A 55,750-nucleotide genomic window follows, 5' to 3' on the forward strand; every position below is an offset into this window, starting at 1 on the left:
ACCTTTTTGCGAGCATCACTCCAGCGAACATCAAAAATAGGCGCTCCGGCAAGATTGATAATAACCGGATAAGTATCTTCAGGCTTAAGCTTATCGAGACTATCCAGCGCCTTAATGCCGTGGCCACAGATTTTTTCTACTGTGTCAGGGTTACGGCTTAAAACGGTAACCTCATAACCTTGCTTGGCCAGATTTTGCGCCAATGCACGACCAATAAAACCGGTACCGCCGGTAATCAATATATTCATCATACTGTCCTTATAAACATTAAACACACAACAATAGGGGAAACCTTAAAAATTTTTTAATACTGACACTAAAGTCACCAATAAACCAGTGAATAATTTCTGACAATCAACAGGCTGATTGCATAAAAACCAACCAACTTTGCGCAATATTAGCACTGTACATGTATTGTACAACTATAGTTTGACAAAGTAGCTTTTGGCAGGTAAGTTAAGCATCAGGTTTTTTGCTCTTTTAACAAAAATAGAAACTTGGCAAGATACCCCTAAATTTGTATACGGAACAGCTACAAACAACTTGAATAGCACTCCCCCGGTATTCTCCGGGCAGGAAAAGAGATAAAACATTCATGTTTTTTTGATGCACATCCCTAAGCTGTTTAATCCGCTTAATCGATTAAACAACGTACTCACTGTCCTCCTCTATAACCCTCTCGCTCTGTCTAAGAGAGGGTCTTTTTTTGTGTATAATCATCGGTAAAGCATATGAATGATATGACATATAAAGGCATACAAGGCATTAAATTTCTCATCGAAATTAATTTCTATATTTCAGTTATCTTGTTGGTAGCGGCTGGTGTTTTTTCACTACCGGGAAGTAACTCTATTTTTGAATTTAATGAGGACCTTTATGGCGCACTTGATAACAATTTGCGCATGGTGATGATCTATTTGGCAATGACTGAAATGGTCATTTTAATGTATTGTTTTTATAGAAAAAATTTTCAGGTAATGATTCTTGTAGGTTTTTTCCTGATTTTAATGATTGGATCCATGGAGTTTTATGCTGAAATCAATTCGATAGAAATTGATGAAAATTTTCCTATGTTTTTTCTTTACACCGGACTATCGCATATATTTTTCGGCGTAATGGTCAGTATAAAAAAAGACAGTATCAAGAAAACCTCTGATAAATCATCATAACAATGCCCCATACCAGCCAGCAAAATTTTAACCAGGCCTAAGCAAGAAGCCGGATTAAAAGGTTAAGTTTATTCCCCATTCCGGCATTATAATTTCCTCTTTATCATTAATTTCCGATCGACTCTAACATTATGAAAAAACTGTTTTTTTTGCTTACCTTAATAAGTGCTTTACTATCTGGCTGTACCGGAATTCCGGAAGGCATAACTGTGGTAGATGGCTTTGAAGTTAACCGTTATATGGGCCACTGGTACGAGATAGCCCGACTGGATCACCGTTTTGAAAGAGGCTTGAACAACATTTCGGCGACTTACTCACCAAGGGCAGATGGTGGTGTTAAAGTGATTAACAAAGGCTGGAATGAAGCGGATGGTAAATGGGAGCAGGTCGAAGGCAAAGCCTATTTTGTCGAACAAGCTGACAAAGGCCACCTAAAAGTCTCTTTCTTCGGTCCATTTTATGGTGGCTATAATATTATTGATCTGGATAAAAAAGACTATGCCTATTCGATGATTACCGGCCCTGACAGATCCTATTTTTGGATATTATCACGCACCAAGCACTTGCCCAAAGCGACCTTGGACAGATTGATCGAAAAAGCCAAAAGCTTGGGTTTTGCCACTGACCAACTGATCTTTACCAATCAGGATGAGCCCGTACACCAGACTAAATAACCTTTTTTGATAATTTTTCCGGAGCGCACATTAAAAGGTGCGCTACCCGGGAAAGACAATGTCAAACCGCTCCATTAATCCGTTAATATCCTTTCTATACAACGACTGAACAGGCAAACATAAATCACTACACGTTAAACCACGTTCCTCTAAAGATTCGACTTCAGTGTAAATATCGTTAACATCATAAATTTCCAGTGCGTTAAAAATGGCGGAAGTATCTTTCATGCCGATCTTTTCAGGATACTGGCCTTTTTTTAACTGAAACACGCCATCATCCAGCAATAAAATACTGACCTTTTGATCAAAAGCCGCAGTGATCAAAATAATATCCAGCATTTCTTGAACATAAGCGCCACTATGTGCCGGTTTGCGTAAAACAAATAAATAGCTTTTCATCAATACTTACCCAAAAACAATAAATCGATCAGCTTCAAGCGTCGCTTCAACCAACTGTCCCAAACCGGAAATCCGAAAACCATCGGCTAAATCATTGTCCTGCTTGCCCTGTCGCTTGGCTTCATCGATCCCCAATAAGCCGCGCCTTTGAGCCGCCGAAATACAAACGACTAAGTCAATCGGATAGCGCCGCGTCAACTCACTCCATTGCGCAGTAAATTGAAGCTCATCATCAGGCGGCGTTGTATGTTTAAAAGCCTGATAAACTCCGTCATGATAAAAAAACACCCTGAACACTTCATGACCCTGCAACAAAGCAGCTTCAATGAACTGATAGGCACAATGCCCGCTATTTGATTGATACGGACTGGTATTAATTTGAATGGCAAATTTCATTTTAAAGCGCTATTTTCTTGGGTTGTATTTATTTGAGATGTTTTATAATGAATAGCTGATATTCTATTGCAGGTAACTAATCCCATGCTGATTTAGTGACTCTATTATCGTAACCCTGAGCCCCCATGTTTAAACCTTCTGCTATCACCTTGGCATTAAGCCTTACCCTCTTCCCTACGCCACAGCAGGCTGTTGAGCGACAGATCATCGTAACTCCCAATGGCTTCCCCGCACCAAGGCAAAATACCGGGCAACCTATCATCATGAACCCCGGTAACTTTATTGTGCCACAACAAGCTGTTGAGACTGATAAAATCGACTTGCCGGATATGGGCGATTCCTCCGGGACTCTGATTTCACCTGCCGAAGAAAAAGAATTTGGCGAAGCATTTTTCAGAAGCTTGCACTCGCAGATAACAATCAATCAGGATGCAGAGATTCAGGAATATATTCAGTCAATTGGTCAAAAACTGGTTGCCAACAGCGATGCACCAGGTCATCCGTTCCACTTTTTTGTTGTTATGGAAAATGACATCAACGCTTTTGCGGGCCCTGGCGGCTATATTGGCGTTAATTCAGGACTGATTCTAATGACCGAATCAGAAGGTGAATTAGCCTCGGTAATGGCACACGAAATTTCTCACGTAACCCAACGACATTTATTCCGTGCAGCAGAAGCGGTAGGTCGTTTATCTATTCCTAGTGCCGCAGCAACTTTGGCGGCTATTCTATTGGGGACACAATCACCGGCCATGGGACAAGCAGCTATCATGGCCATTATGGCGGGTAACGTACAGTTTCAAATTAATTTCACCCGTGAAAATGAAGCAGAAGCCGACCGTGTCGGGATGCAAACCCTTGTAGGCTCGCGATTCGATCCTCGTAGTATGCCAATATTTTTTGAACGCTTACAACAAGCAACCCGTTATTACGGACAGGCAACTCCGGAATTTTTACGGACTCATCCCGTGACTGCCTCGCGTATTTCCGACACTCGTGGGCGCGCCGAAAATTATCCTTACAAACAATATCCCGATTCTCTGGGCTATCAATTAACCAAAGCAAAAATTCGGGTTTTAACAACGACTGATACCGCTGCCGTAAAAAAATATTTTCAATCAAAATTACTGCAAGGAACAACAGAACAGCAAATTGTTACGCAATATGGCATGGGCTTAGTCGCACTAAAAGAGGAAAAATATAAAGAAGCTGAAAATATTTTCCAAGCATTAACCAAGCAATATCCGGAGCAACCTCAATATCCTACCGCTCTTGCACGCAGTGCCCTGGATGCTCACAATTACACAACTGCCGCTAATCGTTATCAAAAGCTGTCTGAACAATTTCCCAATAATACAGCCATTAAACTCGAATACATCAATGCTTTATTAAAAACTGACAAAACAGAACTGGCTCGAAAAAATTTATTATCATTAAGTCCTGTAATGCAAAAAACCCCCGTTTATTGGGAATTATTAGCACAAGTCTATAGTAACTTGAACCAACCGGCTGAATCTCATCGTTATCTTGCAGAATACTACTATGCAATGGGGGGAACCCAAGATGCGATTCTGCAAATAAGACTGGCTCAAGAATCAAAAGGACTCAATTTTCAGCTATCTTCAATACTGAGTGAACGCCTCCACTTTTTCTTAAGACAAGAACAAGAATCAAGGCTTAACCGGTAAGTAAATATATGTAGCGCCTGAAAAGAGCACTCGCTGCCTGCGATTTCACTTATTAGGAATCACTAAAATACTATAACAGACTGTATTTGTTAACCATTTTAAAAATTACTATTTTTTTCCGAAAAAACCTGGTTTTTTTGTGGACGCTGGTAATTTATTGGATATAAAATACGCCAGCTTTACGGGGCTAAGCTGGTTTAACAACCAGTTGAAAGAGGGGGGGAAAGAAGCCTTTCGGGGCGCATCAATAATAATAAAAGAGTAACACTACTGGGTTGAGTTGCGCTGAATCAGCGACAATTACATAATAAAAATAATAAGACTCAATGTGCCCGCTTAATGCGGGCTTTTTATTGCCTGTTATTCAGGAATGGTAATTTTATAACCCAAATACCTTCATAGCCGTTTATTCGTAGATTAAAGTGCTATTGAGCCAAACCTTAGTAATTAAAAAGGCATTGGCACAAAGTTACAAAACAGCGTCAACACAGGCCATTAACGGACTGTAGTCCTTAGAACCAAAAACGGGCTCCGGCGACAAACCGAGTACCTTGAGGAACATCTCCGGTAGTCCGCATATAATCAGCCGCTGATCCGAACTTGCCAGCCCATTCAACACCGATGTAAGGTGCAATCTCACGGCGAATCTCGTAACGTAGGCGCACACCTCCGTTAAAATCGGATAAGCCACTACTGACAGCTCGTGTGTCGTCTCTTTGGCTGTAAAAATTCATCTCCATACGTGGCTGCATAATGAGTTTTTGCGTTAGCAATAAATCGTACTCGGTTTCAAGCCGGAATGCGACTCTTCCCCGCTCATTAACATAAGTGGTAGCTTCCACATATAACCAGTAAGGTGCCAATCCCTGAACACCAAAGGCAAGCCAACCTCGATCAGTGCCCTTACCGCTATCGTAGCGTACACCCAGTTGCGTATCCCAATAAGCCGTAACCGCATGAGCCCAGAGTAGCTCATTGCGAGAATCCTTAAACGTGCCAGCCTCGATATCACCTTCGGCTCTGATTAGCGCACGGTTATAGGTTTGACCAAACGAGGCCTGCCAATCATAAGTCATTGTAGTGCTTTCACGACTGGTTACACTTTCAAGCCGGTCAACCAGAAGCGAAATAAGGTTATCTTCATCACCCATTTGCGGATGTAAGATTGGCCCAAAATCATAACCCTCTGAATAGGCATGTGGATCGCGAGCATCTGACGGTGCCGAATTTCCCGACATGGACTCATCATTCATCTTGCCATGATCCATACCCGACATGGACTTATGATTCATCTTACTATGATCCATACCGGGCATGGACTCATGATTCATCTTGCCATGATCCATACCCGACATGGACTCATGATTCATCTTGCCATGATCCATACCCGACATGGACTCATGATTCATCTTGCCATGATCCATCCCCGACATAGACTCATGATCCATATCGGGCATATTTTCCATGTCCCCGACTTTTTCTACCGGAGTTACCACTGGTTTTTTCGTAGACTTATCACCTTTGGTAATAGCAAAATGGTGACTGTGATCAACGATAACAGGATTTTCTTGCGCCCAAGATGAAGATACATTAAGAACCATCAAGCTGATAATCAAATTGATTCTATAGCTCATTGGTCATTCCGTGGCTCCACTTTTAGATTACGCGGGTTTGATTGTATTCTGTTCAAGCGACAACCACTTCACGCATCATGCCTGCATGCATATGATAAAACAGGTGGCAGTGCATTGCCCAACGCCCCAAAGCATCTGCGGTAACAAGAAAAGTCACCCGCTGCGCCGGCTGTACGATGATAGTGTGTTTACGAACCTGAAAAGCACTATCCGGGCTTTCCAGATCAAGCCACATCCCATGTAAATGCATGGGGTGTGACATCATCGTGTCATTAACAAAAATCACGCGCAGACGCTCGCCATAGCGAAAATGTACCGGCGAGGATTTGCCAAATTCAAGACCATCCAAAGACCAGCTATAACGCTTCATGTTACCTGTGAGATGAAGCTCAATTTCCCGTGCGGGTTTCCTTGGATCTCGCGATCCGCCAATACTGTGTAAATCGGCGTAAGTAAGAACCCGGCGACCATTGTTTCTTAAGCCAATACCAGGATCATCAAGATTGCTACGTGGCGTATCCACACGCATGTCAACACTGGGGCCATATTCGGTGCTGGCATGATGTACACGGGCATTTTTTCCGCCCGTTGCCATATTGGTATGAGCGCTGTGATCCATCGTATCCATACCCATGTCACCCATCATGTCCATCATGGAGAGGGCAACTGCCTTGTCCAGCGCAGGTACTGCCGCCGTCATACCAACAACTGTCGCCAAGGTACCGCAAGCATAGCCGGTACGATCCATAGTCTGGGCAAAGAGGGTATAAGCCCCTTCTTCAGGCATCACAATTACATCGTAAGTTTCAGCAAGACCGATACGAAATTCATCCACAGAAACAGGCTCAACGTTCTGCCCGTCAGCCTGAACCACCAGCATCTTAAGTCCAGGAATACGAATATCAAAAAAAGTCTGCGCAGCCGAGTTAATAAAGCGTAATCGCACTCTCTCGCCCGGACGAAATAGCCCTGTCCAATTGCTGACCGAGGTATTGCCATTCATCAGGTAAGTATAGGTATAGGCAGAAATATCTGCCAAGTCGGTCATATTCATGCGCATCATGTTCCACATATGACGCTTTTGGATAGCGTTGACCAGACCTTCTCCAACTGCATCATGAAAGAAATCAACTACCGTGTGCTGGTTAAAGTTGTAGTAATCACTTTGCTTTTTTAGCTTGGCAAAAATTGTCAGTGGGTCTTCGTCAGTCCAATCGGATAACTGCACCACATAGTCACGATCAGCCTGAATGGGTTCGATACCGGCCGGATCAATGATAATTGTGCCGTATAGCCCTGTCTGTTCCTGCATACCGGAATGGGAGTGATACCAATAAGTACCTGATTGCTGAACTTTAAAGCGATAGCTAAAGGTTTCCCCCGGAGCGATACCTTTAAAGCTGATACCTGGCACACCATCCATTTGATAAGGTAGAATGATACCGTGCCAATGAATCGAGGTTTCCTCGGCAAGTTGGTTGGTAACATGAATCGTTACCGTATCACCTTCCCGCCAACGTAGTGTTGGCGCAGGAAGCGAGCCATTAACGGTAGTTGCCATACGTGACACACCGGTAAAGTTAACCGCTGTTTCTGCTATGATGAGATTAAATTTAGTACCGACAAGCACTTCTGTCTGGATTGTTAATTTTGCTTGAGCCAATTTTATCCACGACGACAACCCTAAAACAGCCAAGCCCTGAACAAACCGTCTACGGGAAATATCAGGCACTATAAAAGAAGGTCTGGTAATAGGTGGCATGGTAAGGCTATCCTTGGGCACAAAATGGTATTCAACTTGGGGCGTATGATCTTAAATGTAATAGATTAAGTGGATGGTTATCGCCATATTACTTGATATCTTTCGCAGGTATAAAAAACTCTTGACTACCGCCTTAAATTATTGATTATTAAGGGTTGTTAATATCATTAACCCAGTCTCGCCAAATCGACATCAACACCGCCATCAAGGTCGGTCCTAAAAACAAACCCAGCAAACCAAAGGTTTCCATTCCACCGAAAATCCCCAACAGCGTCCAGATAAAAGGCAGCTTTACCGCTCCACCAATTAATGCGGGGCGAATATAATGGTCCGCTACCAAAGTCAAAATCATGCCGTATGCAAACAGCGCACCACCCTCAGCCATCTGTCCTTGAGCCACCAGTACCAAAGCACAGGTGCCGAAAATCAATTTGGCTGCGTAGGGAATCATGGCAAAAATTCCTGTTAATGCACCCAATATAGCCGGATTACTTAAACCGACCAACGCATAACCAATCCCCATCAACAAGCCTTTACCCAAACCGATGAGCATCATGCCATTAACTGTTGCACGGACGGCAATCGTGGCATGCAAGGTATAACGAAAACCCTTTTCTCCAAACAGCTTACGGCTACTGGCTAAAATCTGACGCCCCAAACTATCGCCATGTTGATAAACAAAAAGTAGCACCAGAAGAATGGTCAAAAATCCAAAAAACCGATGCACCAACTGGCTGGCAAAGTCTTTGGTATAAGTGACGGCCTTGCCTGTACTTAACCAGCGCAATGATTCATTGGCAGCTTCGGCACTACCCAACACGTTCATCCAATACTCTTTAGCCCAATGCCCGATTATTGGCATGGTTTCAAGCCACACGGGCGGGGAAATACCCCTGTTTTTCGCATCAGTCAGCAGTTGACCGAGTATCTGTGCTTCTTGTAGCAACCGACTCAAGCCATAACCTAATGGTCCCAAAATAACAGCACCCATCATCAAAGTAAGCGCTAGGGCAACCCAAGTCATTTTTCCATGTCGATCATTAGAAGCCAATAGCCGCTGGTAAACAGGCCAACTAGCAATTGCCAGCACCACCGCCCAAACCAGCAACGTAAGAAAACCATGTAAAACCCAGGCTCCCAGCAACAGTAAAATCAGGCCGCCAATAAAACGAGCGCGTACTTGCAGATTATTTCGCATAAGCTATCGATGATGACTTAAAAATACAACCCCGCATTTTAATTCACAACAGAGTCAATAGTGTGACAACCTTTAGCGTTTAACCATAACTACCAACTGCCGGCGCTCAAAAAGCAGGGTCACAAGAAGATAAATCGCCATCAACTCAACGGACAATAACCAGGGTTGTTGCCAACCAACACCTATCGGCAACTGTACACGGGCAAGATACAAACCAATACCCAGCATGATATAACCAAGTACCCGCTTAACATCATATGCGACCGGATAATAGCGCCGTCCCAGCAAATAAGACACCACCGCCATGCTGGCATAACATGCCAGTGTCGCCCATGCTGAACCCACATAACCGAGCAGGGGTATCCACCAAATATTAAGTACAATCGTTAACGTTGCACCAGACAAAGACACAAAGGCACCCATCAAGGTACGGTCAGTCAGTTTGTACCAAATCGACAAATTAACATAGATACCCAAAAACAAATTAGCCAGTAATAAAATCGGCACAACCTCAAGACCCGCACGAAACTCATCGCCAAGAAAATACTTAAAGAAATCGATAAACAGCGTCACCAATAAAAAAATGAACACACAAAAGATCACAAAAAACTTAAGTACTTTTGCGTAAACGATACGCGCATCGCTATTATCGGAATAAGCAAAGAAAAACGGCTCAGCGGCATACCGGAACGCCTGAATAAACAAAGACATCAAAATAGACAGCTTGTAACAGGCACTATAAATACCAAGCATTTTCATATTAGTCAGCGCGTCATAAGGCAGCAAGTACTTTAGCAAGGCACGATCAAGCATTTCATTGATAATTCCGGCAAAACCAATCACCACCATTGGTAACGAATAACGAACCATTCTACCGAACAACTCTCGATCAAAGCCCCAGGCCAACCCCTTTAATTGAGGAGCAAGCAACACAAACTTGAAGACGCTGGCTATCAGGTTGGCGATAAAGATATAACCGATACCTATTGCAGGATTGTAAACACTGGCTATCCATGATTGGGGATTTTCTGCGTAAACCTTCGGGCAATAAATAATAAAAAACAAACTAAGCAATACTGTGATAATTATCTCTGTTACCTTGATCCCGGCAAAGCGAAAAGCCCGGTCTTCTGCCCGTAACCTCGCAAATGGAATGGCGGCAATCGCATCCAGGGTTAAGATTAAGGTAAAACACAACACATACTCGGGATGATTGGCGTAATTAAGCGCCGTTGAAAGCTTTGAATTAATGAGCAGAATGGCCAGGAAAAAACCCACATTAACCAGGACAACAAAAATTAGCGCTGTTGAATAGGCAACATCTTTACCTGAATGCGCCTTATCGCGGAAACGAAAATAACCGGTCTCAAAACCAAACAAAAGTAAAACGGAAAAGAATCCGGCATAAGCATAAAACTCTGATACCACGCCGTATTCTGCGGCAGAGAAGTAATAGGTATAGAGTGGAACCAACAGGTAATTAAGGAATCGACCGAAGATACTACTAATACCGTAGATGGCTGTTTGAGAGGCAAGTTTTCTTATAATACCCATATCGTATAAGTCTGAGGTGTCATCGGATAATTCCGGCTGTGGCACGAAATTATACAGGATGAACCGAATTTGAATCGGGTGGAATAACTTTGGCCATAAAGATGCCCATATTAACTGTTGCTGCATTAACCTTAATGCCACAAACTTTCGGCAGAGAAATCAACCTGATAATTCTTCTAACTAAAATAAAGAGTATTTTTAGCGCAAATACTGGCTAACGATAGGCTAACCCAGTAATTCCCATACCGGCTTGATGTTCTTGGGCAAAGGTGCAAGCCTGCCTAATTCCACCCATTGATTGCTTACATTATGAAAGTCGGATCCCATTGATCCTGCCAGCTCAAAACGTGTTGCATAAGCGGCTGCCACGCGGATTTCATCAGCATTAATGCGACTGGTGATAACTTCTATACCCTGACCGCCAGCATCCTTAAAAACAGTCAGCAAGCGTTTCATCCAATTAGCGGTCAGCTTATAACGTAAAGGATGTGCCAATACGGCAACACCACCCGCTCCGGTAATCCAGCTAATTGCCAACTCCAGATCGGCCCACGAAGTTGAGACATAAGCGGCTTTGCCTTTTGCCAGATAACGATCAAAAGCTTCTTGCTGAGTTGATACATGATTTTGTGACAGCAGGAAATCGGCAAAATGGGTGCGAGTAATCATGCCTTCGCCAGCGGCTTTTTTGACTGCCTCAAATGCGCCCGGAATGTGTTTTTTCTCCAATTTTAAAGCAATTTTTTCGGCTCGTTCCAGACGAGTAGTCTGTAAATTATGGGTAGCTTCAGCCAAAGGCAGATAAGCCGGATCAATACCCAACCCGACTATATGGAAACATTTATCTTGCCAGTTGGTAGAAAGTTCAATGCCCGGAATTAACTTAATACCGGTTGCCGCTGCACACAACTGCGCCTCGGGAAGTCCGGTAGTGGTATCGTGATCGGTTAAGGCCAGTGAGGTAACGCCCTGCTGATGTGCACGCAGGACTAAGTCTGTTGGTGACAAGGTACCATCAGAGGCATTTGAGTGACAGTGTAAATCGTAAAGTTCGGTCATAAGTATTCGGTTCCGCGTAAAAGGTGAAAGGCTCAAGGAAATTATTTCTCACCTTTTACCCGATATCTACTTTATTGGTATTCGCCATAAAGTTTGGCATAAAGCCCCTTGTTATTAATTAATGTTTCATGACGTCCTTGTTCACAAATTATCCCCTGTTCAAAAACGTAAACATGATCAGCCTGCTTAACAGCACTTAAACGATGAGCAATAATAAGAGTGGTTCGGCCTTTTAAAAAAGTAGCCAACGCCTGATGTAATTTATGCTCGGTTTCACTATCCAGCGCAGAAGTTGCTTCATCCAAGATCACGACTTTAGGATTGGCAACAATCATGCGGGCAATAGCCATTCTTTGCCGTTGACCACCAGAAAGCCGCATACCAAGCCGGCCAACGATCGTATCTAAACCGCTTGCCAGATCTTTAACCGCATCTTCCAATTGTGCAATAGCCAGTGCATTCCATAATACAGCATCGCTGGCGGGTTTACCCAAAGTCAGATTGGCGCGAATAGTATCGTTAAACAAAACCGGGTGTTGTAGTACCGTAACCACATTCTGCCTGACAATTTCTAAACCTATGCGCTCAATAGGAACGCCATCAAAGCAAATTTGCCCTTCACTCGGTAAATAAAGACCAATCATAGTTTGAATTAAGGTAGACTTACCGCCGCCACTGGCACCAACCAGGGCAACCTTTTCTCCGGCTTTAATTTTTAAATGTATACCGTTAAGTATTTTTTCCTCTCCATAACTAAAATGTAGATTATTGACACTAATAGCTACGGTTTTTTTATTCAAAAAAGGATTTTCAAGATGCGGATAATGCGGCTCCTGTTCGAGTGCATTCAGTCTGTTGATACGCGACAACGCGGCTTTCGCGGCATAAAAAGCATATTGAATACCCAGAATTTCCTGTACGGGCGCCATCATAAACCAGAGATAACCAAATACCGCAAGCATTTGACCAATACTGAGATCAGAATAAAAAACCATCAGCATGGCGCAGGCACGGAAAATATCAAAGCCAAACAAAAATACCAGAAAACTTAATCGCGATGCCGCATCACTTTTCCAAGCAAAGGCGGTTGAATATTCCTTAACCGAGCGGGCAGACTCTATCAATTGACCACAATAATAATGCTCACGATTACTGGCACGAATTTGATGTATGGCTTCCAGCGTTTCCGTTAACGATTGTTGAAAAACTTCGTAAGCAGAATTTTCCTTGGATTTAAGATCTTTAACCTGAGAACCAACCACACGCGTGAAATAAATCACTACGGGGTTTAACAGCATAATAAACAAGCCCAATTGCCAGTGCATCCACAGTAAAATAACCGCCGTTCCGAGAATCGTCAAACTGGCCACCAGTAATTTACTAACGGTGGTACCAATAAATGTATCAATGGTATCGAGATCTTTAACCAGATGAGTAACCACCGTACCGGTTCCAAGGCTCTCATATTCAGACATGGATATGGTTTGCAGATGCCCTATCATGCTTTTACGAATGCGAAAAATAATGTCTTTGGAAATACAGGAAAAGTGTCGAGCCTGAATGATGTTAAAAATACTGGCTATAATTCTTAGTATTAAACTGACAATTAAAATAACCGAAATATAAAGAATGGGAAGCTGCCATTCGGAAGGGAATAATCGATTGATAAAGCCGATTGCCACGCCTGGTTTATTCAATAATACTTCATCAACCAACAACGGCATCAGTAACGGTACGGGAACACTGGCAATAGTTGCCAAGATAGCGATGAAATGAGAGTAAATCAGGGCTTTTTTATGTTCCAACGCAATTTGATAGATAGAGCTCCACGTGTAAGCGTGTTTAGTCTGTTTTGATTGCACGACAATAGATTAGATAGTTTTTTTATAAGCGGATGATTGTAGTATCTCACTATTATCATCCTCAATTTAAGGATTAATGCGACAACGTCATTATAATCAGTATGACTCAAATTCCGGGATCTGAAGGTATTTCTAAATTTGTTAACTAACACAACTATTTCAACGGCTTTTTTTATTATGACATATCTTATAAATCAATGTGATATAAAAGCGCATCTTGACTGTACGCATATGAATTCAGGCCTCTGCCCGCTCTACTGAAAAGCCCGAAACCTTACCTGCTGTCAATTTGCCTAAGCGCACTGGGATGACGAATTAAAACTGAAAATTGTTTTCTGTTTTTACTCAGCCAACCACGGACTTCAACAGTTTTACCAACATACTCATTAACATCAGGAAATAAAGACAGCCATTGCCGTTCTATCCGTGCTTCAAACTGGCTGGAAAAAACCAGGTAAACAGACTTTGAGGTATTACGAATGCTGACAACCTTTCCTGCCAGTCGCGTCCAGCCATGATGTACTGACTCGGTAAGACTGCCAACCGGTATTGCGGCATACTCCGGTCGCTGCCAAATACCCGATTTAGCCTGCTCCGCTGCATTCCCGGCGGCAACCAACTCATTAACATAACGCAAATTAGGCGGGTAAATACTAACTGTTGCAAGGCCTGCTTTAACCAAAGACAAGTTAATATGCTCTTTTTTTTCGGTAAACAAATACGCTAAAATTCTTCCGTATTTATCGGTTTTCTCAATATCAAATTCCAGTCGAACTTTAGTATTTTTAAGCTTACCAAGCAACCAAGCCTTGGCTTCTTCTCCACCTGCCTCAGCCGGTTTATCCCTATGTTGAATTTCCGGCGTATTGATTCCCAAAAAACGAATTTTTTTCCCATTCTCCAACTCAATGGTATCGCCATCATAAACTGTTTTAACACTGTAAAATCCATAACCTGACTTTATATTAACAATTTTTGCATCAGGATTAAATCGATCAGAAAAATGCTCACTGCCTTTTGCATCCTGCCATTGATAGATTTTTGAGTCTGCACAAACAGGCAGGCATAGTATTAAGATCAACAAGCCCAGTATCAACTTACCTGTATAACCACTAAATTGATCGCTAAAAGAGGGGTTGTTTTGCATTTTATTAAGCCTTAATCTGCCGAAAATAAAACAGAACAAAACCGGTAAGATTATCCGCAATGGTAAATATTTCAAAGCATAAAATTACCCAAACAGCGTGCAAACGATAAGAAAAGTCTCATCTCTTTTTCTATCATTCGTTACATCTATTCGAGATTGTTGTATTATTTTAATAGCAACCACTTGAGTATTATCATTTATCTTAATGCGGATTGCGCCAAAACCTGATGGTAGATATTACTATCATGACTTGTAACCTTACACCTGATTTCTCTAAAAAAACTATTATGAGCCAATTAAATCTGCTGCTTCGTTTACTAATAAGTCTTATGTTAGTCTTTTCTATTGCTGGTTGTGCCGGAGGTAAAACCTATGAAAGTACGGGTGAATATTTGGACGACTCGGCCATTACTACCAAAGTAAAAACTTCAATATTAGGTGATTCCAAACTTAAAGTTTTTCAAATTAGTGTTAAAACTTTTAAAGGCGTTGTGCAGCTTAGTGGCTTCGTTAACTCCAATGAAGTCGCTACCAGAGCCACTGAGATCACGAGAACGGTTAAAGGAGTCAAAATGGTTAATAACAGTCTCATTGTAAAATAAATAAATTTATTAGTTATTCCAATAAACTTGTTATTAAAATTACCGACATCCTAAAGCTAATAACGCACCGATTTATTAAAAGGTACGTTAGCTGATTTCAAATCAGGCTTTGGTAATACTTTTGACTGTTATCATGATATCCCTGCGCATGAATGGATTATGCGCAGCAAGGTACTAAATAACTGCGATTTTTTATTGATAATCCTATCAATGATTAATAAACATCCCTGACGTAACGCTTATCTTTTTTCAGTTGATTAACGTAATCGATAGCTTGCTGTTCTGAAAATTTGCCATGCATGGCGATAATATCATGCAGTGCCTGATCGACGTCTTTTGCCATTCGGTAAGCATCACCACAAACAAAGAAATAACCGCCCTGCTCCAACCACAAAAACAACTCGGCACCTTGTTCACGCATCCTGTCTTGTACATAAATTTTGGCATCCTGGTCTCTGGAGAACGCTAAGTCCAAACGTGTCAGCAAACCGCTTTCCTGAAAATTTTCCAGTTCTTCACGATAAATATAATCAGTTGCTGCGTTACGATCGCCAAAAAACAACCAGTTGTTACCGGGAGCATTGCGATACTGGCGTTCCTGCAAAAAGGCACGAAAAGGTGCGATACCAGTACCGGGACCGACCATAATCATGGGCAGATTATTATCTTCAGGCACCCTGAACACCTTGTTGGGTGTAAAGAAACAACGTACGCTGGTTTCAGCATTAACCAGATCAGCCAAAAATGTTGAACAAACACCTTTATGTGATCGACCATGGCTATCATAACGGACACTGGCAACCGTTAAATGCACAGCATCCGGATACTGCTTGCCGCTGGAAGAAATCGAATAGGCTCGATGTTGCAAAGGTTTTAATAGCGCTATAAATTCAGCCGCCGTAAATTCACAAAGCGGAAATTGCAACAATAAATCCAGCGTATCGCGTCCCCATAAATAATCGGCCAGCTGTTCTTTATTGCCCGTTTCAATAATCCCGTTAAGTTCCTGGTCGCCAGAACGGATGGCAATCTCTTCAATGAGTTCTTTACTCGGTGCCTTGATCTCAAAATGTTCACGTAATGCCAGCTGTAGGGACATTAATTCACCATTGACCGGCTCGTATTCATCGCCTTTACAACCAATAGCATTAATGATAGCGACAACCAGCTCAGGACAGTTGGTTGGCACAACGGACAAGGCATCGCCCGCTTCGTAGGTTAAGCCTGAACCGGCTATTGAAATTTCATAATGACGCGTTTCTTTGGACGATGATGCGTCCGTTAATAAGCGATTAACCAACAGTTTGGCCGGGAATGGATTTTTTCGATGGTATTCAGGCTTGTCGATAACCCGAGGATCAGTTTCGACAATTGTCGTAACAGCGCCTCCGGCCATGTGTGGAATAACAGCAGTCATCCAACGCTCAGCCGGCTCTTCAAAATCGACATCACAATCTGCGCGATCATAAACGCGTGTTGCACCCAGTTCAGCCAACTTGACATCCCAGTCTATACCGGCTTGGCAGAATAAATCATAACTGGTGTCACCCAAGGCCAACACTGAAAACTGCATGCCTTCCAGTCTTGGCATCGTCGCCGCACAAACGCTATCCCATAGCATTTGGGCATTATCCGGCATTTCGCCTTCACCATAGGTACTGGTAATAACCAGTAAATAATCTATCGCAGACAGCGCATCCGCTTCAATTTCATCCATGCTTTTTACCAAAGGCTTCAAGCCGTAAGTTTTGGCAACGGCCGCAGCATCATTGGCAACGGCTTCGGCGGTACCCGTTTGGCTACCATACAGTATGGTAATAAGTCGACTATCTGCTTGACTGACTGAGCCAGCACTTTGAATCAGATGTGAGTGCATACCGGCAAAAAAACCGCCTAGCCATGCGCGTTGATTTTCGTTATAGGGTGCATCAAGTGGGAGTTGAGGTGATTTCATTTAAGTTACTAACAATTCAATTATTATTAAAGGGTACCTTGCAAAATGTCCGGCTCAACAAATATCAAGCGATTTCTTCGCTCAACATGCCCTGAACAATACCCAATCCAACAAGTCCGGCCAAATATTCTTCTATACACGGAATATCTGCTAATGCCTGCTTATTAATTTTGTCCTGCTCAATAATCCAGGCAGTAGATCCTATGGAATAAATACTTTGCACCGAACGATTAATTAACGCGGTTTTATAATCATTAAGGCGTTTAATAGCCAACAGACTGGCAAGCTGTCCGTCACTATAATTACTGTAGGCTTCGCGAGTGCTTTTAACCAACATTTCCTGTAATTTACGTGGACGGTCAATAATCAGTTTACGCGCAGCTTGCTCTATTTTACTTTGTGAACGAAGTATCTCAGGCAAATGTTTAAGCATCTCCCGGGCACATTGTTGTGCTTTTTCAAGCACGGCAAAACTATTAACCAATTTAAACGTTAAGGCGTTATCGGCACTGCCATAGTCAGGTATTGCACCACCAAATAGTGGTTGATTTGCCTGATAAGCAGTCTTGACCTGATCAATTTGCTGTTGCGCCAATGCTTGCGCCAACTCTTCAATCATTTCTTTACGATCCATTGATTGTTGCAAAAACCGGCTTGTTTGTGTTTTATAAAGCCATAAAGGCATGGCGAATTTAAAATGCTTGCGTTCAGCTTCCCAATTTTTGAGTAAATCTTTCGCCTTACTGGATTTTGCGTAATCTGCATGCTCTACAAGCATGGCCAGAATAAACTGCTCATGCGCACGCGCGGTATCGTTGTCTTCGATCAGGCTATGCAAGGAAACAGAAGATTTGTCACACAGGTTTTCCAATAAATTTTCTGGGTCATATTGGTAAGCATTACCACCCGACATGCCGTTACAGAAACCTTTACCAAAACCGCCAATATTCAAGACTGCGCCGTTGGTCATATATTCGCAGGCAAAATCGCCGACTCCTTCTACGACGGCCATTGCGCCAGAGTTTCTAACTGCAAAACGGTCTCCAGCCTCGCCATTGATAAAGGCTTTACCTCCGGTAGCACCAAATAAGGCAAAGTTACCAATCAACACATTGTTACCGGGTGTTTTAATACCGCCGCCGGGTGATTCAATCACCAATGTCCCGCCACAAGCAGACTTACCGACGCCATCATTACAGGTACCCAGATGCTCCATACGCATACCGTCATTTAAAAAAGCGGCATAACTTTGCCCGGCCGAGCCATGGGTACGAATAACAACACTATCCGGTGCCAAATAACGACGCCCCTGTTCGTGGGTATAAATAACCTTGGAACTCGCAATTTGCTGATCAGTCAATTCGTAGGCAAGCATCCTTTCAATATCAATCGCCGCCTGTCCACCCACTGTTTTATTGCAGTTATTTAGTTTAAAAGCATCGCCCTCGATGATAACTTGTGACTGTTTACCATTTATAAGTGCAGTCTTTACCTGTTCAATGATTTTATTATCAACACTAAAACTGGCTTCCAGATAAACGGGATTTGGCACCATAACAACATCTACCTTGGCCAGCATCCGGGTCAAATCAAGTTGACCTACCATTGAGGGATGATTAATCAGATGCAGTAAATCGGTATTACCCCGTATTTCCTGTAAGCTTTTGTAACCTAAAACGGCCAATATTTCCCTGACTTCGTGTGCCAGATTCATAAAATATTGCGCCAATACCCGCGAGTCACCTTTAAACTCTTCATGTTCGGTCGTTAAACCTGCCGGACACTTAATATTGCAATTTTTCGCCATTACGCAACGCAACATCATCAGCACCGTCGTGCCAAACTCAAACGAATCGGCACCCAGAATTGCTGATTTAACGACATCGAGACCGCTTTGATGAGCGCCACTGCCACGCAATATTACTTTATCGCGCAATCCGTTGACGGCCAAGGCCTGATGGACTTCTGCAATACCAATTTCAGGTGATCGTCCGCTGTTTTTTAGACTGGTAACAGCCGCAGCTCCCGTACCACCGGTATTACCGGCAACGTTGATAACATCCGCACCGGCTTTGGCAACACCGACGGCAATGGTACCAATACCCTCGGATGAAACCAGCTTGACACCGACTTTAACGCGCGCAGCTTTAGCATCATGGATTAACTGCCCCAAATCTTCGATTGAGTAAGTATCATGGTGTGGCGGTGGACTAACCAATTCGACTCGAGGAGTACCACCACGTAAGGCGGCAATTTCTACTGAGACTTTAGTCGCAGGTAATTGACCGCCTTCGCCGGGTTTTGCACCCTGAGCTATCTTAATTTCAATTTCTCTAATATTGGGATCAGCCAAATAACCAGCCCAAACACCAAAGCGTCCTGATGCAAATTGCTTAATATTACAGGAACGTAGTGTGTTAAAACGACTGGAATGTTCACCACCTTCGCCAGAGTTACTTAACGCTCCCACGATATTAATACCTTCGGCAACGGCTTCATGTGCTTCGGCTATTAAAGCACCATGGCTCATCGCACCTGACGCAAGCATGGCAGTGATTTCATGCGCTGGTTGTACTTCATTTAAGGCAATCGGGTCACGGGCAGTTTTTATTGCACTTAAATAATTTGCCAACCTGCTATCAGCATCAAAAACACTTACAACCAGAGTAGCATCGACCACAGCAAAGCTAAATTTAGTATCAGCAAATCGATTTTTAAAATGCTCCGCCAATTGCTGCAAACGCTGACTGGAAGAACTCTCGGTTAAACAAACTATATATTCATCATCATTGATTTTATTTACGCTTAAGCCACGAATCAAATAATTAATATTACCGTGTAGATTTTGTTTACACAGAATGCGATCAAAATCTGGCGTCGTTATAGCTGAAGTAACATCGGCAGGAAAATCCATAATATCGCGTAATGACGCCGGCCTGGAATCACGTTCAACGTACAGATTTTTAGCAAAACTACGATAAGCGGGCGTAATACCAAAACTATCGATTTGTTCAGGTGTGCGTTTTTCATAACCTGAATCAATATAAGCGGTATCACTTGCTACCGGTGATTTATCTTGGGGAATATATAAAATCGCCTCATCGGTCATATTAATATATTCTCTGACTGCCGTATTGCCATAAGAATGACCTGCACCATCCTGGCGCTCTTTAAACAAACCTAAAAATGGAATGTCTTTTTCTTCCCGGACAGCCAGCGCTTTTTGATGCCATTCGCTGGCACTGGCAGCAATATCAGCATAACGCACACCACCAACTGAAGCATGAATATTAGGAAAATAAGGACTTAATCTGGGCTCGTCAGTATCCAAATAATTAGATTCAAAGAATTCACCACCGATATAACTTTCCACCGTACACAAACCAAATTTACCCATGGTCTTCATGAGTGATTTCTCTGCGGCTTTTTGATATTTATCAAAAGTTTTTTGTTGTTCCGCTACAGGGTAATGACTGATAACACGGTTGTATACACTGATAGGGCAGATGGCTGAGGCGCCAAAACCTAAAATGGTGGCAATATCATGGGGACTGGCGGCTTGTCCGGTTTCAGCAATTAATGATGAATTAAAGCGTAAACCTTCTTTAACCAAATGCTGATTAGCTGCTGCTATCATTAACAAGGCAGGAATAGCGGCAAGCTCCTGACTGATATTGATATCGCTTAAAATAATAATACCGGTATTATTTCTGGCTGCCTGCTCAACCTGCTCACAAACAACCAATAAAGCTGCTTCCAGAGCATCTTCATTGCTTTTGGCATCAGTAAAGTCAGGCCTATATAACATATCCAGCGTGATAGTGCTGACTGTGACTTGCCGGCGAATTTGTTCCAGATGTGTCCGCTGCAAAATGGGCGTATCAATAACCAGTTGTTTGCTTGGTTCATCTGAAAAAGTAGGTTTTGCACCTAGCGCCACGCGCAAGGTCATACCGTCACTTTCCCGAATTGAATCCAGCGGTGGGTTGGTTACTTGAGCAAAGCGCTGGCTAAAATAACGTGACATCCCACCTTCAGCACTGGATAAGGCATTGGGTGCCAAACCGTAACCCATAGCCGATACTTTTTCTGCACCGGTTGCCAGCATAGGATCAAGCAGAAACCTAAAGCTTTCCTGATTAAGGGAATACGCAGTATGTTGCTGATCTATGTTAAAAGTATGCTCGTTATTGAGTTCTGATAATTCAACGAGTGGCAGTTCAGTTAGATGGATGCAACTCAGCACCAATAAAGCCTGATAATCCTGCTCACCAGCCAATCGATCCATAACTTCATGGTTGTTATAAGCTTTGCCTGTACTATGATCAAAATACAGCATACCGCCCGCTTCAATACGGCCGCGCTTCAAAACCTCTTTAGGTGGGAAATCTATTTGACCTGCTTCTGACATTACCGCCAAATAGTCTTCGGTTTCTACTGAACGCAAAGGCCGTAAGCCCAGACGATCCAGGCGAGCGCCAACACGAATACCATCATTGAAAATTAATGCGGCAGGGCCGTCATTTTTTTCTTCATACAAACTGAAATATTCCAGCATCGCACGAACAGACGGCGATAAAGTGGTATCATTTTCCCATGCAGGCGGCATCATTGCCAAAACAGCGGTGACTATATCCATATCATCTTCGTTGATACGACGGGTCAGTGTTTGATCCAGACGTCCGGAATCTGATTGGCCACAAGGAAAAATAAGATGTTTGTTATTTTGCCTGGCAATAGCGCTTTCACTTAGCCTGTTTTTCTTGTCAGTATTTAACTCACCATTGTGCGCCATATAACGAAATGGCTGCGCCATCATGGTTGCTGGTGCTGTATTGGTAGAAAACCGGGTATGAAAAAACAGGGTACAGATTTCGTGATCAGTATCGTACAGATCTTTAAAATAAGGGATTACTTCAAACGAATTTAAGCGACCTTTATAAACCTGAGTACGGGAACTCATCGATAACGGGTAAAAACCTGCTAACTCGTCAAGGGTAAATCCTTCAACTTCAATGCATAACAAGGCAGCCTGAATATGCTTTTCAAAGTCTTTATGTGACGCATTTTTCAAACTGTCGGGACGACCGAACACACACTGCTTTATTGGCAATTGGGCTTTTACCGCTGCAGCATTAATAACGTTAAGATCTACGGGGATAGTACGCCACAAGATAATCGGCAGGTTAAAATCTTTAAAGTGACGTTCAATTAATTCATTTGCCGCAGAATCATAATGATCATGATCTTCAGGAAAAAAGAAATTGGCAACGCCAAATTGCCCTAGTTCGAGACTGTCAATTCCAGTTATTTTACGAAAGAACTTGAGGGATAAATCTATATTAACGCCTGCACCATCGCCGATACCTTCTGCACTCATGCCACCACGATGGGGAATAGTACACAAGGCTTCATGGGATTTAGCGAGTAAATCGTGGGTTTGCTTACTCTTTTTGTGAGTAATAAACCCCACACCGCAACTATCCTGCGATAAATCAGCGTTGTAAAGCATAGCGTTTTTATTACCTAATCGGGAATTTTTATTCATTATCCAGCCCGTACTCTCATCATATCGTTATGTGCAGCGTTTAGTGTCGGTTTATATCAATGGCCATCATAATTATATGTACCAGATTAACGCATTAAATCACTGTGAAATTATTTAAAAATCACTTAATAAACCGTGAAATGTTAGCATAATCAGGCTCCTTTGTCATTCAAGCCCGAGTAATTTGCCATATTTATCTATTAACTCAGCTTATAAATAAAAAGCCGGCAACTTGTTTTACCAGTGTACAAAAGAAAAGAAAGCTATTTTTAATTATTTTAACTGATTGTTATACCTGCTATCATCCAGAATAAGATTATGCAGAATGTCAAATTAAATTGGGTCTACAAAAGAAGCTGGCAATTCGCTTATAAGCTCGTTTGCTCATCGGTAAAGTTGGCGCCTTACCAGTTGATGGCGCATTAACATTCCAAAAGCATTACTCACCAGATGCTTAATTTACTGACTCAAAAAATCCACAGAAAAATAAATATAAGCAATAAAAAACCCGCCAAGCCAGATAACTTGCGGGTTTGTGTAATGCTTTGCACTTCACTGAATGCCTAACTGGTGCCGATGGCCTGTCTTGAATTGCCACTACAAGCCGCGATAACAAAGGAGGCAAAAAACAAATATTAAAACCTACTGTAAAAGCTACTGTATAAAACATTTGTGGCTATGCTTTTTGCTTTAAAAAGTCATCATTCCAGTTAATTAGTCATTCAAAGGCCCGACCTTTGAAGATTCGTTATTTTGCCTTATTCCAGTCATTTCCACAAACGCTCGTTACTCTTTATATATAGTGCGTTGATGTTTCCATTAAATAGCTTATTCATTCTGCATAGGAAAAACTAACCCCGTCTAATGATAATCGCTTATCTAATCTGGATACCGACTAACCAAGACCGTTAAGCGCCTTGGCTTATTGATCGTGGTGAATGCTTCTCTGATCTGGGTACCAACTGACCAAGACCGTTAAACGCCTTGGCTTATTGGTCATGGTGAATGCTTCTCTAGTATCGGTGCCCAGTGAAGAACCGGTTCCTTGCTCTGGATATCGACTGGCCAAGACTGTTAAGCATCCTGATTTATCGGTCATGGTGAATGCTTCTTTGGTATCGGTGCCAAGTGAAGAACCGGCTCCTTGCTCTGGATATCGACTAACCAAGATCGTTAAGCGCCTTGGCTTATTGATCGTGGTGAATGCTTCCATGACATTACCGCCAAATAAAGATATTGCTTCAGTGAATAGCCGGGCCTGATCTGGATACCAACTGACCAAGACCGTTAAACGCCTTGGCTTATTGGTCATGGTGAATGCTTCTCTGGTATCGGTGCCCAGTGAAGAACCGGTTCCTTACTCTGGATATCGACTGACCAAGACCGCTAAACGCCTTGGCTTATTGATCGTGTTGAATGCTTCTCTGATCTGGGTACCAGCTCTGGCCAAGATCGTTAAACGCCTTGGCTTATTGATCATGGTGAATGCTTCTCTGATCTGGGTACCAGCTCTGGCCAAGACTGTTAAGCGCGCCGGCTTATTGATCGTGGTGAACGCTTCTCTGATCTGGATACCGACTAACCAAGATCGTTAAGCGCCTTGGCTTATTGGTCATGGTGAATGCTTCTTTGGTATCGGTGCCAAGTGAAGAAACGGCTCCTTGCTCTGGATATCGACTAACCAAGATCGTTAAGCGCCTTGGCTTATTGATCGTGGTGAATGCTTCCAAGGTATTACCGCCAAATAAAGATATTGCTTCAGTGAATAGCCGGGCCTGATCCGGATACAGACTAACCAAGACCGTTAAGCGCCTTGGCTTATTGATCGTGGTGAATGCTTCTCTGATCTGGGTACCAGCTCTGGCCAAGACTGTTAAGCGCGCCGGCTTATTGATCGTGGTGAACGCTTCTCTGATCTGGATACCGACTAACCAAGATCGTTAAGCGCCTTGGCTTATTGGTCATGGTGAATGCTTCTTTGGTATCGGTGCCAAGTGAAGAAACGGCTCCTTGCTCTGGATATCGACTAACCAAGATCGTTAAGCGCCTTGGCTTATTGATCGTGGTGAATGCTTCCAAGGTATTACCGCCAAATAAAGATATTGCTTCAGTGAATAGCCGGGCCTGATCCGGATACAGACTAACCAAGACCGCTAAACGCCTTGGCTTATTGATCGTGGTGAATGCTTCTCTGATCTGGGTACCAGCTCTGGCCAAGACTGTTAAGCGCGCCGGCTTATTGATTGTGGTAAATGCTTCCCTGGTATCGGTGCCCAGTGAAGAACCGGTTCCTTACTCTGGATATTGACTAACCAAGACCGCTAAACGCCTTGGCTTATTGATCATGGTGAATGCTTCTCTGATCTGGGTACCAGCTCTGGCCAAGACTGTTAAGCGCGCCGGCTTATTGATCGTGGTGAATGCTTCCAAGGTATTACCGCCAAATAAAGATATTGCTTCAGTGAATAGCCGGGCCTGATCTGGATACCAACTGACCAAGATCGTTAAGCACCCCGGCTTATTGATCGTGGTGAATGCTTCCCTGGTATCGGTACCAGCTCTGGCCAAGATCGTTAAGCGCCATGGCTTATTGATCGTGGTGAATGCTTCTAAGGAATTACCGCCAAATAAAGATATTGCTTCAGTGAATAGCCGGGCCTGATCCGGATACAGACTAACCAAGACCGTTAAGCGCCTTGGCTTATTGGTCATGGTGAATGCTTCTCTAGTATCGGTGCCCAGTGAAGAACCGGTTCCTTACTCTGGATATTGACTGACTAAGACCGCTAAACGCCTTGGCTTATTGATCGTGTTGAATGCTTCTTTGGTATCGGTGCCAAGTGAAGAAACGGCTCCTTGCTCTGGATATCGACTAACCAAGATCGTTAAGCGCCTTGGCTTATTGATCGTGGTGAACGCTTCTCTGATCTGGATATCGACTGGCCAAGACTGTTAAGCATCCTGATTTATCGGTCATGGTAAATGCTTCTTTGGTATCGGTGCCAAGTGAAGAAACGGCTCCTTGCTCTGGATACAGACTAACCAAGACCGTTAAGCGCCTTGGCTTATTGGTCATGGTGAATGCTTCTCTGGTATCGGTGCCCAGTGAAGAACCGGTTCCTTACTCTGGATATCGACTGACCAAGACCGCTAAACGCCTTGGCTTATTGATCATGGTGAATGCTTCTTTGGTATCGGTGCCAAGTGAAGAAACGGCTCCTTGCTCTGGATATCGACTAACCAAGATCGTTAAGCGCCTTGGCTTATTGATCGTGGTGAATGCTTCTCTGATCTGGGTACCAGCTCTGGCCAAGATCGTTAAACGCCTTGGCTTATTGATCGTGGTGAATGCTTCCCTGGTATCGGTGCCCAGTGAAGAACCGGTTCCTTACTCTGGATATTGACTGACCAAGACCGCTAAACGCCTTGGCTTATTGATCGTGGTGAATGCTTCTAAGGAATTACCGCCAAATAAAGATATTGCTTCAGTGAATAGCCGGGGCTGATCCGGATATCGACTGGCCAAGACTGTTAAGCGCCTTGGCTTATTGATCGTGGTAAATGCTTCTCTGATATCGGTACCAAGTGAAGAACCGGTTCCTTACTCTGGATATTGACTGACCAAGACCGCTAAACGCCTTGGCTTATTGATCATGGTGAATGCTTCTCTGATCTGGATACCGACTAACCAAGATCGTTAAGCGCCTTGGCTTATTGATCGTGGTAAATGCTTCTCTGATCTGGGTACCAGCTCTGGCCAAGATCGTTAAGCGCCATGGCTTATTGATCGTGGCGAATGCTTCCAAGGTATTACCGCCAAATAAAGATATTGCTTCAGTGAATAGCCGGGCCTGATCCGGATACAGACTAACCAAGACCGTTAAGCGCCTTGGCTTATTGATCATGGTGAATGCTTCTCTGATCTGGGTACCAGCTCTGGCCAAGACTGTTAAGCGCGCCGGCTTATTGATCGTGGTAAATGCTTCCCTGGTATCGGTGCCCAGTGAAGAACCGGTTCCTTACTCTGGATATTGACTGACCAAGACCGCTAAACGCCTTGGCTTATTGATCATGGTGAACGCTTATCTGATCTGGGTGCCAGCTCTGGCCAAGATCGTTAAGCGCCATGGCTTATTGATCGTGGTGAATGCTTCTAAGGAATTACCGCCAAATAAAGATATTGCTTCAGTGAATAGCCGGGGCTGATCCGGATATCGTCTGGCCAAGACTGTTAAACACCTTGGCTTATCGGTCATGGTAAATGCTTCTCTGATATCGGTACCAAGTGAAGAACCGGTTCCTTACTCTGGATATTGACTGACCAAGACCGCTAAACGCCTTGGCTTATTGATCATGGTGAATGCTTCTCTGATCTGGGTACCAGCTCTGGCCAAGACCGTTAAGCGCCTTGGCTTATTGGTCATGGTGAATGCTTCTCTAGTATCGGTGCCCAGTGAAGAACCGGTTCCTTACTCTGGATATTGACTGACTAAGACCGCTAAACGCCTTGGCTTATTGATCGTGTTGAATGCTTCTTTGGTATCGGTGCCAAGTGAAGAAACGGCTCCTTGCTCTGGATATCGACTAACCAAGATCGTTAAGCGCCTTGGCTTATTGATCGTGGTGAATGCTTCCAAGGTATTACCGCCAAATAAAGATATTGCTTCAGTGAATAGCCGGGCCTGATCCGGATACAGACTAACCAAGACCGTTAAGCGCCTTGGCTTATTGATCATGGTGAATGCTTCTCTGATCTGGGTACCAGCTCTGGCCAAGACTGTTAAGCGCGCCGGCTTATTGATCGTGGTGAATGCTTCCCTGGTATCGGTGCCCAGTGAAGAACCGGTTCCTTACTCTGGATATTGACTGACCAAGACCGCTAAACGCCTTGGCTTATTGATCGTGGTGAATGCTTCTAAGGAATTACCGCCAAATAAAGATATTGCTTCAGTGAATAGCCGGGGCTGATCCGGATATCGACTGGCCAAGACTGTTAAGCGCCTTGGCTTATTGATCGTGGTGAATGCTTCTCTGATATCGGTACCAAGTGAAGAACCGGTTCCTTACTCTGGATATTGACTGACCAAGACCGCTAAACGCCTTGGCTTATTGATCATGGTGAATGCTTCTCTGATCTGGATACCGACTAACCAAGATCGTTAAGCGCCTTGGCTTATTGATCGTGGTAAATGCTTCTCTGATCTGGGTACCAGCTCTGGCCAAGATCGTTAAGCGCCATGGCTTATTGATCGTGGCGAATGCTTCCAAGGTATTACCGCCAAATAAAGATATTGCTTCAGTGAATAGCCGGGCCTGATCCGGATACAGACTAACCAAGACCGTTAAGCGCCTTGGCTTATTGATCATGGTGAATGCTTCTCTGATCTGGGTACCAGCTCTGGCCAAGACTGTTAAGCGCGCCGGCTTATTGATCGTGGTAAATGCTTCCCTGGTATCGGTGCCCAGTGAAGAACCGGTTCCTTACTCTGGATATTGACTGACCAAGACCGCTAAACGCCTTGGCTTATTGATCATGGTGAACGCTTATCTGATCTGGGTGCCAGCTCTGGCCAAGATCGTTAAGCGCCATGGCTTATCGGTCATGGTAAATGCTTCTCTGATATCGGTACCAAGTGAAGAACCGGTTCCTTACTCTGGATATTGACTGACCAAGACCGCTAAACGCCTTGGCTTATTGATCATGGTGAATGCTTCTCTGATCTGGGTACCAGCTCTGGCCAAGACCGTTAAGCGCCTTGGCTTATTGGTCATGGTGAATGCTTCTCTAGTATCGGTGCCCAGTGAAGAACCGGTTCCTTACTCTGGATATTGACTGACTAAGACCGCTAAACGCCTTGGCTTATTGATCGTGTTGAATGCTTCTTTGGTATCGGTGCCAAGTGAAGAAACGGCTCCTTGCTCTGGATATCGACTAACCAAGATCGTTAAGCGCCTTGGCTTATTGATCGTGGTGAATGCTTCCAAGGTATTACCGCCAAATAAAGATATTGCTTCAGTGAATAGCCGGGCCTGATCCGGATACAGACTAACCAAGACCGTTAAGCGCCTTGGCTTATTGGTCATGGTGAATGCTTCTCTGGTATCGGTGCCCAGTGAAGAACCGGTTCCTTACTCTGGATATTGACTGACCAAGACCGCTAAACGCCTTGGCTTATTGATCATGGTGAATGCTTCTCTGATCTGGGTACCAGCTCTGGCCAAGATCGTTAAGCGCCATGGCTTATTGATCGTGGCGAATGCTTCTAAGGAATTACCGCCAAATAAAGATATTGCTTCAGTGAATAGCCGGGCCTGATCCGGATACAGACTAACCAAGACCGTTAAGCGCCTTGGCTTATTGATCGTGGTGAATGCTTCTCTGATCTGGGTACCAGCTCTGGCCAAGACTGTTAAGCGCGCCGGCTTATTGATCGTGGTAAATGCTTCCCTGGTATCGGTGCCCAGTGAAGAACCGGTTCCTTACTCCGGATCCAGACTAACCAAGACCGTTAAGCGCCTTGGCTTATTGATCGTGGTGAATGCTTCTCTGATCTGGGTACCAACTGACCAAGACCGTTAAACACCTTGGCTTATTGATCATGGTGAATGCTTCTCTGATCTGGGTACCAGCTCTGGCCAAGACTGTTAAGCGCGCCGGCTTATTGATCGTGGTAAATGCTTCCCTGGTATCGGTGCCCAGTGAAGAACCGGTTCCTTACTCTGGATATTGACTGACCAAGACCGCTAAACGCCTTGGCTTATTGATCATGGTGAACGCTTATCTGATCTGGGTGCCAGCTCTGGCCAAGATCGTTAAGCGCCATGGCTTATTGATCGTGGTGAATGCTTCTAAGGAATTACCGCCAAATAAAGATATTGCTTCAGTGAATAGCCGGGGCTGATCCGGATATCGACTGGCCAAGACTGTTAAGCGCCTTGGCTTATTGATCGTGGTGAATGCTTCTCTGATATCGGTACCAAGTGAAGAACCGGTTCCTTACTCTGGATATTGACTGACCAAGACCGCTAAACGCCTTGGCTTATTGATCATGGTGAATGCTTCTCTGATCTGGATACCGACTAACCAAGATCGTTAAGCGCCTTGGCTTATTGATCGTGGTAAATGCTTCTCTGATCTGGGTACCAGCTCTGGCCAAGATCGTTAAGCGCCATGGCTTATTGATCGTGGCGAATGCTTCCAAGGTATTACCGCCAAATAAAGATATTGCTTCAGTGAATAGCCGGGCCTGATCCGGATACAGACTAACCAAGACCGTTAAGCGCCTTGGCTTATTGATCATGGTGAATGCTTCTCTGATCTGGGTACCAGCTCTGGCCAAGACTGTTAAGCGCGCCGGCTTATTGATCGTGGTGAATGCTTCCCTGGTATCGGTGCCCAGTGAAGAACCGGTTCCTTACTCTGGATATTGACTGACCAAGACCGCTAAACGCCTTGGCTTATTGATCGTGGTGAATGCTTCTAAGGAATTACCGCCAAATAAAGATATTGCTTCAGTGAATAGCCGGGGCTGATCCGGATATCGACTGGCCAAGACTGTTAAGCGCCTTGGCTTATTGATCGTGGTGAATGCTTCTCTGATATCGGTACCAAGTGAAGAACCGGTTCCTTACTCTGGATATTGACTGACCAAGACCGCTAAACGCCTTGGCTTATTGATCATGGTGAATGCTTCTCTGATCTGGATACCGACTAACCAAGATCGTTAAGCGCCTTGGCTTATTGATCGTGGTAAATGCTTCTCTGATCTGGGTACCAGCTCTGGCCAAGATCGTTAAGCGCCATGGCTTATTGATCGTGGCGAATGCTTCCAAGGTATTACCGCCAAATAAAGATATTGCTTCAGTGAATAGCCGGGCCTGATCCGGATACAGACTAACCAAGACCGTTAAGCGCCTTGGCTTATTGATCATGGTGAATGCTTCTCTGATCTGGGTACCAGCTCTGGCCAAGACTGTTAAGCGCGCCGGCTTATTGATCGTGGTAAATGCTTCCCTGGTATCGGTGCCCAGTGAAGAACCGGTTCCTTACTCTGGATATTGACTGACCAAGACCGCTAAACGCCTTGGCTTATTGATCATGGTGAACGCTTATCTGATCTGGGTGCCAGCTCTGGCCAAGATCGTTAAGCGCCATGGCTTATTGATCGTGGTGAATGCTTCTAAGGAATTACCGCCAAATAAAGATATTGCTTCAGTGAATAGCCGGGGCTGATCCGGATATCGTCTGGCCAAGACTGTTAAACACCTTGGCTTATCGGTCATGGTAAATGCTTCTCTGATATCGGTACCAAGTGAAGAACCGGTTCCTTACTCTGGATATTGACTGACCAAGACCGCTAAACGCCTTGGCTTATTGATCATGGTGAATGCTTCTCTGATCTGGGTACCAGCTCTGGCCAAGACCGTTAAGCGCCTTGGCTTATTGGTCATGGTGAATGCTTCTCTAGTATCGGTGCCCAGTGAAGAACCGGTTCCTTACTCTGGATATTGACTGACTAAGACCGCTAAACGCCTTGGCTTATTGATCGTGTTGAATGCTTCTTTGGTATCGGTGCCAAGTGAAGAAACGGCTCCTTGCTCTGGATATCGACTAACCAAGATCGTTAAGCGCCTTGGCTTATTGATCGTGGTGAATGCTTCCAAGGTATTACCGCCAAATAAAGATATTGCTTCAGTGAATAGCCGGGCCTGATCCGGATACAGACTAACCAAGACCGTTAAGCGCCTTGGCTTATTGGTCATGGTGAATGCTTCTCTGGTATCGGTGCCCAGTGAAGAACCGGTTCCTTACTCTGGATATTGACTGACCAAGACCGCTAAACGCCTTGGCTTATTGATCATGGTGAATGCTTCTCTGATCTGGGTACCAGCTCTGGCCAAGATCGTTAAGCGCCATGGCTTATTGATCGTGGCGAATGCTTCTAAGGAATTACCGCCAAATAAAGATATTGCTTCAGTGAATAGCCGGGCCTGATCCGGATACAGACTAACCAAGACCGTTAAGCGCCTTGGCTTATTGATCGTGGTGAATGCTTCTCTGATCTGGGTACCAGCTCTGGCCAAGACTGTTAAGCGCGCCGGCTTATTGATCGTGGTAAATGCTTCCCTGGTATCGGTGCCCAGTGAAGAACCGGTTCCTTACTCCGGATCCAGACTAACCAAGACCGTTAAGCGCCTTGGCTTATTGATCGTGGTGAATGCTTCTCTGATCTGGGTACCAACTGACCAAGACCGTTAAACACCTTGGCTTATTGATCATGGTGAATGCTTCTCTGATCTGGGTACCAGCTCTGGCCAAGACTGTTAAGCGCGCCGGCTTATTGATCGTGGTAAATGCTTCCCTGGTATCGGTGCCCAGTGAAGAACCGGTTCCTTACTCTGGATATTGACTGACCAAGACCGCTAAACGCCTTGGCTTATTGATCATGGTGAACGCTTATCTGATCTGGGTGCCAGCTCTGGCCAAGATCGTTAAGCGCCATGGCTTATTGATCGTGGTGAATGCTTCTAAGGAATTACCGCCAAATAAAGATATTGCTTCAGTGAATAGCCGGGGCTGATCCGGATATCGACTGGCCAAGACTGTTAAGCGCCTTGGCTTATTGATCGTGGTGAATGCTTCTCTGATATCGGTACCAAGTGAAGAACCGGTTCCTTACTCTGGATATTGACTGACCAAGACCGCTAAACGCCTTGGCTTATTGATCATGGTGAATGCTTCTCTGATCTGGATACCGACTAACCAAGATCGTTAAGCGCCTTGGCTTATTGATCGTGGTAAATGCTTCTCTGATCTGGGTACCAGCTCTGGCCAAGATCGTTAAGCGCCATGGCTTATTGATCGTGGCGAATGCTTCCAAGGTATTACCGCCAAATAAAGATATTGCTTCAGTGAATAGCCGGGCCTGATCCGGATACAGACTAACCAAGACCGTTAAGCGCCTTGGCTTATTGATCATGGTGAATGCTTCTCTGATCTGGGTACCAGCTCTGGCCAAGACTGTTAAGCGCGCCGGCTTATTGATCGTGGTGAACGCTTCTCTGATCTGGATACCGACTAACCAAGATCGTTAAGCGCCTTGGCTTATTGGTCATGGTGAATGCTTCTTTGGTATCGGTGCCAAGTGAAGAAACGGCTCCTTGCTCTGGATATCGACTAACCAAGATCGTTAAGCGCCTTGGCTTATTGATCGTGGTGAATGCTTCTCTGATCTGGGTACCAGCTCTGGCCAAGATCGTTAAACGCCTTGGCTTATTGATCGTGGTGAATGCTTCCCTGGTATCGGTGCCCAGTGAAGAACCGGTTCCTTACTCTGGATATTGACTGACCAAGACCGCTAAACGCCTTGGCTTATTGATCGTGGTGAATGCTTCTAAGGAATTACCGCCAAATAAAGATATTGCTTCAGTGAATAGCCGGGGCTGATCCGGATATCGACTGGCCAAGACTGTTAAGCGCCTTGGCTTATTGATCGTGGTGAATGCTTCTCTGATATCGGTACCAAGTGAAGAACCGGTTCCTTACTCTGGATATTGACTGACCAAGACCGCTAAACGCCTTGGCTTATTGATCATGGTGAATGCTTCTCTGATCTGGATACCGACTAACCAAGATCGTTAAGCGCCTTGGCTTATTGATCGTGGTAAATGCTTCTCTGATCTGGGTACCAGCTCTGGCCAAGATCGTTAAGCGCCATGGCTTATTGATCGTGGCGAATGCTTCCAAGGTATTACCGCCAAATAAAGATATTGCTTCAGTGAATAGCCGGGCCTGATCCGGATACAGACTAACCAAGACCGTTAAGCGCCTTGGCTTATTGATCATGGTGAATGCTTCTCTGATCTGGGTACCAGCTCTGGCCAAGACTGTTAAGCGCGCCGGCTTATTGATCGTGGTAAATGCTTCCCTGGTATCGGTGCCCAGTGAAGAACCGGTTCCTTACTCTGGATATTGACTGACCAAGACCGCTAAACGCCTTGGCTTATTGATCATGGTGAACGCTTATCTGATCTGGGTGCCAGCTCTGGCCAAGATCGTTAAGCGCCATGGCTTATTGATCGTGGTGAATGCTTCTAAGGAATTACCGCCAAATAAAGATATTGCTTCAGTGAATAGCCGGGGCTGATCCGGATATCGTCTGGCCAAGACTGTTAAACGCCTTGGCTTATTGATCATGGTGAATGCTTCTCTGATCTGGGTACCAGCTCTGGCCAAGACTGTTAAGCGCGCCGGCTTATTGATCGTGGTGAACGCTTCTCTGATCTGGATACCGACTAACCAAGATCGTTAAGCGCCTTGGCTTATTGGTCATGGTGAATGCTTCTTTGGTATCGGTGCCAAGTGAAGAAACGGCTCCTTGCTCTGGATATCGACTAACCAAGATCGTTAAGCGCCTTGGCTTATTGATCGTGGTGAATGCTTCCAAGGTATTACCGCCAAATAAAGATATTGCTTCAGTGAATAGCCGGGCCTGATCCGGATACAGACTAACCAAGACCGTTAAGCGCCTTGGCTTATTGGTCATGGTGAATGCTTCTCTGGTATCGGTGCCCAGTGAAGAACCGGTTCCTTACTCTGGATATTGACTGACCAAGACCGCTAAACGCCTTGGCTTATTGATCATGGTGAATGCTTCTCTGATCTGGGTACCAGCTCTGGCCAAGATCGTTAAGCGCCATGGCTTATTGATCGTGGCGAATGCTTCTAAGGAATTACCGCCAAATAAAGATATTGCTTCAGTGAATAGCCGGGCCTGATCCGGATACAGACTAACCAAGACCGTTAAGCGCCTTGGCTTATTGATCGTGGTGAATGCTTCTCTGATCTGGGTACCAGCTCTGGCCAAGACTGTTAAGCGCGCCGGCTTATTGATCGTGGTAAATGCTTCCCTGGTATCGGTGCCCAGTGAAGAACCGGTTCCTTACTCCGGATCCAGACTAACCAAGACCGTTAAGCGCCTTGGCTTATTGATCGTGGTGAATGCTTCTCTGATCTGGGTACCAACTGACCAAGACCGTTAAACACCTTGGCTTATTGATCATGGTGAATGCTTCTCTGATCTGGGTACCAGCTCTGGCCAAGACTGTTAAGCGCGCCGGCTTATTGATCGTGGTAAATGCTTCCCTGGTATCGGTGCCCAGTGAAGAACCGGTTCCTTACTCTGGATATTGACTGACCAAGACCGCTAAACGCCTTGGCTTATTGATCATGGTGAACGCTTATCTGATCTGGGTGCCAGCTCTGGCCAAGATCGTTAAGCGCCATGGCTTATTGATCGTGGTGAATGCTTCTAAGGAATTACCGCCAAATAAAGATATTGCTTCAGTGAATAGCCGGGGCTGATCCGGATATCGACTGGCCAAGACTGTTAAGCGCCTTGGCTTATTGATCGTGGTGAATGCTTCTCTGATATCGGTACCAAGTGAAGAACCGGTTCCTTACTCTGGATATTGACTGACCAAGACCGCTAAACGCCTTGGCTTATTGATCATGGTGAATGCTTCTCTGATCTGGATACCGACTAACCAAGATCGTTAAGCGCCTTGGCTTATTGATCGTGGTAAATGCTTCTCTGATCTGGGTACCAGCTCTGGCCAAGATCGTTAAGCGCCATGGCTTATTGATCGTGGCGAATGCTTCCAAGGTATTACCGCCAAATAAAGATATTGCTTCAGTGAATAGCCGGGCCTGATCCGGATACAGACTAACCAAGACCGTTAAGCGCCTTGGCTTATTGATCATGGTGAATGCTTCTCTGATCTGGGTACCAGCTCTGGCCAAGACTGTTAAGCGCGCCGGCTTATTGATCGTGGTAAATGCTTCCCTGGTATCGGTGCCCAGTGAAGAACCGGTTCCTTACTCTGGATATTGACTGACCAAGACCGCTAAACGCCTTGGCTTATTGATCATGGTGAACGCTTATCTGATCTGGGTGCCAGCTCTGGCCAAGATCGTTAAGCGCCATGGCTTATTGATCGTGGTGAATGCTTCTAAGGAATTACCGCCAAATAAAGATATTGCTTCAGTGAATAGCCGGGGCTGATCCGGATATCGTCTGGCCAAGACTGTTAAACACCTTGGCTTATCGGTCATGGTAAATGCTTCTCTGATATCGGTACCAAGTGAAGAACCGGTTCCTTACTCTGGATATTGACTGACCAAGACCGCTAAACGCCTTGGCTTATTGATCATGGTGAATGCTTCTCTGATCTGGGTACCAGCTCTGGCCAAGACCGTTAAGCGCCTTGGCTTATTGGTCATGGTGAATGCTTCTCTAGTATCGGTGCCCAGTGAAGAACCGGTTCCTTACTCTGGATATTGACTGACTAAGACCGCTAAACGCCTTGGCTTATTGATCGTGTTGAATGCTTCTTTGGTATCGGTGCCAAGTGAAGAAACGGCTCCTTGCTCTGGATATCGACTAACCAAGATCGTTAAGCGCCTTGGCTTATTGATCGTGGTGAATGCTTCCAAGGTATTACCGCCAAATAAAGATATTGCTTCAGTGAATAGCCGGGCCTGATCCGGATACAGACTAACCAAGACCGTTAAGCGCCTTGGCTTATTGGTCATGGTGAATGCTTCTCTGGTATCGGTGCCCAGTGAAGAACCGGTTCCTTACTCTGGATATTGACTGACCAAGACCGCTAAACGCCTTGGCTTATTGATCATGGTGAATGCTTCTCTGATCTGGGTACCAGCTCTGGCCAAGATCGTTAAGCGCCATGGCTTATTGATCGTGGCGAATGCTTCTAAGGAATTACCGCCAAATAAAGATATTGCTTCAGTGAATAGCCGGGCCTGATCCGGATACAGACTAACCAAGACCGTTAAGCGCCTTGGCTTATTGATCGTGGTGAATGCTTCTCTGATCTGGGTACCAGCTCTGGCCAAGACTGTTAAGCGCGCCGGCTTATTGATCGTGGTAAATGCTTCCCTGGTATCGGTGCCCAGTGAAGAACCGGTTCCTTACTCCGGATCCAGACTAACCAAGACCGTTAAGCGCCTTGGCTTATTGATCGTGGTGAATGCTTCTCTGATCTGGGTACCAACTGACCAAGACCGTTAAACACCTTGGCTTATTGATCATGGTGAATGCTTCTCTGATCTGGGTACCAGCTCTGGCCAAGACTGTTAAGCGCGCCGGCTTATTGATCGTGGTAAATGCTTCCCTGGTATCGGTGCCCAGTGAAGAACCGGTTCCTTACTCTGGATATTGACTGACCAAGACCGCTAAACGCCTTGGCTTATTGATCATGGTGAACGCTTATCTGATCTGGGTGCCAGCTCTGGCCAAGATCGTTAAGCGCCATGGCTTATTGATCGTGGTGAATGCTTCTAAGGAATTACCGCCAAATAAAGATATTGCTTCAGTGAATAGCCGGGGCTGATCCGGATATCGACTGGCCAAGACTGTTAAGCGCCTTGGCTTATTGATCGTGGTGAATGCTTCTCTGATATCGGTACCAAGTGAAGAACCGGTTCCTTACTCTGGATATTGACTGACCAAGACCGCTAAACGCCTTGGCTTATTGATCATGGTGAATGCTTCTCTGATCTGGATACCGACTAACCAAGATCGTTAAGCGCCTTGGCTTATTGATCGTGGTAAATGCTTCTCTGATCTGGGTACCAGCTCTGGCCAAGATCGTTAAGCGCCATGGCTTATTGATCGTGGCGAATGCTTCCAAGGTATTACCGCCAAATAAAGATATTGCTTCAGTGAATAGCCGGGCCTGATCCGGATACAGACTAACCAAGACCGTTAAGCGCCTTGGCTTATTGATCATGGTGAATGCTTCTCTGATCTGGGTACCAGCTCTGGCCAAGACTGTTAAGCGCGCCGGCTTATTGATCGTGGTAAATGCTTCCCTGGTATCGGTGCCCAGTGAAGAACCGGTTCCTTACTCTGGATATTGACTGACCAAGACCGCTAAACGCCTTGGCTTATTGATCATGGTGAACGCTTATCTGATCTGGGTGCCAGCTCTGGCCAAGATCGTTAAGCGCCATGGCTTATTGATCGTGGTGAATGCTTCTAAGGAATTACCGCCAAATAAAGATATTGCTTCAGTGAATAGCCGGGGCTGATCCGGATATCGACTGGCCAAGACTGTTAAACACCTTGGCTTATCGGTCATGGTAAATGCTTCTCTGATCTGGGTACCAGCTCTGGCCAAGACTGTTAAGCGCGCCGGCTTATTGATCGTGGTGAACGCTTCTCTGATCTGGATACCGACTAACCAAGATCGTTAAGCGCCTTGGCTTATTGATCGTGTTGAATGCTTCTAAGGGATTACCGCCAAATAAAGATATTGCTTCAGTGAATAGCCGGGCCTGATCCGGATACAGACTAACCAAGACCGTTAAGCGCCTTGGCTTATTGATCGTGGTGAATGCTTCCAAGGTATTACCGCCAAATAAAGATATTGCTTCAGTGAATAGCCGGGCCTGATCCGGATACAGACTAACCAAGACCGTTAAGCGCCTTGGCTTATTGATCATGGTGAATGCTTCTCTGATCTGGGTACCAGCTCTGGCCAAGACTGTTAAGCGCGCCGGCTTATTGATCGTGGTGAACGCTTCTCTGATCTGGATACCGACTAACCAAGATCGTTAAGCGCCTTGGCTTATTGGTCATGGTGAATGCTTCTTTGGTATCGGTGCCAAGTGAAGAACCGGTTCCTTACTCTGGATATTGACTGACCAAGACCGCTAAACGCCTTGGCTTATTGATCATGGTGAACGCTTATCTGATCTGGGTACCAGCTCTGGCCAAGATCGTTAAGCGCCATGGCTTATTAATCGTGGTGAATGCTTCTAAGGAATTACCGCCAAATAAAGATATTGCTTCAGTGAATAGCCGGGCCTGATCTGGATACCAACTGACCAAGATCGTTAAGCACCCCGGCTTATTGATCGTGGTAAATGCTTCCCTGGTATCGGTACCAAGTGAAGAGCCGGTTCCTTACTCTGGATACAGACTGGCCAAGATGCTTTAAAAAAAGCAATGACTGCCGGGATTAAATTACTATTTTTTTAAAATAAAACCGTACAAAGCAAAGACACGGCCATAATTTACAGTAACTTTTACAGTAACATTTAATATTATTTATGCCATTCCACTAAAATAAAGGCTTTCAGCTATTGTTCAATACCTGATACAGAAACCGAACTGATAAAAAGGCCGTTATTACACATTGCTGTATTTATTTGTTTGACTTGTGCGCTGTTTTTAAGGCGTAAAAAATCCGGTAGGGCTTGAAGCTCTACCGGCTGTTTGCGCTGCCCTGTTGTTTCTGGTTCCGTCTAGTTCCGCCTAGTCCCTGCATTCAGACAATAAAAAATATTAGCAAGTCCCGATAATGACGGCGTACCGGAAAATTCACCTAAAAACCGCCTATAGGCTTTTTTGCTGCCTCCCTCTGGCGTGATGGCATGGCAAAAAAAGCGTTAAAAAGTCAATTAATTAACGGCTAAATAACGAATTTTTAAGCGGGTTAGTGGTGGTTTTTTTTATAATTCTGGCAATGCTGCAATCAGCCAAATAATATTTTTCAGCTACGGCTTGTTGAGTCATCCCGCTCGCATAGTCGAAACGAATATCTTTATTGCGCCGGTCAAGCCGGTTTATTGCTTGTTCGCTTGGGGTTCTTTTCGGCTTGCTGCGCTGTTTGAAAATTATGTGATTGATTTGCCGCTCGGTCAAATAATACTTGGTAGCGATAGCCGCTTGAGTCATCCCGTTAACCCAGTCTTTTAAGATTTCAGGATTGCGCGACTTAATCAGCATTAACTTACCGTTTGGGAATTGCACAACTTCACCGCCAAATGTATGAAAGAGTATTTTTGCTGCTTTTTTGCCTATCAGGTTTTCCAGTACAGAATCATTAGACGCTTTTAAGGGAATAGCCAAGTGACGGCCAGCATAATTGACAAACAAAGTCAGTGCCAAGTCATCGCCAATGTATTCAGCAATTTCTTGTATTCTAAGCGGCCAATTATCGCGGCCAATGCGCTGTAAAAGTTCAATGGTTAGCATTTATACGCCTCTTGCTGGTAGGGATACATCATTATGAACCCTTACCGTAAAGCCTCCAATACACCGATGTTCATAACTGTTTGCTTGGATTTCAGGCAATAAAAAACCGCTCGGGTTGCCCTTTGCGGCTTGGTGGATCGGATAGGTTAGCGCGTCTTTTTAATGACGGCATACGGCAACATTAAAAATTAACCGGGTCGTTAAATTGCCCGGTGTTGCTACCAGAATTAACGGGTTGCTCCGGCGCTGATCTGCGCTTTTTTATATCGTAGGGGCTAAGTGAATTATTCGCGGTGATGTTTATGCCGCGCTTGGTTTCTCCGGTTGCCTTATCTATCCATTCAGACGGTTTAAGGCTGCCAACAACGGCCAGCGGGTCGCCTTTTTGTAGCTTGGCGATACGTTCGGCTATTTCAGCAAATGCCATGCCCGACACGATGGCGGGTTTTTCTTCGCCAACGTCTACGGATAAAAGAAAAGGCGTGTAGTAATTGCCGGTTTTACCTGTTTTCAGTTCGGGGGTTTTAATTAATTTACCGCTTATCAATGCATCCATCATGGCGTTATTTCCTGTATTTGGTGTGGGGTTAGTTATCCAGAAAAACTTTGTAAGAAAAAGGTTGTGTTTGAAAGTTCAGAAGTTCAGGAATCGTCTATAAGCCTTGCCGTTACTGGGTTTAATGGCTGAACTTATCCTGAACTTGTGCTGAACTTATGCTGAACTTGTTGGCCATAAGTTCAGGATTGCATCAATAACCGTGTTTTTTTTGTCTGGTAGTGATGATACCGAAAAAACTTTGTAAGAAAAAGGTTGTGTTTGAAAGTTCAGAAGTTCAGGAATCGTCTATAAGCCTTGCCGTTACTGGGTTTAATGGCTGAACTTATCCTGAACTTGTGCTGAACTTATGCTGAACTTGTTGGCCATAAGTTCAGGATTGCATCAATAACCGTGTTTTTTTTGTCTGGTAGTGATGATACCGAAAAAACTTTATAAGAAAAAGGTTGTGTTTGAAAGTTCAGAAGTTCAGGAATCGTCTATAAGCCTTGCCACTACTGGTTTTAATGGCTGAACTTATCCTGAACTTGTGCTGAACTTATGCTGAACTTGTGGCCCATAAGTTCAGGATTGCATCAATAACCGTGTTTTTTTTGTCTGGTAGTGATGATACCGAAAAAACTTTGTAAGAAAAAGGTTGTGTTTGAAAGTTCAGAAGTTCAGGAATCGTCTATAAGCCTTGCCATTACTGGTTTTAATGGCTGAACTTATTCTGAACTTGTGCTGAACTTATGCTGAACTTGTGGCCAATAAGTTCAGGATTGCATCAATAACCGTGTTTTTTTTGTCTGGTAGTGATGACGCCGAAAAAACTTTATAAGAAAAAGGTTGTAAATGGAGTTGCAGAGTTGCAGGAATCGCCCGAAAGCCACGGGTATCAACGGTTATAGGGCTGCAACTATCCTGCAACTTCCTGCAACTATGCTGCAAATCCTCCCTTATAGTTGCAGGATTATTTTTTACCTCCTGCAACTCTGAGGCTATTCCTGCAACTATCCTGCAACTTCAAACATCATAGTTGCAGGAATTTACAGGCTTTAATCCCAGTAAATACGGGCGCTAAATATCATTCCTGCAACTCTGCAAGTTTGTTTAGAACCTTTTTTCAGTAAAGTTTTTTTCTAAAAACATTGAGGCTTCTTGTTTTGATCGTTTAAAGCCTAAAGACTCCATTCTATTCACAAAATTATTTCGTCCTAATGGGTGTTTGTGTCCGGCATCTTGGCAATAAGTTTTATATTCTGTGTAAGCGTCAGCATACGGTTTAAAGTATATAGAACCGCGCATAGTCTCCATAAAGTCAACCTCATACATAGCCACGCTATCAGACTCTTTTATAAACTTATTTTTGAAGCTTTCGCACTCTGGCGATATAAATATATTGCGGCTTTTAATAACCCGCTCCGCGCCCTCAATAATCCAATTCAATACGCCCGGCCTATCCAATAAAATCTTTCTGTGTAAATCCCGGTCTTGCTCATGATCTGGAATGGTTTTGTTAAACGGGATAACCAGCAAGCGCCGGTAAAATCCGTGGGTATGTTCAATATTGGCTGAATCCATCTTATTGACGTTAAATATCAGCTTGGCATAATCGGTCATCAAAAACGGCTCCCGATAAGGTAAACGCGCCTCAATAGGCTCACCACTTGCCAGTGTTTTAAACATGCCTGCATCAATCTTGGTTAGGCGTATATCCGTGCCATAATTCACAATCTTGTCTTTAATCATGGCACGGTGATAACCCTTGTCATCAGTTAGCGACTCAAGCGAATAATTACTAATATTCTCCGCACCAAGAACGCCGTTAAGCACTTCAAAAAACACTGACTTTCCATTGGCTCCGGTGCCAAACAGAAAAAACACTTTTTCCATCTTGAGACCCTTAATAAATAAATATCCCGCTACTTCCTGTAAAGTGCGCCGGGTATCCTTATCAGGTAACACGTAAGCCAGATAATCAAGAAATAGCTGATTGACGGCTTTGGGGTTATAGGTGAAATCTAATTGATGGGTTAGAAAGTCCCGATAATCGAAGCCTTTCATTTGTATGCCAGACTCACTCAATACCAGGGAACCATTTTTAAGATTAATAATCGACTGCTTGGAAAAATTGCGTTCCACAAAAAAACCGTCTTGCTCCGCTTGCTGGAAAAGTTTTTCGACAAAGGCATAATCGCGGCATTCAATCTCGGTATAGCCCATTTTCATGGCGGCATCTTTAAGCAGTTTTTTAACCTCTGAATCTTCCAACGGAACCCAGAAAGCCCCGTTAAAAATATAAAAATATCCGGCATTATGGACAATATGCCAGTTATTCTTTTTAGCGGTTTTAATCAGGGTATCAACAATAGCTACCCTGATATATTTTTGTGCCGGTGGCTTGCCTTCGCTGTCACTTTTCCAGCCTAAGGACTCGCAAACAACCTTTAAATCAACTTTTTCTATGTTTGATAATAGCGAGGCTATGGCCGATAATTTGAATTGTTGCGGGGTGCAAGGATTGTTGGCTGTGGCATTGATGTTTATTATGTTACTCATAGCGCCGCCGCCATATTAATCATATCGTTAAAATCTTGCCCTACCTGATCGGGGATAATGAACCGGCAACCGATAAACAGCGCGGCGGCTTCGGCGGCTGCCTGTCCTACGCCACTGGCATCATTATCGCCACAAATTATAATGTCTTTGGTTTGGTGAGTATTGCGGGTTTGGCGTGCCACGGCGTTAAGATTGTTAGCACTAAAGGCTATCACAGTAAAATATCCGGTGGATTCGTGCAAAGACGCGCCGGTTGCCCAGCCCTCACAAATCAGAATGGGGCTGTCATAATCAAGATCAGGAACCGCGCCAAGAAAACAGCATGAACCTTTGGCTGTGCCGTCTTTCATCATGCGCTTGCTCCCGTCAGCATTGATAAACTGCAAGCTGACTAATAAGCCGTTTTTGTCATACAGTGGCACCACCAATGAATGAAAATTAACCCGCAATGAATGCGCTTTTACCTGTTTTTTATCAAGATAGGGATGATTTATAACGGGCCTTGAACGGCTCCATATTCGGCCAGCTTTCTTAACTGCTTCATTATGGCGGTGCTCTTTGGCGACTTGTTTTATCAGGTTTTGACGGTGATATTCAATAGCCAAGTCCTGTTTTTCAGCAGGGCTTAACGGGGTAAAATCACCGGTCAGTTTCCAGCTTGCTTTTATACCTTGCTTGAAGTCCTCAAAATAACCGGCGGGGCGGCCATCCATATGCAGAACATACGCGCCGTTAAGTTTGCCGTCGATTTTGAAGCGGTGTAACTGTCCATCACAAATGATTACGTCCGGGGCTTCTATCCCAGCGTCCAACATGGCGGTTTTGAATTGCTGTTCTGGATTTAATGAGTGCATGAAGCCGCCTTTAATTGAGCTGTCTCAATCGCTGGGATAGTAACGGTCAGCACGTCTTTTAGCCGGTCAGTAAAGTAACTCAACAAAAGCGCGGAATTATCACGACTTACGCAATGTAAATCTGTTGCGGGCTGCATTAAATCAGCAATAGCAGACAAGCACGCCTGAATGGTGTTTATTTCGTCTATCTGGTCAAGGGTTAAGTGGCTCATAACTCACCGCCTGTATGAATCTGCATGGCAATGGCGGCAAGGTTTGCGGCTTCCTCTGACAACCATCTAAACCGGCAAAGTACCGGCTCCTCATTTTTAGCGGCATCGCTGATAATGCAACTCCACATAAGAGCGACCTCGGCAAAGGCTTTGGTTAAATCGTCAAGGTTTGGGGCTTGGGTGATTTGTTGCTCGGTTTGAGCGGGGTTGTTTTTAGCAGTCATTGCGGTAGTCCTTTGTAGAGGGATAAGCCGCCGCCCATTGGGTCGAGTCGTTGGGCGGTGGGATGCATCAAGTTCGACCTACCGGCAAAGGAACCGGCCAGCCTTTTAAGGGGCTGCTCAATACACCCCACCATAACAAAATTGAATTGAGTTATTGATGGGCATAAAAAAACCACGTTTAATAGTGGCCTCTTATGGCCTTTGCGCGGGGGTCGAATCCCGTCTGTTACATGTGGTAACAGCGTGGAAATTTTAAGCGGGGGGTGGGTAGTTGTCAAGCAATCTGATAAAATAGTCATGGTATTAAATTAAGCTGGTTATTAAATGAAGCTTTGAGGCTTGTCACTTCAAGGCTTTTTTATTGTCTTTTTTTTAACGCAAGGCTGCCGAAAACACCCAATTATTTATGTATTCCTGCAACTATAAGGGAACATTTGCAGCATAGTTGCAGGAAGTTGCAGGATAGTTGCAGCCCTATGACCGTTGGTATCCGTGTCTTTCGGGCGATTCCTGCAACTCTGCAACTCCATTAACAACCTTTTTCTTACAAAGTTTTCCTGCCCTATCATTCTACTAACGAGTAGTACGCCAAACCGCCTTGCACTTGGTTGGTCACTATGGAAAATCCCCGTTTTCTCAACCGATGAATAATTGCCGACAAGCGCGTGATTCCCTGATCGAACATAGCCACGCTGTTTACTGGTTCATGGCCCTTTAACGCCACTATCACAATGTTTATCTGTGTGGCTTTCATAGGCTTGTACCTGCCAATTCCCGCTTGATAAACTGAAAATATAAACGCACCTGGTAAATACTTACACCAGGATATTTTTGCATAAGCTGTGAATGAATGGTTTTATATTCTGCTTTTGGGTTACGTTGCTTGAGGTGATAGGCTAATTCATGCCACGGCTTTACTGCATAATCCTTTTGTCGCTTCAATGGCCTGTCATGCCCTCTATGGGCTTTATTTGAATTCCATTTATTCACTGTCGAGTCTGTCAATATATAAGCCCTGGGCTTTTCCCATGCACCTTTTAAGGCAGTCATCAGCGGCTTTGGTAATGTCCCGTTTGCAAACCTTAGATTAAGCATGTTTAGATAATTACACAATGAACCGGTACGCCCGGCTACACTGTCAAGTACGATTTCACGGGCTGCACCAATTGCTTTGTGGTTGCTCATTGGGCCGCACCCAAGTTACTTATAAGCTGCCTTATATCCTCAACACGCCAAGCATTAGTTCTACCTCCTAACTTTACGGGTGCAGGATATTTACCAGACCTAATGCCTTCTAAAAAAGTAGTCCGGCTGATTGGTAAAAGTGGGGGCGTTGGTGGATTGGCTTTCTTGTTGCCTAAAATTTGCCATATTGTCATAAAGCCAATTTCAGGGATTTTTGAAGCTGTGGGGGTGTTTTGGTGTGTCATGCTGTGCGCCTATATTCAACTAAGTTAGGGCGCATTATTAAGAAAACTCTTGCGGGTATGTTGCTATAGCAATTAGGTTTTTGCTATAGCAACGATATAATTTGAAATTAGCCTAAATTGGCCGCTTTTACTAAGTGTTCTTTAATAGCTCTTGATAGCGGCTCATTAAAACCTTTTTGAGCAAGTATTTTTTCAAGCTCTTGATCTAGCCCTTTATCATTCGGATGAATTCCCTGTTTTTCACATAACGCCAAAATTATTCTTAATAAGTTATTGCGCTCTTTGCCGCCTAATTTTTTCGCTTCGGCTTCGGGGTCTAATTTATCTTTATTGTCTGTTGGAGTCTCGCTTAACAGATCAATGAATAGCTGCTCTGAATAACCTTTAAGGATAGCAAATTCTGCCGCCTCCTTAGGTGTTATCTTCCATGTCGAATCAATCCTTTTATATCGACCATAAACACAACCCTCCTCCCATTCTGGCAAGTGTTGAATTTTACTATAAGGCATTAAAATATCCGGCTCCCTTGGGTCAATCTCTCCATGTTCAATTGCCATTGAAAAAATTGCAGAAGCATCTGAAATATACTGGTTATATTCACCTAACCTATCAGAAATTAATAACGCCGCCTCAACTAATGTTATAAATTCATTATCTTTAATCTTTTTTATTCGCTCTGAATTAAACCCGGCTACGTGTCGGCCGTATAGGTTGTGATGACTGTATATATTGTTATGGTTGCATCTTTGATAATCTGCATCTATCGGCTCATTGTCCTCTATAAGCTCATTTGATTCGGTGTCGGTATAACTACTATCTATCAAGTCTTTCTCAAACGACCACAAACAATAGCCATGCTTATAAAAATTCTGATCTTGCATAATTAACCTTTCAATAATTACCCTCTCAAAAAAAAGAAAGCCGCGCCAATGGGTGAAAGGTGTCCCAAGTTCGCCCCGTCGGGCTAGATGCGGCTTATTCGGTTTTACAGATACGCGATTATTGCGCCTGTTTTCTAAATTGTATGATTTGCGCTCCACTTTTAAGCGCGTCCAGGCAATCACTATAAGATTGCATCATGGTTCGCCGTTCTTCCAAGAACTCCGCGCGGTTATAGGCTGCTCTAACGGCATCTTTAGGCATGTGGCATAGTTGCCGCTCAATGGCATCGGCTGGCCACCCATGCTCATTAAGCAAGGTTGACGCTATGGTTCTGAATCCATGCGCGGTCATATCTTCACCTGTATATCCCAGCGTCATTAGTGCCGTTCTGATGGTATTGTCTGACATGGGGCGGCCATCGCCACGACTTGACGGGAATACATAGTTTCCCGTACCGGTTAGTGGCTTGATTTCTTCCAGTATGGCTACGGCTTGAGTGGAAAGGGGAACAATGTGATTAATTTTGGTTTTGGTGACAAAGTAACGCCATTCTTTAGCGTCTAAATCAATATCTTTCCATTCCATTTGCCGTATTTCACCGGGTCGTTGAAAGAGCAAGGGCGTTATTTTAAAAGCACATTGCACCACAAAAGTCCCCTGATAACTGTAAATGTCCCTGATTAGCTGCCCTATTGCTTTCGGGTCAATTAACGCCGCTCGGTGCTTTACTTTTTTGGCGGGTATTTTTTTTGCTACAGGTTGCGAGGGGTCATAATCAATAATATCGTTAATAATGGCATGGGCAAAAACACACTTGATTTCTCCATACAGTCGGTGGGCAGTTTCTATTTTTTGCTGATCTATTAACGGCTTTAGTGTCGCTAAAATATGTGATGACTTTATTTGATTGATAGCGATATTGCCAAGCGTGGGGAACGCCAGACGTTCAAGCCTTGACTGTCTTTTTATATAAGTGATTTCAGCAATGTCGTTTTTTATTTCTGCCAGCCATTGGTTAGTTATTTCTGAAAAACTATTCAGCATGGGTAGCCCGGCATTTAACAGGCTTTCATTTTCCAGTGTGATTTTTAACGCGCTTTTAAAATCCTTTCTTACTGTGCTTGGGTCTATGCTGTTGCTAACCTGTACCCTTGCTTCTTCTGCCTTGCGCCGTGCATCTGAAAGGCCGGTAACAGGATATACGCCAAGCGATAAAGTTTTACGCTTGCCACCGATACTATAATCAAAACGCCACCATTTCGCGCCGTCCGGTTTAACCAGTAAATATAAGCCACTGCCGTCATTAAGCCTGACATCCTTAATACCAGACTTCGCACCTTTAATAACAGTGTCTTTAAGTAGTTGTTTAGCCATAATTAACGCCCCAATTTACAGTAAGTTTTACAGTAACTTTTGTTACTGATTTTGGGTTACTGTAAATGTTACTGCATAAAAAGTCGAATATTACTGTATTTCGTTGTATTCTGTTGGGCAATAAAAAACCCGCCAAGCCTTTCGACTTGCGGGTTTGTGTACTTCGTTGGATATTAAAATATCCTTGTTTGGTGCCGATGGCCGGATTTGAACCGGCAAGACTTGCGTCACCACCCCCTCAAGATGGCGTGTCTACCAATTTCACCACATCGGCATAATCATTCAAAATAACTGTACTATTTTTCTACTACTTTTACGCGTAAAATTATTTTTTACTTAATGGTCTTTAGCTCTTCAGCCTTGGGCACAACTGTATTTTCCAGTTCTGCATCGGCAGGCTGCTCAGCTGACTTCACTTCGGGTACTGCAGGCATTTCTTCAGACTTGGCAGGAGCAATATTAGCGCCTTTTTCGCCGACTACTTCAGGAATACCCAAGGTGTCTTGCTGAACCTCTGGCGAGCTCATTAGATCAAAAGCCACACCTTTGTGCCCATTGATCATGGCAAGACCTAAACTGGTTATAAAAAACAAAGTTGCCAGAATTGCTGTAGCTCGAGACAAAAATGATGCGGCACCCTGGGCCCCAAAAACAGAGCCTGCAGAGCCAGTGCCAAAAGCAGCACCCGCATCAGCTCCTTTACCTTGCTGCATTAATATTAAGCCAATAATACCTAAACCCAGCAACACATGAATAACGATAATTACCTGATACATGAAAGCCTGAACTGTTCTAAATGGAATGAAAAATCTTTAAAAAGGATTCCGCATCCAACGAAGCCCCACCTATTAAACCGCCATCTATGTCCGGCATGGCGAACAATCCTTTCGCATTATCCGGTTTGGCACTACCGCCATATAAAATTTGTATTTTATCGGCAATAGTTTGATCTTTAGCAGCAAGGTACTGGCGAATATAATGATGCACCTCTTGTGCCTGCTCATCACTCGCTGTTTTTCCTGTGCCTATAGCCCAAACGGGTTCATAAGCAATGACTGCAGTATTAAAAGCAGCTATGCCAGCTACATTAATAACGGCATCAAGCTGCTCATTAATCACCGCAAAAGTTTGATCCTGCTCACGCTGCTCGAGAGTTTCACCTACGCACAAAACAGGGATAATGTTTTGCTCTTGCGCCTGGCAAAAACGCGCAGCCACTGATTCATTAGTATCGCCGTAATAACTACGTCTTTCCGAGTGTCCTACGAGGGCATACTGGCAATTAAATTCTTTTAACATGGCAGCTGAAATTTCCCCGGTGAAAGCACCTAAAGGCTTATCTGCAACATTTTGTGAACCTAACGCTAACGGGGAATCCTTAACCAACGCACTAATATTTGGCAGATAAACATAAGGTACACAAATCGCAATATCTGCGATATCCGAACCTAACCCGGCAACAATGCCTTTTGCAAGCAACTCAGCACTTTCAAGAGTTCCATTCATTTTCCAATTTCCGACAACCAGAGACCGACGCATCAACATTACTCCCACATAGAACCAAACCGCTTATGATATAGGCTAATAGAGATCAATTCAAGCTCCTATTACTTTCTTAACATCTTCAGCCAATTGTTGAGCATAATTTTTTACCGATTCGGCATGTTCGCCTTCTACCATAACGCGAATAAGCGGCTCTGTACCCGAAGCTCTTAGCAATACCCTACCTTTATCCCCCAGCTTTTTCTCAACCGCACGCACAGCCTTTTGTATGCCTTCATCGGCTTCTATATCAACTCTTTTAGGGGTTTTAATATTAATTAATATTTGCGGGTATTTTTGCATGCCAGATTTTAATTCATGCAAGCTATATCCAGTATCATGCATTTCAGCCATAATCTGTAGGGCAGCAATAATTCCATCCCCTGTTGTCGTTTTATCCAGGCAAATAATATGACCGGAATTTTCACCACCTAGAATACTTCCATGCTCACTCATCATTTCCAGCACGTAACGATCTCCTACTTTCGCTCTTAGCAGATTAATCCCCAACTGCTTAAGTCCATGCTCCATACCCAAATTAGTCATTAATGTACCAACGACAGGACCCGACATTAATCCTGCATCCAATCTGGCTTTGGCAATAATGTAGATTAGTTCGTCACCATCAACAATCTCACCTTTATGATCAACCATGACCAGACGATCACCATCACCATCCAAAGCAATGCCGATATTCGCTTGATTAGCCAATACCGCAGCAACTAATTTATCCGGACTGGTTGCTCCACACTCATCGTTTATATTAATACCATTAGGCTCAGCGCCGATTACAATAACTTCCGCACCAACTTCCCTAAAAACATGTGGCGCAATATGATAAGTTGCTCCATGAGCACAATCAACAACAATTTTCATGCCGTTAAAATCAAAACGCGTCGGAATACTGGCTTTGCAAAACTCAATGTAACGGCCAGCCGCATCAACCAAACGCTTTGCTTTGCCGAGCTCTGAAGACTCTACCGTGGTCATCGGCGAATCAATATAATATTCAATTTTTTGTTCAATATCATCAGGCAGCTTGGTTCCCTGCACTGAAAAAAACTTAACGCCATTGTCATAATAAGGATTATGCGAGGCACTGATGACTATACCTGCCTGTGCCCTTAAGGTACGAGCCAAATAAGCCACGCCAGGCGTCGGCATAGGCCCCAACAAATGTGTATCTACACCGGCAGCTGTTAATCCTGCCTCCAAAGCTGATTCAAACATATAACCTGAAATACGGGTATCCTTACCTACCAACACAAAGCCATGCCCTTCATTAGCAAACACTTTGCCTGCCGCCCAACCTAATTTTAATAAAAAATCTGCTGTTATAGGCGGCTCACCAACTTTCCCTCTAATTCCATCTGTTCCAAAATATTTTCTTGCCATAATCTTTATACTCACTACCTGAATAATCTATAAATTGCTGCTGCTACGCAAGATTATTATCGAATGCAACACATGCACTCCGCGCGAAGTACATACAACCAAACTAAAAACTTACTTTTTAATCAAAACCCCATGCATTATAGTTGCACATAAAAAAAGGAGGGGTAATTTCTACCTCTCCTTTATAAAAGCCCTGTAGGTCGTGAAATAATTAACCTTGCTCTGCGGCCTGACCTATGGATTTGTCAGTTTTCTTGTCGCCAGCATCATTAACCTCGTCCGTCTTAACATCGCCACGTGGTGGCCTGTCATCCCAGCCTTGAGGATCTCTTACCGGCTTACGAGCCATTAAATCATCAATTTGATATTTATCGATAGTCTCATATTTCATAAGTGCAGCAGCCATGGCATGCAATATATCAATATTCTCTTTCAAAAGCCGTTCTGCACGTTCGTAATTTCGGTCAATAAACGAACGAATTTCTTCATCGATAGTATGTGAAGTCTCTTCAGCGACTGTTTTATGCTGCGTTACCGAACGCCCAAGAAACACTTCACCTTCTTCTTCACTATATGACAATGGACCCAAACGTTGAGATAAACCCCATTTAGTCACCATGTTTCTTGCCAACTCAGTGGCTCGCTCAATATCATTGGAGGCACCGGTACTAACTTGCTCCCAACCAAAAACCACTTCCTCAGCGATACGACCACCATATAAACTGGAAATCATACTATCCAGCTTTTGTTTGCTGGCACTATACTGGTCTCTTTCAGGCAAGAACATGGTAACGCCCAATGCACGCCCTCTAGGCATAATACTGACTTTATAAACCGGATCATGCTCAGGTACCAATTTGCCAACAATGGCATGACCCGCTTCATGATAAGCCGTCATTGTCTTTTCTTTCTCGTCCATAACCATGGTATGCCGTTCAGGACCCATGATCAGCTTATCCTTGGCTTTTTCCAGATCCGACATACTGACAACACGTTTATTCATTCTGGCAGCAAACAAAGCGCCTTCATTGATCAAATTAGCCAGATCAGCCCCGGAAAATCCTGGTGTTCCTTGCGCTATATACTTGACCTTTACATCATCAGCAATTGGCACTTTCTTGATATGGACATTAAGAATCTGCTCGCGTCCTCTGACATCGGGCAAACCCACTGTAACTTGACGATCAAAACGGCCTGGACGCAACAAAGCTTTATCCAACACATCAGGACGATTTGTTGCCGCGATGACAATAATACCTTCATTACCCTCAAAACCATCCATTTCAACCAATAACTGGTTTAAGGTTTGTTCACGTTCGTCATTGCCACCACCTAAACCTGCTCCTCGCTGACGACCCACAGCATCAATCTCGTCAATAAAGATGATGCAAGGCGCATGCTTTTTGGCTTGCTCAAACATGTCACGCACGCGGGAGGCACCAACACCAACAAACATTTCCACAAAATCAGAACCGGAAATAGTAAAAAACGGAACTTTAGCTTCACCGGCAATGGCTCTTGCCAACAAAGTTTTACCTGTTCCAGGCGGGCCAATCATCAGCGCGCCCCTGGGAATTTTACCGCCTAATTTCTGGTATTTGGCAGGATCTTTAAGGAAATCCACCATCTCAACGACTTCTTCTTTAGCTTCATCACAACCAGCAACGTCAGCAAAAGTCACTTTAATCTGATCTTCTTCCAGCATCCGGGCTTTACTTTTGCCAAAGCTCATTGCACCTCGACCACCGGCACCGCCGCCCTGCATTTGCCGCATAAAGAAAACCCACACAGCAATAAGCAATAACATAGGCCCAAAAGAGACCAATAACTGCATAAGCATGGAAGGTTGCTCAGGCGGAACCGCTTTAACGTCAACACCATTTGCCAATAAGTCATCGACTAAATGCGCATCGGTCGGTGCGTAAACCCTAAACAGCTGACCACTCTGCAATTTGCCTTTAACAATATGCTCATCAATTATCACCTGTTGTACCTGACCCGCTTTCACCGAATCGATGAATTGCGAATAGGATAACGATGAGTCAGCCCGCTCTCCCTGGGAGCCAAAATTATTAAAGAGAGACATCAATACAACAGCGATGACCACCCACAGGATTATATTTTTTATCATATCATTCACAAACACACCCTAGCCCCTAACGGCTCTCGGTTTAAAGCACTAAGTAATTATATCAGGAGTTAACTTCCCTGACTGTGGTTATTTATCTGGAGCTCATCAGACCATTGGTGATTTCCTTGTTTTACAGATATAAGGGCTATTAAAGATTATTTAAACCCTTTGGCCAAAATATAAACCTCGTTACTTCTTGGCCTTGAGGCTTTTGGCTTTCTAATAACAACTTTTGTAAAACAGCTCTGCACCTCATGATAAAATTCTTCAAAACCTTCACCGTGAAATAACTTAACCAAAAAGCTCCCATCTTTTATTAAAACAGTTTTTGCCGTTTCCAAAGCCAGCTCACCCAAATAAATAGCCCGAGGTTGATCCACGCCTTTATTGCCACTCATATTCGGTGCCATATCAGACATAACCAGATTAACCGGCACACCTTCCAGAGCAACATTAAGCTGATCCAATACCGCTTCTTCACGAAAATCACCGAGAATAAAATCTACACCATCAAGCGCATCCATCGGCAGAATATCCAGCGCAATCAATTTATTTTTCTTACCCATCAACTGCCTAGCAAACTGTGACCAGCCGCCGGGAGCTGCGCCCAAATCAATAATATTCATGCCGGGTTTAATCAGTTGATCTTTATCCTGAATTTCTTTTAACTTAAAAACCGCTCGAGAACGATAACCTTGCGCTTGAGCCATCTTGACATATTCATCCTCAAAATGTTCCGCCATCCAACGACTACTACTTTTACTTCGACCCATAACGCTTTATAATTGGTGTTAATTAACTTTTTGATTTAGGAAAAATGAGTGAACTCTGCAGATAAGAAAAAATTTCGAGCTGAGGCTCATACTTTAAAACCCGTAGTTATGATAGGGCAATCAGGCCTTACAGCCGGAGTGCTGACTGAACTTGATCAAGCACTTAACATACACGAATTAATTAAGATAAAAATACGCGCAGAACGCGATCAACGCAAGCTGATCAGTGAAAAAATATGCTCTGATACCGGAGCCGAGCTAATTCAAACTATTGGTCAAATCGCGGTTATTTACCGATTAAATCCCGATAAGTAAATCCGGCACAAGGTGAACGGAAATACAATACCGCTTTCACCTTGTATTTTTCGCCGCAATTAAATATATTTAATTGAAATAATTTCATAATCAACATTACCAGCAGGCGCTTTAACCGTAACAACATCTTCTATTTCTTTGCCGATTAACGCCCGTGCAATGGGCGACCCTACTGAAATACGGCCTTCCTTGATACTGGCTTCATCTTCACCGACAATCTGATATGTAACTCTTTTCTCGGATTCAACGTCTTCTATTTCTACCGTCGCTCCAAACACCACTTTGCCGTTGGCATCTACCTTGGTAATATCAATAATTTGCGCATTGGAAAGCTTGCCTTCAATTTCAGAAATACGCCCTTCTGCAAAACTTTGCTGCTCTTTGGCGGCATGATATTCAGCGTTTTCTTTTAAATCACCGTGTGCGCGAGCCGTGGCAATAGAGGCAATAATACGCGGACGCACGACTGATTTTAATTCATCCAATTCTGCGCGTAATTTTTCTGCACCTTTGACAGTGAGAGGTACTTTAATCATTTTTTTTAAACTCCATTAATATTTTTTAAGCTAAAGGCACAAAATCAACCACTAAAAAAAACGGTACTTTTTGCCCTTGCTGCTTCAAATCAAACTTTTATGCAAATCCTGTAGGCAATTGACATCACCTGCATCCAATTCACCCAGCGCGTAACAGGCAGCTCTCGCACCGGCCATCGTGGTGTAATAAGTTACCCGATGCTGCAAGGCTTCCCTACGCATGGTGAAGGAATCTGAAATCGCTTTTTTACCTTCTGTGGTATTAATAATCAACTGGATCTGATCATTCTTGATCATATCAACCGTGTTGGGTCGCCCTTCGTTAACCTTATAAACCACTTCACAAGGAATACCGGCTTCCTTAAGAAATCGTGCCGTACCGCCCGTTGCCACAATTTCGTATTTTTTGTCTACCAGCATTCTGGCAATATCAGGTGCCTTGGCCTTATCGGCATCACGAATACTGATCAGCACCTTGCCGCTGTCATTCAAATTAACGCCCGCCGCTCGTTGCGACTTGGCAAAAGCTTCACCAAAGGTTTTCCCTACCCCCATCACTTCACCGGTTGATTTCATTTCAGGACCTAACAATGAATCAACACCCGGGAACTTAACAAACGGAAACACCGCTTCCTTGACCGAGTAATAGTCAGGAATTCGTTCTTCGGTAATTCCTTGCTCTGTCAAGGTTTGCCCGACCATAACGCGAGCGGCAATTTTAGCCAGCGCATAGCCGGTCGCTTTAGAGACAAAAGGCGCCGTTCGTGATGCTCTCGGGTTAACTTCAAGGACATAAATATCTTCACCCTGAATCGCAAACTGGGTATTCATCAACCCTCGCACACCCAGAGCCTCAGCCATTTTAGCAACTTGCTCACGCAGTTTGTCCTGAATTGCCGGAGCCAATTCATAAGGTGGTAATGAACAGGCAGAATCGCCTGAATGCACGCCGGCTTGTTCGATATGCTCCATCAAGCCGCCAATTAACACCCGTTCACCGTCATAAATGGCATCGACATCCATTTCTACCGCGTCATCAAGAAACCGATCCAGCAATACGGGCGCATCGTTGGAAACACTCACCGCTTCTTTCATATAGCGCTGCAAGCCTTCTTCATTAAAAACGATTTCCATGCCACGACCGCCCAATACATAAGAAGGTCTGACTACCAGCGGATAACCCAGCTCTTTAGCAGCATTAACAGCTTGCTCAACAGAACGGGCCGTGGCATTGGGCGGCTGCTTTAGTCCCAATCTTTCCAACAGTTTTTGAAAC

Annotated in this window: 80 protein-coding genes and 1 tRNA gene (2 of these 81 running past the window's edge); 5 read left to right on the plus strand and 76 right to left on the minus strand. The window is 44.2% G+C overall.

Going from position 1 to position 55,750, the window contains the following annotated elements:
• Positions 1-248, minus strand: partial view of a TIGR01777 family oxidoreductase gene (locus KKZ03_RS00740; RefSeq protein WP_243221715.1) — the 5' end (the start) only. 655 nt of this gene lie to the left of the window's left edge; the window shows 248 of its 903 coding nt (coding positions 1-248); it begins with the start codon at positions 246-248; the stop codon falls past the left edge of the window.
• A 483-nt stretch (positions 249-731) separates the two neighbouring features.
• Here KKZ03_RS00740 and KKZ03_RS00745 point away from each other — a divergent pair, with 483 nt between their 5' ends.
• Both KKZ03_RS00745 and KKZ03_RS00750 read left to right on the plus strand, forming a co-directional pair.
• Complete coding sequence (locus KKZ03_RS00745; protein WP_243219326.1) at positions 732-1,169, plus strand: hypothetical protein; 438 nt, start codon at positions 732-734, stop codon at positions 1,167-1,169.
• A gap of 131 nt (positions 1,170-1,300) precedes the next feature.
• Positions 1,301-1,843, plus strand: a complete 543-nt coding sequence (locus tag KKZ03_RS00750; RefSeq protein WP_243219328.1) for a lipocalin family protein — start codon at positions 1,301-1,303, stop codon at positions 1,841-1,843.
• Between the two features lie 42 nt (positions 1,844-1,885).
• Here the strand turns inward: KKZ03_RS00750 and tusC are convergent, their stop codons facing one another.
• Positions 1,886-2,242, minus strand: coding sequence for a sulfurtransferase complex subunit TusC (gene tusC / locus KKZ03_RS00755; RefSeq protein ID WP_243219333.1), 357 nt, complete (start codon positions 2,240-2,242; stop codon positions 1,886-1,888).
• Between the two features lie 6 nt (positions 2,243-2,248).
• A complete protein-coding gene (gene tusD / locus KKZ03_RS00760; protein ID WP_243219338.1) occupies positions 2,249-2,638 on the minus strand; it encodes a sulfurtransferase complex subunit TusD in 390 nt (129 codons plus the stop codon).
• 263 nt (positions 2,639-2,901) lie between these two features.
• On the opposite strand from tusD, the gene KKZ03_RS00765 reads away from it, so the two are divergent.
• Positions 2,902-4,326, plus strand: a complete 1,425-nt coding sequence (locus KKZ03_RS00765) for a M48 family metalloprotease (protein WP_243221717.1) — start codon at positions 2,902-2,904, stop codon at positions 4,324-4,326.
• Between the two features lie 512 nt (positions 4,327-4,838).
• On the opposite strand, the gene KKZ03_RS21875 is transcribed toward KKZ03_RS00765, so the two are convergent.
• From KKZ03_RS21875 to KKZ03_RS00800, 7 genes are all read right to left on the minus strand, one after another.
• Positions 4,839-5,960 carry a copper resistance protein B gene (locus KKZ03_RS21875; RefSeq protein ID WP_305852362.1) on the minus strand — a complete coding sequence of 374 codons (1,122 nt, stop codon included), beginning with the start codon at positions 5,958-5,960 and terminating at the stop codon, positions 4,839-4,841.
• Positions 5,961-6,012: 52 nt separating this feature from the next.
• Positions 6,013-7,722, minus strand: a complete 1,710-nt coding sequence (locus tag KKZ03_RS00775; RefSeq protein WP_305852363.1) for a copper resistance system multicopper oxidase — start codon at positions 7,720-7,722, stop codon at positions 6,013-6,015.
• A gap of 148 nt (positions 7,723-7,870) precedes the next feature.
• Positions 7,871-8,920 carry an AI-2E family transporter gene (locus KKZ03_RS00780; RefSeq protein ID WP_243219340.1) on the minus strand — a complete coding sequence of 350 codons (1,050 nt, stop codon included), beginning with the start codon at positions 8,918-8,920 and terminating at the stop codon, positions 7,871-7,873.
• Positions 8,921-8,992: 72 nt separating this feature from the next.
• Entirely contained in the window at positions 8,993-10,474 is a 1,482-nt protein-coding gene (locus tag KKZ03_RS00785) for a lipopolysaccharide biosynthesis protein (RefSeq protein WP_243221723.1), read from the minus strand.
• Between the two features lie 225 nt (positions 10,475-10,699).
• Entirely contained in the window at positions 10,700-11,533 is an 834-nt protein-coding gene (locus KKZ03_RS00790; RefSeq protein WP_243219342.1) for a PHP domain-containing protein, read from the minus strand.
• A gap of 71 nt (positions 11,534-11,604) precedes the next feature.
• A complete protein-coding gene (locus KKZ03_RS00795; protein WP_243219344.1) occupies positions 11,605-13,395 on the minus strand; it encodes an ABC transporter ATP-binding protein in 1,791 nt (596 codons plus the stop codon).
• 274 nt (positions 13,396-13,669) lie between these two features.
• Positions 13,670-14,542, minus strand: coding sequence for a thermonuclease family protein (locus KKZ03_RS00800; RefSeq protein WP_243219346.1), 873 nt, complete (start codon positions 14,540-14,542; stop codon positions 13,670-13,672).
• A 287-nt stretch (positions 14,543-14,829) separates the two neighbouring features.
• Here KKZ03_RS00800 and KKZ03_RS00805 point away from each other — a divergent pair, with 287 nt between their 5' ends.
• Positions 14,830-15,144 carry a BON domain-containing protein gene (locus KKZ03_RS00805; RefSeq protein ID WP_243219347.1) on the plus strand — a complete coding sequence of 105 codons (315 nt, stop codon included), beginning with the start codon at positions 14,830-14,832 and terminating at the stop codon, positions 15,142-15,144.
• A 214-nt stretch (positions 15,145-15,358) separates the two neighbouring features.
• Here the strand turns inward: KKZ03_RS00805 and KKZ03_RS00810 are convergent, their stop codons facing one another.
• The 64 genes from KKZ03_RS00810 to rlmE all read right to left on the minus strand — a co-directional run bounded on the left by KKZ03_RS00810 (position 15,359) and on the right by rlmE (position 53,623).
• The gene (locus tag KKZ03_RS00810; RefSeq protein ID WP_243219352.1) at positions 15,359-17,098 is read right to left on the minus strand and encodes a sulfite reductase subunit alpha; all 1,740 of its coding nucleotides are present in this window, start codon (positions 17,096-17,098) and stop codon (positions 15,359-15,361) included.
• A gap of 64 nt (positions 17,099-17,162) precedes the next feature.
• Positions 17,163-22,646, minus strand: coding sequence for a glutamate synthase-related protein (locus tag KKZ03_RS00815; protein WP_243219356.1), 5,484 nt, complete (start codon positions 22,644-22,646; stop codon positions 17,163-17,165).
• Positions 22,647-23,568: 922 nt separating this feature from the next.
• Positions 23,569-23,958, minus strand: coding sequence for a hypothetical protein (locus tag KKZ03_RS00820; protein ID WP_243219359.1), 390 nt, complete (start codon positions 23,956-23,958; stop codon positions 23,569-23,571).
• A gap of 45 nt (positions 23,959-24,003) precedes the next feature.
• The gene (locus KKZ03_RS00825; protein WP_243219360.1) at positions 24,004-24,165 is read right to left on the minus strand and encodes a hypothetical protein; all 162 of its coding nucleotides are present in this window, start codon (positions 24,163-24,165) and stop codon (positions 24,004-24,006) included.
• Positions 24,166-24,184: 19 nt separating this feature from the next.
• Positions 24,185-24,514: a hypothetical protein gene (locus tag KKZ03_RS00830; protein WP_243219362.1), complete on the minus strand. Its 330-nt coding sequence runs from the start codon at positions 24,512-24,514 to the stop codon at positions 24,185-24,187.
• A 19-nt stretch (positions 24,515-24,533) separates the two neighbouring features.
• Positions 24,534-24,863, minus strand: a complete 330-nt coding sequence (locus KKZ03_RS00835) for a hypothetical protein (RefSeq protein WP_243219364.1) — start codon at positions 24,861-24,863, stop codon at positions 24,534-24,536.
• 75 nt (positions 24,864-24,938) lie between these two features.
• Positions 24,939-25,358, minus strand: a complete 420-nt coding sequence (locus KKZ03_RS00840) for a hypothetical protein (protein ID WP_243219366.1) — start codon at positions 25,356-25,358, stop codon at positions 24,939-24,941.
• 45 nt (positions 25,359-25,403) lie between these two features.
• Positions 25,404-25,526, minus strand: a complete 123-nt coding sequence (locus KKZ03_RS21735) for a hypothetical protein (protein WP_256451987.1) — start codon at positions 25,524-25,526, stop codon at positions 25,404-25,406.
• Positions 25,527-25,545: 19 nt separating this feature from the next.
• Positions 25,546-25,722 carry a hypothetical protein gene (locus KKZ03_RS00845; RefSeq protein WP_243219367.1) on the minus strand — a complete coding sequence of 59 codons (177 nt, stop codon included), beginning with the start codon at positions 25,720-25,722 and terminating at the stop codon, positions 25,546-25,548.
• A gap of 45 nt (positions 25,723-25,767) precedes the next feature.
• Positions 25,768-25,959 carry a hypothetical protein gene (locus tag KKZ03_RS00850; protein ID WP_243219369.1) on the minus strand — a complete coding sequence of 64 codons (192 nt, stop codon included), beginning with the start codon at positions 25,957-25,959 and terminating at the stop codon, positions 25,768-25,770.
• A gap of 75 nt (positions 25,960-26,034) precedes the next feature.
• Positions 26,035-26,172: a hypothetical protein gene (locus tag KKZ03_RS00855; protein ID WP_243219378.1), complete on the minus strand. Its 138-nt coding sequence runs from the start codon at positions 26,170-26,172 to the stop codon at positions 26,035-26,037.
• A gap of 118 nt (positions 26,173-26,290) precedes the next feature.
• Positions 26,291-26,590: a hypothetical protein gene (locus KKZ03_RS00860; RefSeq protein ID WP_243219380.1), complete on the minus strand. Its 300-nt coding sequence runs from the start codon at positions 26,588-26,590 to the stop codon at positions 26,291-26,293.
• Positions 26,591-26,728: 138 nt separating this feature from the next.
• Positions 26,729-26,902: a hypothetical protein gene (locus tag KKZ03_RS00865; RefSeq protein ID WP_243219382.1), complete on the minus strand. Its 174-nt coding sequence runs from the start codon at positions 26,900-26,902 to the stop codon at positions 26,729-26,731.
• A 45-nt stretch (positions 26,903-26,947) separates the two neighbouring features.
• Complete coding sequence (locus KKZ03_RS21740) at positions 26,948-27,070, minus strand: hypothetical protein (protein ID WP_256451988.1); 123 nt, start codon at positions 27,068-27,070, stop codon at positions 26,948-26,950.
• A gap of 45 nt (positions 27,071-27,115) precedes the next feature.
• Positions 27,116-27,421, minus strand: a complete 306-nt coding sequence (locus KKZ03_RS00870) for a hypothetical protein (RefSeq protein WP_243219384.1) — start codon at positions 27,419-27,421, stop codon at positions 27,116-27,118.
• Positions 27,422-27,496: 75 nt separating this feature from the next.
• A complete protein-coding gene (locus tag KKZ03_RS00875; RefSeq protein ID WP_243219378.1) occupies positions 27,497-27,634 on the minus strand; it encodes a hypothetical protein in 138 nt (45 codons plus the stop codon).
• Positions 27,635-27,752: 118 nt separating this feature from the next.
• On the minus strand, positions 27,753-28,052 hold the full coding sequence (locus KKZ03_RS00880) for a hypothetical protein (protein WP_243219380.1): 300 nt from the start codon (positions 28,050-28,052) through the stop codon (positions 27,753-27,755).
• A gap of 243 nt (positions 28,053-28,295) precedes the next feature.
• Complete coding sequence (locus tag KKZ03_RS21745) at positions 28,296-28,418, minus strand: hypothetical protein (protein WP_256451988.1); 123 nt, start codon at positions 28,416-28,418, stop codon at positions 28,296-28,298.
• Between the two features lie 45 nt (positions 28,419-28,463).
• Positions 28,464-28,730, minus strand: a complete 267-nt coding sequence (locus KKZ03_RS00885; RefSeq protein WP_243219386.1) for a hypothetical protein — start codon at positions 28,728-28,730, stop codon at positions 28,464-28,466.
• 45 nt (positions 28,731-28,775) lie between these two features.
• Positions 28,776-29,051: a hypothetical protein gene (locus KKZ03_RS00890; protein WP_243219387.1), complete on the minus strand. Its 276-nt coding sequence runs from the start codon at positions 29,049-29,051 to the stop codon at positions 28,776-28,778.
• Positions 29,052-29,424: 373 nt separating this feature from the next.
• Entirely contained in the window at positions 29,425-29,568 is a 144-nt protein-coding gene (locus KKZ03_RS00895; protein ID WP_243219389.1) for a hypothetical protein, read from the minus strand.
• Between the two features lie 118 nt (positions 29,569-29,686).
• Positions 29,687-29,986 (minus strand): hypothetical protein, encoded by a 300-nt coding sequence (locus KKZ03_RS00900; protein ID WP_243219380.1) that lies wholly within the window; start codon positions 29,984-29,986, stop codon positions 29,687-29,689.
• A gap of 75 nt (positions 29,987-30,061) precedes the next feature.
• Positions 30,062-30,199 carry a hypothetical protein gene (locus KKZ03_RS00905; protein ID WP_243219378.1) on the minus strand — a complete coding sequence of 46 codons (138 nt, stop codon included), beginning with the start codon at positions 30,197-30,199 and terminating at the stop codon, positions 30,062-30,064.
• A 118-nt stretch (positions 30,200-30,317) separates the two neighbouring features.
• On the minus strand, positions 30,318-30,617 hold the full coding sequence (locus tag KKZ03_RS00910) for a hypothetical protein (protein WP_243219380.1): 300 nt from the start codon (positions 30,615-30,617) through the stop codon (positions 30,318-30,320).
• Between the two features lie 138 nt (positions 30,618-30,755).
• Positions 30,756-30,929: a hypothetical protein gene (locus KKZ03_RS00915; protein ID WP_243219382.1), complete on the minus strand. Its 174-nt coding sequence runs from the start codon at positions 30,927-30,929 to the stop codon at positions 30,756-30,758.
• 45 nt (positions 30,930-30,974) lie between these two features.
• Complete coding sequence (locus KKZ03_RS21750) at positions 30,975-31,097, minus strand: hypothetical protein (protein ID WP_256451988.1); 123 nt, start codon at positions 31,095-31,097, stop codon at positions 30,975-30,977.
• Positions 31,098-31,142: 45 nt separating this feature from the next.
• Positions 31,143-31,409 carry a hypothetical protein gene (locus KKZ03_RS00920; protein ID WP_243219386.1) on the minus strand — a complete coding sequence of 89 codons (267 nt, stop codon included), beginning with the start codon at positions 31,407-31,409 and terminating at the stop codon, positions 31,143-31,145.
• A 45-nt stretch (positions 31,410-31,454) separates the two neighbouring features.
• The gene (locus KKZ03_RS00925) at positions 31,455-31,730 is read right to left on the minus strand and encodes a hypothetical protein (protein ID WP_243219387.1); all 276 of its coding nucleotides are present in this window, start codon (positions 31,728-31,730) and stop codon (positions 31,455-31,457) included.
• A gap of 373 nt (positions 31,731-32,103) precedes the next feature.
• Positions 32,104-32,247 carry a hypothetical protein gene (locus tag KKZ03_RS00930; protein ID WP_243219389.1) on the minus strand — a complete coding sequence of 48 codons (144 nt, stop codon included), beginning with the start codon at positions 32,245-32,247 and terminating at the stop codon, positions 32,104-32,106.
• A 118-nt stretch (positions 32,248-32,365) separates the two neighbouring features.
• Positions 32,366-32,665: a hypothetical protein gene (locus KKZ03_RS00935; RefSeq protein WP_243219380.1), complete on the minus strand. Its 300-nt coding sequence runs from the start codon at positions 32,663-32,665 to the stop codon at positions 32,366-32,368.
• Positions 32,666-32,684: 19 nt separating this feature from the next.
• Positions 32,685-32,900, minus strand: a complete 216-nt coding sequence (locus KKZ03_RS00940) for a hypothetical protein (protein WP_243219390.1) — start codon at positions 32,898-32,900, stop codon at positions 32,685-32,687.
• Between the two features lie 75 nt (positions 32,901-32,975).
• Positions 32,976-33,113 carry a hypothetical protein gene (locus tag KKZ03_RS00945; RefSeq protein ID WP_243219378.1) on the minus strand — a complete coding sequence of 46 codons (138 nt, stop codon included), beginning with the start codon at positions 33,111-33,113 and terminating at the stop codon, positions 32,976-32,978.
• Between the two features lie 118 nt (positions 33,114-33,231).
• Positions 33,232-33,531: a hypothetical protein gene (locus KKZ03_RS00950; RefSeq protein WP_243219380.1), complete on the minus strand. Its 300-nt coding sequence runs from the start codon at positions 33,529-33,531 to the stop codon at positions 33,232-33,234.
• Between the two features lie 138 nt (positions 33,532-33,669).
• Positions 33,670-33,882 carry a hypothetical protein gene (locus KKZ03_RS00955; protein WP_243219392.1) on the minus strand — a complete coding sequence of 71 codons (213 nt, stop codon included), beginning with the start codon at positions 33,880-33,882 and terminating at the stop codon, positions 33,670-33,672.
• Between the two features lie 19 nt (positions 33,883-33,901).
• The gene (locus tag KKZ03_RS00960; RefSeq protein WP_243219393.1) at positions 33,902-34,192 is read right to left on the minus strand and encodes a hypothetical protein; all 291 of its coding nucleotides are present in this window, start codon (positions 34,190-34,192) and stop codon (positions 33,902-33,904) included.
• Positions 34,193-34,237: 45 nt separating this feature from the next.
• On the minus strand, positions 34,238-34,513 hold the full coding sequence (locus KKZ03_RS00965) for a hypothetical protein (protein ID WP_243219387.1): 276 nt from the start codon (positions 34,511-34,513) through the stop codon (positions 34,238-34,240).
• A 373-nt stretch (positions 34,514-34,886) separates the two neighbouring features.
• Positions 34,887-35,030 (minus strand): hypothetical protein, encoded by a 144-nt coding sequence (locus tag KKZ03_RS00970; protein WP_243219389.1) that lies wholly within the window; start codon positions 35,028-35,030, stop codon positions 34,887-34,889.
• A gap of 118 nt (positions 35,031-35,148) precedes the next feature.
• Positions 35,149-35,448, minus strand: a complete 300-nt coding sequence (locus KKZ03_RS00975) for a hypothetical protein (RefSeq protein WP_243219380.1) — start codon at positions 35,446-35,448, stop codon at positions 35,149-35,151.
• Between the two features lie 138 nt (positions 35,449-35,586).
• Positions 35,587-35,760 (minus strand): hypothetical protein, encoded by a 174-nt coding sequence (locus tag KKZ03_RS00980; protein WP_243219382.1) that lies wholly within the window; start codon positions 35,758-35,760, stop codon positions 35,587-35,589.
• 45 nt (positions 35,761-35,805) lie between these two features.
• A complete protein-coding gene (locus tag KKZ03_RS21755) occupies positions 35,806-35,928 on the minus strand; it encodes a hypothetical protein (RefSeq protein ID WP_256451988.1) in 123 nt (40 codons plus the stop codon).
• A 45-nt stretch (positions 35,929-35,973) separates the two neighbouring features.
• On the minus strand, positions 35,974-36,240 hold the full coding sequence (locus KKZ03_RS00985) for a hypothetical protein (RefSeq protein WP_243219386.1): 267 nt from the start codon (positions 36,238-36,240) through the stop codon (positions 35,974-35,976).
• Positions 36,241-36,285: 45 nt separating this feature from the next.
• Complete coding sequence (locus KKZ03_RS00990; protein WP_243219387.1) at positions 36,286-36,561, minus strand: hypothetical protein; 276 nt, start codon at positions 36,559-36,561, stop codon at positions 36,286-36,288.
• 373 nt (positions 36,562-36,934) lie between these two features.
• Positions 36,935-37,078, minus strand: coding sequence for a hypothetical protein (locus KKZ03_RS00995; protein WP_243219389.1), 144 nt, complete (start codon positions 37,076-37,078; stop codon positions 36,935-36,937).
• Between the two features lie 118 nt (positions 37,079-37,196).
• Positions 37,197-37,496, minus strand: coding sequence for a hypothetical protein (locus KKZ03_RS01000; RefSeq protein ID WP_243219380.1), 300 nt, complete (start codon positions 37,494-37,496; stop codon positions 37,197-37,199).
• A gap of 138 nt (positions 37,497-37,634) precedes the next feature.
• Positions 37,635-37,847, minus strand: coding sequence for a hypothetical protein (locus KKZ03_RS01005; RefSeq protein ID WP_243219398.1), 213 nt, complete (start codon positions 37,845-37,847; stop codon positions 37,635-37,637).
• Between the two features lie 19 nt (positions 37,848-37,866).
• Positions 37,867-38,211: a hypothetical protein gene (locus KKZ03_RS01010; RefSeq protein ID WP_243219400.1), complete on the minus strand. Its 345-nt coding sequence runs from the start codon at positions 38,209-38,211 to the stop codon at positions 37,867-37,869.
• Between the two features lie 205 nt (positions 38,212-38,416).
• Positions 38,417-38,560 (minus strand): hypothetical protein, encoded by a 144-nt coding sequence (locus KKZ03_RS01015; RefSeq protein ID WP_243219402.1) that lies wholly within the window; start codon positions 38,558-38,560, stop codon positions 38,417-38,419.
• A 576-nt stretch (positions 38,561-39,136) separates the two neighbouring features.
• Positions 39,137-39,709 carry a Mor transcription activator family protein gene (locus KKZ03_RS01020; RefSeq protein WP_243219404.1) on the minus strand — a complete coding sequence of 191 codons (573 nt, stop codon included), beginning with the start codon at positions 39,707-39,709 and terminating at the stop codon, positions 39,137-39,139.
• Between the two features lie 181 nt (positions 39,710-39,890).
• Positions 39,891-40,268 (minus strand): single-stranded DNA-binding protein, encoded by a 378-nt coding sequence (locus tag KKZ03_RS01025; protein ID WP_243219407.1) that lies wholly within the window; start codon positions 40,266-40,268, stop codon positions 39,891-39,893.
• A 1,089-nt stretch (positions 40,269-41,357) separates the two neighbouring features.
• The gene (locus KKZ03_RS01030) at positions 41,358-42,806 is read right to left on the minus strand and encodes a phage/plasmid primase, P4 family (protein ID WP_243219412.1); all 1,449 of its coding nucleotides are present in this window, start codon (positions 42,804-42,806) and stop codon (positions 41,358-41,360) included.
• On the minus strand, positions 42,803-43,660 hold the full coding sequence (locus KKZ03_RS01035; protein WP_243219417.1) for a toprim domain-containing protein: 858 nt from the start codon (positions 43,658-43,660) through the stop codon (positions 42,803-42,805). Before KKZ03_RS01035 ends, KKZ03_RS01030 begins: the two co-directional genes overlap by 4 nt.
• Entirely contained in the window at positions 43,648-43,872 is a 225-nt protein-coding gene (locus tag KKZ03_RS01040; protein WP_243219419.1) for a hypothetical protein, read from the minus strand. The genes KKZ03_RS01035 and KKZ03_RS01040 overlap by 13 nt, the downstream gene beginning before the upstream one ends.
• Entirely contained in the window at positions 43,869-44,096 is a 228-nt protein-coding gene (locus tag KKZ03_RS01045; RefSeq protein ID WP_243219421.1) for a hypothetical protein, read from the minus strand. The genes KKZ03_RS01040 and KKZ03_RS01045 overlap by 4 nt, the downstream gene beginning before the upstream one ends.
• Positions 44,097-44,661: 565 nt before the next feature.
• Complete coding sequence (locus KKZ03_RS01050; RefSeq protein ID WP_243219423.1) at positions 44,662-44,850, minus strand: helix-turn-helix domain-containing protein; 189 nt, start codon at positions 44,848-44,850, stop codon at positions 44,662-44,664.
• A complete protein-coding gene (locus tag KKZ03_RS01055) occupies positions 44,847-45,281 on the minus strand; it encodes a hypothetical protein (protein WP_243219424.1) in 435 nt (144 codons plus the stop codon). Before KKZ03_RS01055 ends, KKZ03_RS01050 begins: the two co-directional genes overlap by 4 nt.
• Positions 45,278-45,526, minus strand: coding sequence for an AlpA family transcriptional regulator (locus KKZ03_RS01060; RefSeq protein WP_243219425.1), 249 nt, complete (start codon positions 45,524-45,526; stop codon positions 45,278-45,280). The genes KKZ03_RS01055 and KKZ03_RS01060 overlap by 4 nt, the downstream gene beginning before the upstream one ends.
• A 107-nt stretch (positions 45,527-45,633) precedes the next feature.
• Positions 45,634-46,590, minus strand: a complete 957-nt coding sequence (locus KKZ03_RS01065; RefSeq protein WP_243221756.1) for a hypothetical protein — start codon at positions 46,588-46,590, stop codon at positions 45,634-45,636.
• On the minus strand, positions 46,526-47,782 hold the full coding sequence (locus KKZ03_RS01070; RefSeq protein ID WP_243219428.1) for an integrase arm-type DNA-binding domain-containing protein: 1,257 nt from the start codon (positions 47,780-47,782) through the stop codon (positions 46,526-46,528). Before KKZ03_RS01070 ends, KKZ03_RS01065 begins: the two co-directional genes overlap by 65 nt.
• 189 nt (positions 47,783-47,971) lie before the next feature.
• A tRNA-Leu gene (locus tag KKZ03_RS01075) sits at positions 47,972-48,056 on the minus strand.
• 58 nt (positions 48,057-48,114) lie between these two features.
• Positions 48,115-48,558, minus strand: a complete 444-nt coding sequence (gene secG, locus KKZ03_RS01080) for a preprotein translocase subunit SecG (protein WP_243219431.1) — start codon at positions 48,556-48,558, stop codon at positions 48,115-48,117.
• A 16-nt stretch (positions 48,559-48,574) separates the two neighbouring features.
• A complete protein-coding gene (tpiA, locus tag KKZ03_RS01085) occupies positions 48,575-49,321 on the minus strand; it encodes a triose-phosphate isomerase (protein WP_243219433.1) in 747 nt (248 codons plus the stop codon).
• 57 nt (positions 49,322-49,378) lie between these two features.
• Positions 49,379-50,719, minus strand: a complete 1,341-nt coding sequence (gene glmM, locus KKZ03_RS01090; RefSeq protein WP_243219435.1) for a phosphoglucosamine mutase — start codon at positions 50,717-50,719, stop codon at positions 49,379-49,381.
• A 211-nt stretch (positions 50,720-50,930) separates the two neighbouring features.
• Positions 50,931-52,850: an ATP-dependent zinc metalloprotease FtsH gene (gene ftsH, locus KKZ03_RS01095; RefSeq protein WP_243219437.1), complete on the minus strand. Its 1,920-nt coding sequence runs from the start codon at positions 52,848-52,850 to the stop codon at positions 50,931-50,933.
• Between the two features lie 155 nt (positions 52,851-53,005).
• Positions 53,006-53,623 carry a 23S rRNA (uridine(2552)-2'-O)-methyltransferase RlmE gene (rlmE, locus tag KKZ03_RS01100; protein ID WP_243219440.1) on the minus strand — a complete coding sequence of 206 codons (618 nt, stop codon included), beginning with the start codon at positions 53,621-53,623 and terminating at the stop codon, positions 53,006-53,008.
• Between the two features lie 48 nt (positions 53,624-53,671).
• Here rlmE and yhbY point away from each other — a divergent pair, with 48 nt between their 5' ends.
• Positions 53,672-53,938 carry a ribosome assembly RNA-binding protein YhbY gene (gene yhbY, locus KKZ03_RS01105; protein WP_243219443.1) on the plus strand — a complete coding sequence of 89 codons (267 nt, stop codon included), beginning with the start codon at positions 53,672-53,674 and terminating at the stop codon, positions 53,936-53,938.
• A 59-nt stretch (positions 53,939-53,997) separates the two neighbouring features.
• Here the strand turns inward: yhbY and greA are convergent, their stop codons facing one another.
• Positions 53,998-54,474 carry a transcription elongation factor GreA gene (gene greA, locus KKZ03_RS01110; protein WP_243219445.1) on the minus strand — a complete coding sequence of 159 codons (477 nt, stop codon included), beginning with the start codon at positions 54,472-54,474 and terminating at the stop codon, positions 53,998-54,000.
• An 84-nt stretch (positions 54,475-54,558) separates the two neighbouring features.
• Positions 54,559-55,750 carry the 3' portion of a carbamoyl-phosphate synthase large subunit gene (carB, locus tag KKZ03_RS01115; RefSeq protein ID WP_243219449.1) on the minus strand. The gene runs 2,027 nt beyond the window's last position, so only the last 1,192 of its 3,219 coding nucleotides appear in the window; the start codon falls outside the window, past its right edge; it ends in the stop codon at positions 54,559-54,561.

The organism is Methylobacter sp. S3L5C (assembly GCF_022788635.1).
GTDB lineage: Bacteria > Pseudomonadota > Gammaproteobacteria > Methylococcales > Methylomonadaceae > Methylobacter_C.

What these genes read in the sequence shown, in the direction of transcription:
- KKZ03_RS00815 (WP_243219356.1), bottom strand. Translation starts at nt 22,646, where the DNA reads ATGAATAAAAATTCCCGATTAGGTAATAAAAACGCTATGCTTTACAAC.
- KKZ03_RS21750 (WP_256451988.1), bottom strand. Translation starts at nt 31,097, where the DNA reads ATGACCAATAAGCCAAGGCGCTTAACGGTCTTGGCCAGAGCTGGTACC.
- KKZ03_RS00985 (WP_243219386.1), bottom strand. Translation starts at nt 36,240, where the DNA reads ATGACCAATAAGCCAAGGCGCTTAACGGTCTTGGTTAGTCTGTATCCG.
- glmM (WP_243219435.1), bottom strand. Translation starts at nt 50,719, where the DNA reads ATGGCAAGAAAATATTTTGGAACAGATGGAATTAGAGGGAAAGTTGGT.
- secG (WP_243219431.1), bottom strand. Translation starts at nt 48,558, where the DNA reads ATGTATCAGGTAATTATCGTTATTCATGTGTTGCTGGGTTTAGGTATT.
- KKZ03_RS00800 (WP_243219346.1), bottom strand. Translation starts at nt 14,542, where the DNA reads ATGCAAAACAACCCCTCTTTTAGCGATCAATTTAGTGGTTATACAGGT.
- KKZ03_RS01025 (WP_243219407.1), bottom strand. Translation starts at nt 40,268, where the DNA reads ATGATGGATGCATTGATAAGCGGTAAATTAATTAAAACCCCCGAACTG.
- ftsH (WP_243219437.1), bottom strand. Translation starts at nt 52,850, where the DNA reads ATGATAAAAAATATAATCCTGTGGGTGGTCATCGCTGTTGTATTGATG.
- KKZ03_RS00775 (WP_305852363.1), bottom strand. Translation starts at nt 7,722, where the DNA reads ATGCCACCTATTACCAGACCTTCTTTTATAGTGCCTGATATTTCCCGT.
- KKZ03_RS01070 (WP_243219428.1), bottom strand. Translation starts at nt 47,782, where the DNA reads ATGGCTAAACAACTACTTAAAGACACTGTTATTAAAGGTGCGAAGTCT.
- KKZ03_RS01040 (WP_243219419.1), bottom strand. Translation starts at nt 43,872, where the DNA reads ATGAGCCACTTAACCCTTGACCAGATAGACGAAATAAACACCATTCAG.
- KKZ03_RS00810 (WP_243219352.1), bottom strand. Translation starts at nt 17,098, where the DNA reads ATGAAATCACCTCAACTCCCACTTGATGCACCCTATAACGAAAATCAA.
- KKZ03_RS01055 (WP_243219424.1), bottom strand. Translation starts at nt 45,281, where the DNA reads ATGAGCAACCACAAAGCAATTGGTGCAGCCCGTGAAATCGTACTTGAC.
- KKZ03_RS00820 (WP_243219359.1), bottom strand. Translation starts at nt 23,958, where the DNA reads ATGACCAATAAGCCAAGGCGTTTAACGGTCTTGGTCAGTTGGTATCCA.
- KKZ03_RS00915 (WP_243219382.1), bottom strand. Translation starts at nt 30,929, where the DNA reads ATGACCGATAAGCCAAGGTGTTTAACAGTCTTGGCCAGACGATATCCG.
- greA (WP_243219445.1), bottom strand. Translation starts at nt 54,474, where the DNA reads ATGATTAAAGTACCTCTCACTGTCAAAGGTGCAGAAAAATTACGCGCA.
- KKZ03_RS21740 (WP_256451988.1), bottom strand. Translation starts at nt 27,070, where the DNA reads ATGACCAATAAGCCAAGGCGCTTAACGGTCTTGGCCAGAGCTGGTACC.
- tpiA (WP_243219433.1), bottom strand. Translation starts at nt 49,321, where the DNA reads ATGCGTCGGTCTCTGGTTGTCGGAAATTGGAAAATGAATGGAACTCTT.
- KKZ03_RS00865 (WP_243219382.1), bottom strand. Translation starts at nt 26,902, where the DNA reads ATGACCGATAAGCCAAGGTGTTTAACAGTCTTGGCCAGACGATATCCG.
- KKZ03_RS21745 (WP_256451988.1), bottom strand. Translation starts at nt 28,418, where the DNA reads ATGACCAATAAGCCAAGGCGCTTAACGGTCTTGGCCAGAGCTGGTACC.
- KKZ03_RS01035 (WP_243219417.1), bottom strand. Translation starts at nt 43,660, where the DNA reads ATGCACTCATTAAATCCAGAACAGCAATTCAAAACCGCCATGTTGGAC.
- KKZ03_RS01045 (WP_243219421.1), bottom strand. Translation starts at nt 44,096, where the DNA reads ATGACTGCTAAAAACAACCCCGCTCAAACCGAGCAACAAATCACCCAA.
- tusD (WP_243219338.1), bottom strand. Translation starts at nt 2,638, where the DNA reads ATGAAATTTGCCATTCAAATTAATACCAGTCCGTATCAATCAAATAGC.
- tusC (WP_243219333.1), bottom strand. Translation starts at nt 2,242, where the DNA reads ATGAAAAGCTATTTATTTGTTTTACGCAAACCGGCACATAGTGGCGCT.
- KKZ03_RS21875 (WP_305852362.1), bottom strand. Translation starts at nt 5,960, where the DNA reads ATGAGCTATAGAATCAATTTGATTATCAGCTTGATGGTTCTTAATGTA.
- KKZ03_RS00920 (WP_243219386.1), bottom strand. Translation starts at nt 31,409, where the DNA reads ATGACCAATAAGCCAAGGCGCTTAACGGTCTTGGTTAGTCTGTATCCG.
- KKZ03_RS21755 (WP_256451988.1), bottom strand. Translation starts at nt 35,928, where the DNA reads ATGACCAATAAGCCAAGGCGCTTAACGGTCTTGGCCAGAGCTGGTACC.
- KKZ03_RS01050 (WP_243219423.1), bottom strand. Translation starts at nt 44,850, where the DNA reads ATGAAAGCCACACAGATAAACATTGTGATAGTGGCGTTAAAGGGCCAT.
- KKZ03_RS00845 (WP_243219367.1), bottom strand. Translation starts at nt 25,722, where the DNA reads ATGACCAATAAGCCAAGGCGCTTAACGGTCTTGGTTAGTCTGTATCCA.
- KKZ03_RS00765 (WP_243221717.1), top strand. Translation starts at nt 2,902, where the DNA reads ATGAACCCCGGTAACTTTATTGTGCCACAACAAGCTGTTGAGACTGAT.
- KKZ03_RS00980 (WP_243219382.1), bottom strand. Translation starts at nt 35,760, where the DNA reads ATGACCGATAAGCCAAGGTGTTTAACAGTCTTGGCCAGACGATATCCG.
- KKZ03_RS00745 (WP_243219326.1), top strand. Translation starts at nt 732, where the DNA reads ATGAATGATATGACATATAAAGGCATACAAGGCATTAAATTTCTCATC.
- KKZ03_RS00805 (WP_243219347.1), top strand. Translation starts at nt 14,830, where the DNA reads ATGAGCCAATTAAATCTGCTGCTTCGTTTACTAATAAGTCTTATGTTA.
- KKZ03_RS01060 (WP_243219425.1), bottom strand. Translation starts at nt 45,526, where the DNA reads ATGACACACCAAAACACCCCCACAGCTTCAAAAATCCCTGAAATTGGC.
- KKZ03_RS00840 (WP_243219366.1), bottom strand. Translation starts at nt 25,358, where the DNA reads ATGACCAATAAGCCAAGGCGCTTAACGGTCTTGGTTAGTCTGTATCCG.
- KKZ03_RS01020 (WP_243219404.1), bottom strand. Translation starts at nt 39,709, where the DNA reads ATGCTAACCATTGAACTTTTACAGCGCATTGGCCGCGATAATTGGCCG.
- rlmE (WP_243219440.1), bottom strand. Translation starts at nt 53,623, where the DNA reads ATGGGTCGAAGTAAAAGTAGTAGTCGTTGGATGGCGGAACATTTTGAG.
- KKZ03_RS00750 (WP_243219328.1), top strand. Translation starts at nt 1,301, where the DNA reads ATGAAAAAACTGTTTTTTTTGCTTACCTTAATAAGTGCTTTACTATCT.
- KKZ03_RS00790 (WP_243219342.1), bottom strand. Translation starts at nt 11,533, where the DNA reads ATGACCGAACTTTACGATTTACACTGTCACTCAAATGCCTCTGATGGT.
- KKZ03_RS00960 (WP_243219393.1), bottom strand. Translation starts at nt 34,192, where the DNA reads ATGACCAATAAGCCAAGGCGCTTAACGGTCTTGGTTAGTCTGTATCCG.
- KKZ03_RS00885 (WP_243219386.1), bottom strand. Translation starts at nt 28,730, where the DNA reads ATGACCAATAAGCCAAGGCGCTTAACGGTCTTGGTTAGTCTGTATCCG.
- KKZ03_RS00785 (WP_243221723.1), bottom strand. Translation starts at nt 10,474, where the DNA reads ATGGGTATTATAAGAAAACTTGCCTCTCAAACAGCCATCTACGGTATT.
- KKZ03_RS01030 (WP_243219412.1), bottom strand. Translation starts at nt 42,806, where the DNA reads ATGAGTAACATAATAAACATCAATGCCACAGCCAACAATCCTTGCACC.
- KKZ03_RS00780 (WP_243219340.1), bottom strand. Translation starts at nt 8,920, where the DNA reads ATGCGAAATAATCTGCAAGTACGCGCTCGTTTTATTGGCGGCCTGATT.